This is a genomic window from Butyricimonas sp. Marseille-P3923 (assembly GCF_900184685.1).
Lineage (GTDB): Bacteria > Bacteroidota > Bacteroidia > Bacteroidales > Marinifilaceae > Butyricimonas > Butyricimonas muris.
Genome location: NZ_FXXL01000006.1, coordinates 230,686 through 288,356 on the forward strand (window position 1 = coordinate 230,686; position 57,671 = coordinate 288,356).

At 42.3% G+C, this 57,671-nt stretch carries 43 protein-coding genes and 1 pseudogene (2 of these 44 only partly in view); 11 read left to right on the top strand and 33 right to left on the bottom strand.

Going from position 1 to position 57,671, the window contains the following annotated elements; genetic code table 11:
• The 4 genes from CS948_RS06920 to CS948_RS06935 all read left to right on the top strand — a co-directional run.
• Positions 1-157, top strand: the end of a protein-coding gene (locus tag CS948_RS06920) for a hypothetical protein (protein ID WP_099290990.1). 257 nt of this gene lie to the left of the window's left edge; 157 of the gene's 414 nt are visible here — the last part of the coding sequence; the start codon falls outside the window, past its left edge; the stop codon is at positions 155-157.
• Positions 158-301: 144 nt separating this feature from the next.
• Positions 302-637 (top strand): hypothetical protein, encoded by a 336-nt coding sequence (locus CS948_RS06925; RefSeq protein WP_099290991.1) that lies wholly within the window; start codon positions 302-304, stop codon positions 635-637.
• Between the two features lie 295 nt (positions 638-932).
• Positions 933-1,832 (top strand): hypothetical protein, encoded by a 900-nt coding sequence (locus tag CS948_RS06930; protein ID WP_099290992.1) that lies wholly within the window; start codon positions 933-935, stop codon positions 1,830-1,832.
• A 72-nt stretch (positions 1,833-1,904) separates the two neighbouring features.
• Positions 1,905-2,630, top strand: a complete 726-nt coding sequence (locus CS948_RS06935) for a DUF5131 family protein (protein WP_099290993.1) — start codon at positions 1,905-1,907, stop codon at positions 2,628-2,630.
• A 100-nt stretch (positions 2,631-2,730) separates the two neighbouring features.
• Here the strand turns inward: CS948_RS06935 and CS948_RS06940 are convergent, their stop codons facing one another.
• The gene (locus CS948_RS06940) at positions 2,731-3,099 is read right to left on the bottom strand and encodes a DMT family protein (protein WP_099290994.1); all 369 of its coding nucleotides are present in this window, start codon (positions 3,097-3,099) and stop codon (positions 2,731-2,733) included.
• Positions 3,100-3,181: 82 nt separating this feature from the next.
• Positions 3,182-3,340, bottom strand: a pseudogene (locus CS948_RS21445) (DMT family protein); the annotation flags it as partial.
• Positions 3,341-3,449: 109 nt separating this feature from the next.
• Here CS948_RS21445 and CS948_RS06950 point away from each other — a divergent pair.
• Both CS948_RS06950 and CS948_RS06955 read left to right on the top strand, forming a co-directional pair.
• Complete coding sequence (locus CS948_RS06950; RefSeq protein WP_099290996.1) at positions 3,450-4,286, top strand: AAA family ATPase; 837 nt, start codon at positions 3,450-3,452, stop codon at positions 4,284-4,286.
• Between the two features lie 96 nt (positions 4,287-4,382).
• On the top strand, positions 4,383-5,333 hold the full coding sequence (locus CS948_RS06955; RefSeq protein WP_176554959.1) for a DUF4435 domain-containing protein: 951 nt from the start codon (positions 4,383-4,385) through the stop codon (positions 5,331-5,333).
• A 9-nt stretch (positions 5,334-5,342) separates the two neighbouring features.
• Here the strand turns inward: CS948_RS06955 and CS948_RS06960 are convergent, their stop codons facing one another.
• Both CS948_RS06960 and CS948_RS06965 read right to left on the bottom strand, forming a co-directional pair.
• A complete protein-coding gene (locus tag CS948_RS06960) occupies positions 5,343-6,479 on the bottom strand; it encodes a carboxypeptidase-like regulatory domain-containing protein (protein WP_099290998.1) in 1,137 nt (378 codons plus the stop codon).
• Entirely contained in the window at positions 6,466-7,044 is a 579-nt protein-coding gene (locus CS948_RS06965) for an RNA polymerase sigma factor (protein WP_255301972.1), read from the bottom strand. The genes CS948_RS06960 and CS948_RS06965 overlap by 14 nt, the downstream gene beginning before the upstream one ends.
• Positions 7,045-7,159: 115 nt before the next feature.
• On the opposite strand from CS948_RS06965, the gene CS948_RS06970 reads away from it, so the two are divergent.
• A complete protein-coding gene (locus CS948_RS06970) occupies positions 7,160-9,007 on the top strand; it encodes a VWA domain-containing protein (protein ID WP_099290999.1) in 1,848 nt (615 codons plus the stop codon).
• Positions 9,008-9,140: 133 nt separating this feature from the next.
• Here CS948_RS06970 and CS948_RS06975 read toward each other — a convergent pair whose 3' ends face one another.
• From CS948_RS06975 to CS948_RS07015, 9 genes are all read right to left on the bottom strand, one after another.
• The gene (locus CS948_RS06975) at positions 9,141-9,830 is read right to left on the bottom strand and encodes a DUF4163 domain-containing protein (RefSeq protein WP_099291000.1); all 690 of its coding nucleotides are present in this window, start codon (positions 9,828-9,830) and stop codon (positions 9,141-9,143) included.
• Between the two features lie 69 nt (positions 9,831-9,899).
• Complete coding sequence (locus CS948_RS06980; protein ID WP_099291001.1) at positions 9,900-11,189, bottom strand: thioredoxin family protein; 1,290 nt, start codon at positions 11,187-11,189, stop codon at positions 9,900-9,902.
• 61 nt (positions 11,190-11,250) lie between these two features.
• Positions 11,251-11,673, bottom strand: a complete 423-nt coding sequence (locus CS948_RS06985; protein WP_255301895.1) for a hypothetical protein — start codon at positions 11,671-11,673, stop codon at positions 11,251-11,253.
• 12 nt (positions 11,674-11,685) lie between these two features.
• The gene (locus CS948_RS06990; RefSeq protein ID WP_176554960.1) at positions 11,686-12,303 is read right to left on the bottom strand and encodes a fasciclin domain-containing protein; all 618 of its coding nucleotides are present in this window, start codon (positions 12,301-12,303) and stop codon (positions 11,686-11,688) included.
• Positions 12,304-12,315: 12 nt separating this feature from the next.
• On the bottom strand, positions 12,316-13,857 hold the full coding sequence (locus tag CS948_RS06995; protein ID WP_099291003.1) for a RagB/SusD family nutrient uptake outer membrane protein: 1,542 nt from the start codon (positions 13,855-13,857) through the stop codon (positions 12,316-12,318).
• A gap of 2 nt (positions 13,858-13,859) precedes the next feature.
• Positions 13,860-17,393: a TonB-dependent receptor gene (locus CS948_RS07000; RefSeq protein WP_099291004.1), complete on the bottom strand. Its 3,534-nt coding sequence runs from the start codon at positions 17,391-17,393 to the stop codon at positions 13,860-13,862.
• 103 nt (positions 17,394-17,496) lie between these two features.
• The gene (locus tag CS948_RS07005) at positions 17,497-18,660 is read right to left on the bottom strand and encodes a FecR family protein (RefSeq protein ID WP_099291005.1); all 1,164 of its coding nucleotides are present in this window, start codon (positions 18,658-18,660) and stop codon (positions 17,497-17,499) included.
• Between the two features lie 94 nt (positions 18,661-18,754).
• The gene (locus CS948_RS07010) at positions 18,755-19,318 is read right to left on the bottom strand and encodes an RNA polymerase sigma factor (RefSeq protein ID WP_176554961.1); all 564 of its coding nucleotides are present in this window, start codon (positions 19,316-19,318) and stop codon (positions 18,755-18,757) included.
• 82 nt (positions 19,319-19,400) lie between these two features.
• Positions 19,401-20,081 (bottom strand): PdaC/SigV domain-containing protein, encoded by a 681-nt coding sequence (locus CS948_RS07015; protein WP_141560900.1) that lies wholly within the window; start codon positions 20,079-20,081, stop codon positions 19,401-19,403.
• A 218-nt stretch (positions 20,082-20,299) separates the two neighbouring features.
• Here CS948_RS07015 and CS948_RS07020 point away from each other — a divergent pair, with 218 nt between their 5' ends.
• Positions 20,300-21,328: a YhcG family protein gene (locus CS948_RS07020; RefSeq protein ID WP_099291008.1), complete on the top strand. Its 1,029-nt coding sequence runs from the start codon at positions 20,300-20,302 to the stop codon at positions 21,326-21,328.
• 100 nt (positions 21,329-21,428) lie between these two features.
• On the opposite strand, the gene CS948_RS07025 is transcribed toward CS948_RS07020, so the two are convergent.
• The 11 genes from CS948_RS07025 to aroB form a co-directional block, all read right to left on the bottom strand.
• On the bottom strand, positions 21,429-24,233 hold the full coding sequence (locus CS948_RS07025) for a pitrilysin family protein (RefSeq protein WP_099291009.1): 2,805 nt from the start codon (positions 24,231-24,233) through the stop codon (positions 21,429-21,431).
• Positions 24,234-24,242: 9 nt separating this feature from the next.
• Positions 24,243-25,544, bottom strand: coding sequence for a thioredoxin family protein (locus tag CS948_RS07030; RefSeq protein WP_099291010.1), 1,302 nt, complete (start codon positions 25,542-25,544; stop codon positions 24,243-24,245).
• A gap of 57 nt (positions 25,545-25,601) precedes the next feature.
• On the bottom strand, positions 25,602-26,051 hold the full coding sequence (locus CS948_RS07035; protein ID WP_141560901.1) for a hypothetical protein: 450 nt from the start codon (positions 26,049-26,051) through the stop codon (positions 25,602-25,604).
• A 27-nt stretch (positions 26,052-26,078) separates the two neighbouring features.
• Complete coding sequence (locus CS948_RS07040; protein ID WP_099291012.1) at positions 26,079-26,738, bottom strand: fasciclin domain-containing protein; 660 nt, start codon at positions 26,736-26,738, stop codon at positions 26,079-26,081.
• Positions 26,739-26,757: 19 nt separating this feature from the next.
• Positions 26,758-28,344 (bottom strand): RagB/SusD family nutrient uptake outer membrane protein, encoded by a 1,587-nt coding sequence (locus CS948_RS07045; RefSeq protein ID WP_099291013.1) that lies wholly within the window; start codon positions 28,342-28,344, stop codon positions 26,758-26,760.
• A gap of 2 nt (positions 28,345-28,346) precedes the next feature.
• The gene (locus tag CS948_RS07050) at positions 28,347-31,886 is read right to left on the bottom strand and encodes a SusC/RagA family TonB-linked outer membrane protein (protein ID WP_176554962.1); all 3,540 of its coding nucleotides are present in this window, start codon (positions 31,884-31,886) and stop codon (positions 28,347-28,349) included.
• Positions 31,887-31,987: 101 nt separating this feature from the next.
• On the bottom strand, positions 31,988-33,145 hold the full coding sequence (locus tag CS948_RS07055) for a FecR family protein (RefSeq protein WP_141560902.1): 1,158 nt from the start codon (positions 33,143-33,145) through the stop codon (positions 31,988-31,990).
• Positions 33,146-33,593: 448 nt separating this feature from the next.
• On the bottom strand, positions 33,594-34,745 hold the full coding sequence (locus CS948_RS07060) for a YhcG family protein (protein ID WP_099291016.1): 1,152 nt from the start codon (positions 34,743-34,745) through the stop codon (positions 33,594-33,596).
• A 455-nt stretch (positions 34,746-35,200) separates the two neighbouring features.
• Positions 35,201-35,782: an RNA polymerase sigma factor gene (locus CS948_RS07065; protein ID WP_176554963.1), complete on the bottom strand. Its 582-nt coding sequence runs from the start codon at positions 35,780-35,782 to the stop codon at positions 35,201-35,203.
• 147 nt (positions 35,783-35,929) lie between these two features.
• Positions 35,930-37,135 (bottom strand): 3-phosphoshikimate 1-carboxyvinyltransferase, encoded by a 1,206-nt coding sequence (locus CS948_RS07070; RefSeq protein WP_099291018.1) that lies wholly within the window; start codon positions 37,133-37,135, stop codon positions 35,930-35,932.
• A 2-nt stretch (positions 37,136-37,137) separates the two neighbouring features.
• Complete coding sequence (gene aroB, locus CS948_RS07075) at positions 37,138-38,169, bottom strand: 3-dehydroquinate synthase (protein ID WP_099291822.1); 1,032 nt, start codon at positions 38,167-38,169, stop codon at positions 37,138-37,140.
• Between the two features lie 125 nt (positions 38,170-38,294).
• Here aroB and dprA point away from each other — a divergent pair, with 125 nt between their 5' ends.
• The 3 genes from dprA to CS948_RS07090 all read left to right on the top strand — a co-directional run bounded on the left by dprA (position 38,295) and on the right by CS948_RS07090 (position 42,455).
• On the top strand, positions 38,295-39,407 hold the full coding sequence (gene dprA, locus CS948_RS07080; RefSeq protein WP_099291019.1) for a DNA-processing protein DprA: 1,113 nt from the start codon (positions 38,295-38,297) through the stop codon (positions 39,405-39,407).
• Positions 39,408-39,597: 190 nt separating this feature from the next.
• Complete coding sequence (gene gdhA / locus CS948_RS07085) at positions 39,598-40,932, top strand: NADP-specific glutamate dehydrogenase (protein ID WP_099291020.1); 1,335 nt, start codon at positions 39,598-39,600, stop codon at positions 40,930-40,932.
• 125 nt (positions 40,933-41,057) lie between these two features.
• The gene (locus CS948_RS07090; RefSeq protein WP_099291021.1) at positions 41,058-42,455 is read left to right on the top strand and encodes an MATE family efflux transporter; all 1,398 of its coding nucleotides are present in this window, start codon (positions 41,058-41,060) and stop codon (positions 42,453-42,455) included.
• 75 nt (positions 42,456-42,530) lie between these two features.
• Here CS948_RS07090 and CS948_RS07095 read toward each other — a convergent pair whose 3' ends face one another.
• The 9 genes from CS948_RS07095 to CS948_RS07135 all read right to left on the bottom strand — a co-directional run.
• Positions 42,531-44,852 carry a Gldg family protein gene (locus CS948_RS07095; RefSeq protein WP_099291823.1) on the bottom strand — a complete coding sequence of 774 codons (2,322 nt, stop codon included), beginning with the start codon at positions 44,850-44,852 and terminating at the stop codon, positions 42,531-42,533.
• A gap of 10 nt (positions 44,853-44,862) precedes the next feature.
• A complete protein-coding gene (locus CS948_RS07100) occupies positions 44,863-45,789 on the bottom strand; it encodes an ABC transporter ATP-binding protein (RefSeq protein ID WP_099291022.1) in 927 nt (308 codons plus the stop codon).
• A 50-nt stretch (positions 45,790-45,839) separates the two neighbouring features.
• A complete protein-coding gene (locus CS948_RS07105; protein WP_099291023.1) occupies positions 45,840-47,483 on the bottom strand; it encodes a PKD-like family lipoprotein in 1,644 nt (547 codons plus the stop codon).
• A gap of 16 nt (positions 47,484-47,499) precedes the next feature.
• Positions 47,500-48,204, bottom strand: a complete 705-nt coding sequence (locus tag CS948_RS07110) for a DUF4843 domain-containing protein (RefSeq protein ID WP_099291024.1) — start codon at positions 48,202-48,204, stop codon at positions 47,500-47,502.
• 15 nt (positions 48,205-48,219) lie between these two features.
• The gene (locus CS948_RS07115; protein WP_099291025.1) at positions 48,220-49,746 is read right to left on the bottom strand and encodes a RagB/SusD family nutrient uptake outer membrane protein; all 1,527 of its coding nucleotides are present in this window, start codon (positions 49,744-49,746) and stop codon (positions 48,220-48,222) included.
• A 17-nt stretch (positions 49,747-49,763) separates the two neighbouring features.
• A complete protein-coding gene (locus tag CS948_RS07120) occupies positions 49,764-53,225 on the bottom strand; it encodes a SusC/RagA family TonB-linked outer membrane protein (RefSeq protein WP_255301896.1) in 3,462 nt (1,153 codons plus the stop codon).
• A gap of 96 nt (positions 53,226-53,321) precedes the next feature.
• The gene (locus CS948_RS07125; protein WP_099291026.1) at positions 53,322-54,494 is read right to left on the bottom strand and encodes a FecR family protein; all 1,173 of its coding nucleotides are present in this window, start codon (positions 54,492-54,494) and stop codon (positions 53,322-53,324) included.
• Positions 54,495-54,572: 78 nt separating this feature from the next.
• Positions 54,573-55,133, bottom strand: coding sequence for an RNA polymerase sigma-70 factor (locus CS948_RS07130; RefSeq protein ID WP_099291027.1), 561 nt, complete (start codon positions 55,131-55,133; stop codon positions 54,573-54,575).
• Positions 55,134-55,226: 93 nt separating this feature from the next.
• Positions 55,227-57,671, bottom strand: partial view of a hypothetical protein gene (locus CS948_RS07135; RefSeq protein ID WP_099291028.1) — the 3' portion only. The gene runs 897 nt beyond the window's last position; the window shows 2,445 of its 3,342 coding nt (coding positions 898-3,342); the start codon falls outside the window, past its right edge; it ends in the stop codon at positions 55,227-55,229.

Here is a 57,671-nt window from a genome sequence, read left to right on the forward strand (position 1 = left end):
GTTGTTATGCACTTTTCCTGATATCGAGTTTAAAGATGTACAAATCTTGATTGTTTCACGAGAAAATATAGATAGCGACGAGGAGGAGCAGGACGGTATGTTCTATGATGTAAATCTAGTGATAACAATATCACGTGAAATAATACAAGAGGAATAATCTACTGGAAAGATCATCCCGAATTCAATTATCAGGGTTTGGGATGGTCTACATTCAACTGAATGCGGGAAATACTAGAAATAAACTTTGGTTAGAATGAAATAGAGAGCTGTTTTATCTACCATTAATTCAATTATTATTTTTATGACAAAAAAAAAGAAACAATTTGAAATTGAACCAGAGGGGTCTGTTAACAAGATCGTGAAATGTCTTGATTCGTTACCTCCAGAAAAATTATTGGCTGTTTTATTCCAAGCATGTTTTCATATGCAGGAAAAAATAGATGATATTCATGACGAGTGTGTTCATGTCGTGAAAACGGCAGGAGAAGAGGAGGTGTGGGACGAGCAAGAATATCGTTCAAAAATTGACAACCTCCACGCCAAGGCTAAGAGTGTATGGCTTAACGCCTTTGACGGGGGAGGAAGTCCAAAACATCTCGGGAATAACCTGTTTGAAGAATTAAACCTTCAAGTATGATAGAATGAAGTTCTTGGTTTGGTTATGAGCCAAGAACTTCTAAAACCCGTGTTATCAATTTTCCAAATAAACCTGTTGCAAGAATTTTTTAGTGAAAACTATTGAAGCCCATGATTCATTTTTTTGACTTTCCCAAAATTGGATATTTCAATTTTAATATTTATTGGCTTTCTGTCTTTGAATTTGTAAGTTGCATTTTTGCATTGTCAATCAAGAACAACGGTGATCACTTCTTTAGATTGAGAACAAACTCCAACCCAGTTGGAAGTGAAATATTAATTTTAAAATAGATTTTATGAAAGAGTGTGTTTTAACTAAAAAGGGTATTATTACCCTAGCAGCCTTAAAGGCTACAGGTAAAAAGATTGCTTTTATTAAAGGTAATCGTCAGGTACAAGAGAAGAACGTAAACGCTAAACGGGCTTCTTTAAAAGAGAACGGTCAAATTATCCCTGCCGTTATTGTAGACGGTGAAGAGGTACAATCCGTAGATTTGGAAATCGTGGATGCAGAAACGGGGACACCTGTTGCACTAGAAGATCACGAGAAATATGTAGTCATACTGGATGGGCAGCACAGGTACACTGCCTACATCCAGAACGGTGACAAGAACAAGGGAGAGTTCTATTTCATGTACCCGTTAAACGAGGGGATAACCCTCCAAAAAATCTTGTCAGAGGCGAATATCGCTACCAAAATGTGGGACGGCAAGGACTTTGCCAGTGGTGCTTTAATGATGAACCCAGATAAAAAGTTGCCCCTTCTGAAGGCAATAGTTGAATTGCTTAATCAAGGTTTCCCGTTAGCCACTGTACAAAAATGGCTATGCTTTAAAAACGCAGGTATTAACAAAGAGGTTCTGGCAAAAGCCATGAACGGTAAGATTGACGAAAAACTCCTGAAAACTCCTTACTTGGAGAAAGGGAAACGACTTTTGGAAGCAGCCCAGAAATCATTTAACAATGACTTTTTAGGGAAACGGTATCTGGTTGACTTCTTAATTGAGAAGTATGAAGATGCAGACGACGAGAACAAAGCTGAAACGATGCAACAGCTAGTAGAGTTCCTCGTGGGAATTGACAGGAGTAAGGTAGACGAGATAGAGAAAGCCAAAGGTCAAAAAGGTGTAATAGCCAAGGAGCAGGTAATTTTAAACAAACTGAATGAGTTGTATAACTCCAAATTCGGTGCTTAGGAATTGAAATGTAAATACCGGAGGAAGCCTTTGGCTTCCTCCGAAAACACTTCCTTCAAAAATAAATAAGATATGCAAAAGACGAGTATTAGTTGGACTGAAAAGACTTGGAACCCAGTAACGGGATGCACTCCAGTATCAAGGGGATGTATGAATTGTTATGCCGCAGCAATGGCAAACCGTTTTCGTGGCAGACAGGGAAAATATAAAAACGGTTTCAAGGTTACTTTACATGAAGATTCCTTGGATGAACCTTTACATGAATTGAAATCATGCAGGATATTCGTGTGTTCAATGGGTGATTCATTTCATGAAGACGTATCTTTTGAATTTGTGGATAAGATAATGGAAACAATTAATAGAACACCTTGGCACAAATACCTAATGTTAACCAAAAGACCAGAAAGAATGGCAGAGTATTTTCAAACTCGTGAAGTTCCCCAGAATGCATGGTTAGGAACAACGGTAGAGGCGGCAGAGTATAAATACCGTGTTGATATATTGAGGTCAATAAAGGGTTCTTTTAAATTCCTGTCCTGTGAACCTCTTGTAGAGAATCTGGGAGAACTGGATTTGACAGGTATTGATTGGGTAATAGTAGGTGGTGAGAGTGGTAGTAGGGCAAGACCCATGAAAGAGGAATGGGTAATGAACATCAAGGCTCAGGCAGAAGTACAAGGTGTGGCTTTCTTTTTCAAGCAATGGGGAACATGGGGTAGTGACGGGGTGAAGCGAAGCAAAGAAGCAAACGGACATCTTTTAAATGGTAAGGTATACCAAAAGATACCTGATAAATAAGAATATAATACATTTACATGGATAAACCAGTTACTCGTTACGGGTAGCTGGTTTATTATTTTGACTATTCACAAAATATATGTGTATATATAACAATTCATTATTTCAGAAATACAAAATACACAGCTAATACCAAACATACTGCTGCCGCTAAATGATTCCACTTCAATGTTTCCCCTTGAAAAAAGACCATTGTAAAAATAGCAAAAATAATAAGGGTTATCACCTCTTGAATAACTTTAAGCTGCAAAAGCGTAAATGGTCCTCCATTTCCCTGAAAACCAATGCGATTAGCTGGAATTTGACATGAATACTCAAAAAATGCCGTCATCCACGATATTAAAATTACTCCAATTAATGGCCAATTATTAATAATCTTCATTTCCTGCAATTTCAAATGACCGTACCAAGCAAAAGTCATGAAAACATTGGAAACTATAAGTAATAATATCGTATATAATCCTTTCATATATTATTCATTATAAGAAATTTAACATTAAATATTTTTTTAAATTTTCCGCCCAATTTGTCAGGGGTTATTACGAATTTTTATACTCGAAAAGAGCGATACACCATGAAAAGAGGATAACACCGAAAAGCGGCCAGTTATCTATCCACTTCATTTCCTGTAGCTTCAAGTGTCCATACCAAGCAAATGTCATAAAAATATTCGAGACAATCAATAATAATATCGCATAAAGTCCTTGCATAGTATCAAATATTAATCCATGAAATGATCTCTTAAATCGACGCGAAAGTATAAAATTTATTATCTTTGTTGATAACGATTGGGACAAACTTTTATCAAGTACCAGAATCATGAAAGCAAATAAAATTCAAAAAATAGAGATCCGCAATATATGGGGAAAATATAATTTCCGGTGGGAAAACTTGAATCCGGACGTGAATATACTCACGGGTATCAACGGTAGCGGTAAGACCACGTTTTTTAATATTATCGATGCCTTGTTATCTGCCGATGTCAAACGGTTGAAATTATACAATATCGAGGCGGAAATCATGATCGACGGTAACGAGATCAATTTCCGAAAAGATAGTTCCGTGTCTTCCATAAGACAAAAACTAGCCGGGGTAAATTATCTGAAAATAAGTACATTCGATGTGCCTATCCGCGATAGACGAAAAATGGGCAAGGAAGACAGTCCCCTGTTGAGCGAGTTAAAAGAGATCGTGTACAGCGTGGGAGAGAACAACAACTCTTTTTCCGATTATCGTCTTCGTGCCACGAACTTTCCCGAGCAGGCAGAGAAAATCAACCGCCGGATTCGCGATTTCTATGACACGGTGAATCATCTGTTTGCCGGTACCGGAAAAACGATAGAAATTGACCCGATGACTAACCAGCTTGTTTTCCGTGACGGCAACGAGCTTATTCACCTGTACAAACTCTCCTCGGGAGAGAAGCAATTGTTAATCATCCTGCTCCGGGTTTTTCTCATGGACGGACAACCTTATATCCTTTTGATGGACGAGCCGGAAATTTCATTGCACATCGAGTGGCAATACCGTCTTTTTGAAGAGATTCAAAAACTAAACCCGCATTGCCAGATCATCACGTCCACGCACTCCCCGAGTCTTTTCGGCGACGGTTGGGGTGACAAACTCGTGTTTATCGAAGACTTATTAATTCAGTGACTATGACTAATTTTAGATTTATGATTTCAGATTTTAGATTGAACCTGCCTATCAATCGTAATTCATAAATCGTAAATTAATTAATTTTCAATTGTTATGTTTCGCCCTCCTATATCAAAAGAAAAATATTACTACCACGCTGCCAAACGCTTTATGATGGACGCACAGTTGTTACGGTGTCGTGCCGCCATACACGTGGAAGACAAGGATGATATTGTATTCTGGAGTACCATTTTCAAACATTTTCGTCCTAATGACCGGTTTCACTTTATCGCCGGCTCCCGGAACGAGAAAGGACACGAAACCAAAGGCGTGACACAATGTTTGAAATACATCAAATACTTGAATCCTAAATTCTTTATCTGCATTGACAGTGACTATCGTTATTTATTGCAGGAACGGAATATAGATATCAACCATTACATTTTTCAAACCTACACTTATTCTTTCGAGAATCATCACTGTTACGAAGAGGGACTAAATGACTTATGCCGCCGGATTACCACGTTGCCCAATCATCTTTTTGATTTCAGGCAATTCTTGAAACAATACTCGAATATCGTGTACAAACTATTCCTTTGGCATCTTTATTTCCTTGTTGCCGATCCTAAACGCTTCTCGATAGCGGAATTCAACGAACTGGCATCATTCGAGTGGCAACGCCGCCCCGACATCCGACAGAACGGACGCAAAGAGTTGAATATCCTAAAAAACAAGGTCGATCGCAAACTGGCACAATTACGTAGAGCCTATCCTAAAGCAGACCTTTCTATCCTGGAAGATAAATATAAAGAAATAGGATTGACGCCCGACACGACCTATCTTTTTATCCGGGGGCATAACGTGTACGATATGGTCTATATGCTCAACCGGGAAGTGTGCAAAAAAGTTTTACGACAAGCGAAAGACGCCTCCGCGGGAACACATCCGCGAGTTAATTTATTCGGTTACCGGAATAGTATTGACGACCAACTGAAGAAAAATATCCAGTTCGGGGCTTATCCCGCTATCTTGAAAATAGAGGAAGATATTCACACGCTGTTCTGACATCGGATTTCATTTCCAAGGTTTTTCTGTTGCAAGGATAGCCGTATGCTTCGCTCCGTCTTTCCCAATCGTGAAACGAACCGAAACATATATTCTCTTACCGGAAAGCGAGGATTCCCATTTCGGACTTTCCGCCAACAAGCGAATCAATTCTTTATTACTTTCTTTGGAGAAACCGTCTTTAATACGGATACGGCTAGGTACTTTCTTTTTATTCAGTTCAAAAGAAACCAGAACAATACCTTCATTTCCATTTTTCACGTCTTTTTCCGGGTATTTCAGAGCATCCGCCATGTAACGATTAAAACGTACAATATCATCCGCGGAAACTATCGTATCCTTTTTTAATTCATTCCCACCGACAGTCGCGACAGATCCCACCATACTTGTTTTCTTTACTGTATTATAACCTGTAACGACGACCTCATCCAATTTCTGCTGGTCTACTTCCATCTTCACTTGTATCTGTGTCCCGGCTTTTACAACAACGCCTTGCATTTTCATCCCGATAAAATTAAAGGTCAAATGCGTTTTCCCCTCCGGAAGTTCCAACCGGAAAGTTCCTTGTTCATCAGTCACGGTCCCGACACTTGTTCCGGAAACAAGAATCGTTACACCCGGTAACACCTCTCCTTTTTCATCGGTCACGATACCCTCCACCGTATTCATCGATACCCCACGTTCTTTTTTCATCACCTCCATCGCAACCTCCGCTTGTTCCGGTTGTACCTTCCGCAACATGCTCACGTGAGCCGAATCCTCTACACCATGACTACTATCCGCGGAAAAAACCTCAATAGCCTCACGCCTCATTTCTCGCGGGGCAACCATAGCCATTTCCTTTTCCAGAACTTTCGATGTATCTTCCCTTTCGACAAGCCACAAAGTACCACACATCGCCAAAACCAAAAACGAGGCAGCAATATACAACCAGCTCCGGCTTTTCTTCTTGCTCCCCTGGACACGCTCCTCCAAATGACGCTCCAAACGAATCAGACCATCAATCGGGTCCCCCGGAGTCGAGGTCAGTCCTTCCAATGCCTCGTACAAAAACGGGTCAGACAAAGCTTCCCGCTCCAGCCTATTGGCGGACTCCCCTTTCCGGTTGCCCCGCAGGTAATCTTTTATGTCATCATTCCGTTTCATACGATGTTATTCCTTTATGTTCCAAACACAATTTCAAATTTCGTTTCCCGTTCTGGATAAAACTTTTTACATTTTTCAAGGAAAACCCTGTTCGCTCTTCCACTTCCTTGTAAGAAAGTTCCTGCAGGAAGAAATAATTCACGCTGATACGCTGCTTCTCGGGGAGAGCCTCGATACAATCCTGCAATGCTTTTTCCCGTTCTTCATTCTCTCCTGTTATTGTAAGATGAAAATCATCGCAAAATTCCATAAAAGAATCGTCTAAAGAAACCGATAAATTTCTTGTCCGCTTCCGAAGTTCCATCAGACAATAGTTTCGTACGCAGGTATAAAGCCATGGCTTGAATGTTTTGATATCGCTCCCTTTTACTTTCACTATCAATTCCTCAAACAACTGCATAACGGCATCCTGTGCATCTTCCGGTCGTTTTAAATATTTCAATGCCACACCATACACAAGCGACATATATCTTCTGTAGACCTCTACCAGATACACCAACTCTCCTTTTGCACAATACTTCCGCAAAAGTTCCTCATCCGTTCTATGTTCCTGAACCTGATTCACATCCAAGTATTGATTTTTACAAATATACGAATTTATAAAATTTCTTTCTCAAATTTATGGAATTTCTTCAGCCAAATCATCTTCTTGAAAAAATAACTCTAATATTATATCGCTTATGAGAACTTACCATTTATTCCAAAAGATCACATTTATAGTGAGTTTGCTAGTTAGCTTGAGCCTATTGACTTCTGCCCAAAAATCTTTGGTCACGGGAAAAGTAATTACAGCCAAAGATGGTCAACCGCTTCCCGGTGTCACCGTCATTATTAAAAACACTTCTATCGGGACGGTATCTAATGTATCCGGAGAATTTTCTATTCAAGCGCAAATTGGGGATACTCTTGTTTTCTCGTTTATCGGACTTCAAACCCGCCTAGTAAAAGTGGAAAAGACAAAATTACTCGTGAAATTACATGGAGATCAAAATCAACTGGAAGAAGTTGTCGTGAGCGGGTATCACACGGTCAAGAAAGAGGCCTTTGTCGGGAGTTGCGTTACAGTCAAGGGTAACAGCTTACAACGACGAGCAGATTATTACTCTAACACGGAAGAATACAATAGTTTTTCACAAAATCAATTCCGTAAAGCACTAGATGCCCCGCTTTCCACGTTCTCCATTGACGTGGATGTGGCTTCCTACTCGAACATGCGGCGTTTTATCAACAACGGGCAAATACCTCCCGCTGATGCCATTCGCACGGAAGAATTGCTGAATTACTTCACGTATGATTATCCCGCTCCCCGGGGTAATGATCCGGTGAGCATCACGACTGAAGTATCCGCAGCCCCGTGGAATCCGCAACATCGCTTGGTACACATCGGAATCAAGGCAAAAGAAATTGCCATGGAAAATCTACCCGCCTCCAACCTCGTGTTCCTGATTGATGTTTCCGGTTCCATGAGCGACCAGAATAAATTACCTTTGTTGAAGTCGTCGTTAAAAATGCTCGTGCAAAAACTTCGCCCGCAAGATCGGGTAGCCATCGTAACCTATGCAAACCACACGAAAGAGTTGCTGCCTTCCACGTCCTGTGAAGATAAACAAAAGATCATATCCGTTATCGAAAGTCTGTATGCCAGCGGCGGAACTGCCGGAGGCGACGGGATACAAAGAGCTTACCGGGTTGCCGAAGCCAGCTTTATCAAGAACGGGAACAATCGGATTATTCTTGCCACGGACGGCGATTTCAACATCGGATTATCCTCTCCCCAAGAACTGGAGAAACTGATCGAAACCAAACGTTCTTCGGGTATCTACCTTACCGTATTAGGATTCGGTATGGGTAATTACAAGGACAACCGGGTACAAACGCTAGCTGAAAAAGGAAACGGCAATCACGCGTACATAGACAACCTGACTGAAGCAAAAAAAGTTCTGGTGAGTGAGTTCGGGGGAACATTATTCACCGTTGCCAAAGACGTGAAAATCCAAGTCGAATTCAATCCCGCGAAAGTACAGGCATACCGTTTAATCGGGTACGAAAGTCGTTTATTGGAAGACAAGGACTTTAACGACGACACGAAGGATGCCGGAGAAATGGGAGCCGGGCATAGCGTGACCGCCTTGTATGAAGTTATCCCGGTCGGAGTCAAGAGTAATTTGTTGGGAGATATCGATCCGTTGAAATACCAGAAAACCGAAAAGAAAGAGAAAAAATCACTGACGGATAGCCCGGAGTTACTGACACTGAAACTCCGGTACAAACAACCGGATTCAGACAAAAGTTCCAAAATGGAAGTTGCCGTCATTGATAAAAATACTTCATTGAATAACGTTTCCGAGAACTTCCGATTCTCGGCAGCCGTGGCAGGCTTCGGAATGCTGTTGCAAGACTCCAAGTATAAAAATGATTTGACTTACGATGACGTCATCCATCTTGCCCGTGAAGCCACCCAATACGACCCGGAAGGCTACCGGAAAGAGTTTATCCGTCTGGTCGAAAGTGCCGCCTTACTGAAGTAGTAAGGCGCACATCTATTTCATAAACTCGTACGCGGGAAGCATAACAATCTTACAGCCATCCTGCTCAAAATTAAAAAAGGTCTACAAAATCCGAACGGATTTTGTAGACCTTCCAAGTACTAAAAACGAGTGATTATTTTATCAAAATATCCCCTTTCAAAGCTGCCCGCGGAACAACAACTTCAGCAGAACCACAAGCATAAGCCCCGAGTACGTATTGTCCGTACAAAAAATAAACTGACGTTGCATTAAAATTGATTGCCCCCGCCAAATCTAATGTAGGTTCCATCGTAAAACAACCGTCCGGATTCTTAAAATTAGCCTTTAACAGCGTGTTTATCTGTGCGGCATTGGCATAATTCAAGATTTCCTTGTTCGTTAGGAACTTTTGATTTTTCACGTCATAATTGAATGAATGATAAGTCGTCATTCCATGCGCTCCTCCCGTGAAGGTATAAACTCTTAAACGTACGCTGACAAATTGGTCGGTAGCCATAAACACGCTATCGTCAACCATCAACTCATACTTCCAGTCCGGACGTTCATCCGGTTTGTCCGCGAATGTTTGAAATAATTCCGTGGCATCCGCCCGCAAGCTATCTTTCAAGTCATTTACTAACTTTTCGATCTTGCCGTTCAATACCATGCAACTCTTGTTGATTGTCTCGTCCGCAGCAGAGAAGACCGAACGGTCGATCTGAATGTCACAATCTTCCGAACTTACTTCCGAGTGCTCCTGTTTCACGTTCAGATTCTGAACTTTAGGCTGGCATCCCACGAACACGAGAGCCAATCCAATTGCCATAATTAGTGTACTTTTCATAGTGCATTTTGTTTTTTGTGTGTATCACAAAAGTATGAATTTAAACGTGTGGTTATTCACACCTCACAATTATTTTTTTAACAAATCCAGCTCCGCAAGTTTCTGTTTAATTTTCATCTGTACCATTGCTTTTGTCATCTCTTGGGTAATCTGCATTGATTCCATAAAAGCCTGATTATAACACTTTTTCGATTCCCCATATTCCTTCAGCACTTTATTCGTATCTCCTAACATCGCCAAGAAATTAATCTTATCCAATAACGACACGTCCGTGTATTGCAACGCCTTGATCGTCCATTCTTTGGTTTTCAAAATAACATCTTCAGGCACTTTTCCTCCCGTGGCAATATATACTTTTTGTGCTGCCATACCATAATCCGTCGCCCGAGCCTCATCTCCCAATTCTTTTAAGTAAGCATCCATCGATTTCATGTACGCTTCGCCGTCTTTTTTATAAAATATCTGGTACTCGGCATCATACAGATAAGTAAACCGTTGGCGGGCAGACATTGTTTTTTGAGGCACCACGCTATAAGTCAATTTCATATCCCCGTCAATACGTTCCAGATATTTTTTATACTCTTCTTTCCCGGCACGTGCCAGATTCTCTATCATTTTATTATTATACTCCATCACGTAATAAGCGGGTCCTTCACCCAACACCAGATACGCTTCCATATTTTTATTCATAAACTCCATCAGTTTATCCCCCGGCTTATCCGCTTGGTGAAAAGTATTAATAATCCGATAATCCTCCGCATTGATTAGTTCCGGTCCCATCTTCAAATCGATATACTCTTTGAAGAGTTTCTCGATTCGGGCGATCCATTTGGCACGCTCCATATCTTCCAACGTACCCACGTAAGCCGGAGCTCCCGCCAACACCTGCTGCATCAACTGCAAATCATTTTTTGAAGATTTAAGTTTCGCATAAGTCTCCTCGAAACTCATTTCGTCCCCTGTGGCAACCTTTGCCAATTTCAGAAAAGCATCCCCTGCCAATGCCCCCACGGACTGAGATAAAAGTTTTCCTTCAGCGCTAAAAAAAGCCAATGTCGGCAAAGACTTTACCTTATATTGTTTGACAACAGGTCTGTTTGCTGGCTCCTCAGTATCTATCTGAACAGAAATAAATCGCTCATTAAAATACTCCCCCACGGCGGGCAAAGTAAACACATCTTTGACCATGCGTTTACAAGGTCCGCACCAGTCCGCGTAGAAATCCACAAAAAGCATTTTTCCCTCTTGTTTCGCTTTTTCCAAGGCAGCATTAAAATCCCCCTCGAAAAAAACAATGCCTTGTCCGAAAGCCCGGACTCCCCCGAGCAATACCAATAATATAACTAAAATCGTTTTCATTTCTTTTCTGTTTAGAAGTAAACCCGGCAAGGATGTGCCGGGTTTTACCCGAATAAATAATCTATTTTACAATAAACGTATATACATCCGGCAATGCAGATGAATAACCGTCATTCGAAACCCTCAACGTAACCACATAGCGTCCCGCGGGGAGTTTCGTGTACAAGGGTAATTCCATCACACCCCCTCCGCGAACAATGATTTCCTGTTTAAATAATTCAGCATTCCCCCCGTCCGAAGCCTTCACGCTCACGAACTCATACTGCAAAGGAGCCGTTCCCAGCACTCCTTGAATTTTCGGCGTCACCCAAGGAGCCTCGTTAGCAATTCTAACTGCATCTTCTACCGGATCTAACGTTTTTTTCACTTCCAATTCATTCGGCAAATAACCGGCATTATCCGCCTTCAAATACCCGATTTTCATATCCTGGCATCCCCAACAGGTCATGACCAGTACAAGAAATAAATATACTTGTTTCATCATCATATTCTGTTTTTATAATTGTCCCAAGGTGTAAGAGTAATCCAAAGAATGAACGAACCCGTTATCCGTTTCGATATCGGTTGAAGCCACATCAATCATAGCCCTCGAATCGAAAGAAATTATTTTCAGGTAAACGGGTCCCACGTCCGGGATATCATGATAAGTATCCCGAAACGAATATATCCAGAACTTCGTTCCAAAAGCATTCGTGAACACTTCGCCACCCTCGCCTTGTGTCTGCCCGAGAATCTGTTCTCCCCGGGGAATATCATCCCGCTTGTGAACACCCGCAACCACGTGTTTCAACAGTATATCCCGACATACTTCTACCGGAATATCTTGAATGGCGTCATATCCCTGTTCTATCATCCAACGAAGGATAGATAAATTCGTCGGTCCGAAAAAAGTCATTTTCTCGTATCCCGCCTGTTTCCCCTGAAACAAATCCCGCAACCCGGCACGTTCCACTAAAAGCAGAGTACTATCCCAATCGTAAGAACTGGAATGTAAATAATCGTACATCGTCCCGTCAAAACGACCGTTTGCCAATCCCGTGTCAATGTAATTGTATTTTGTTTCACAAGAAAAAAGCGAAAACAAAAGCAAAAGCAATCCTATATTTTTCATCATCTTCATTTTTATTTACTCGAATTTTGACCAATAAATATTCTGGCGTATCAAATCATTATAGGTAAACGCATCACCGCCTATCGGCAGGAACAAAGCCCCATCCTTCACATCTTGCTGGGTCAACGTCTTGTAATTGCCTTCCATACACGCGTGAACGTACTCCAAACCATTCCGCATAATATCGAAATAACGGTGTCCCTCGAGCAACAATTCCCGCTCCCGCTCCTTGAAGATAGCCAGCCGGATATCATTCTCTCCCGGGCGGGGATAAAGTGTCGCATGAGCTCGCCCGCGAATAGCATTCAAATCATCTATAGCCAGATCATCATCCAGCTTCGCGTAACATTCGGCTCTCAACAAATAAATATCCGCCAGACGCCAGTAGCAATAATTCGCGTCAATATATGCCAATTGAGGAGTCGGACTCCACGACACATCTTGATAAACGGCATCCCTCCATTTGTAGATGTAAGCGAATCCTTGGTTTACCTTATACATCGTGTCATGTGACATAGAATCCAATTTATAAAAATACTCATCCCGGCGGTCATCCGTCTCTTCATAAAGATTTTTCACGGTTTCAGCTTTAATCGCAAAAGTCTTCGTCACCACGGAAGCTGGAGTTTCCGTTCCCTTCACCGGCCAAGTAATATATTGGCGTCCGGGGAAATAAGCCATCGGATAATCCTGAAAACGATCCAACTCGAACTCCAGAATATTTTCTTGGCTGGCTCCCATCCCTTTCATCGCTTTCGTGCATACCTCACCAACCGTACGCTCCAACTCGTAGTAACCCGCTTTCTTATCTATCAAAAGCGAACACCATTCAATAGCCTTTCCGTAACAATCTTTCGCATCTCCGTCCAACCCGTGCATCTCAATCATACTTCCTTTCCACGCGTACAAATGCGCCAACAACGCCGCACAACTTCCTTTGCACCCGTATTGTTTCGACACCCACGTGTTTACACCCAAAAGAGGCATTTCCTCGTATTTGGGCAATAGTTTGTATCCTTCCGAAGCATTCTTTATCGCCTCATCCAACACGTCCGACATCGAACTCTTGTTATACACTTCCATACTCGTGCTATTCTTCGTGATTACAGCCTCTCCCCACTTTCTGGCAAGATCGAAATAAACAAAACCTTTCACGAAATATGCTTGTCCGGCATAAAAGTCCAGTTTATCTTTTGAAACCCCTTCAGCCCGATGCAAATTATCCAATATCACGTTCGCCACGTAAATTAAATCATAATGATTTGTCCAATTGTTATAACTGGAATAAGGACTTACTAATGATGTCTGATTCAACATCCGATGATCTTGATAAGTTGAATTACCTACCAGATCAGCTATAAATCCGCGAAGAGGCATTATTTCATTCTCGAATGCTTTGTAACGGGAAAAGGCTTGTAGTTGAAACACTATCGCGTTAAAATCTTCCTCTGTCTTAAAGAAGTTCGTGAACGTGATGGCATTCTCCGGCTCCACGTCCAGCACGTTATCACACCCCCACAACAAGGGGAAAAGCAGTATATATATAATTTTCCTCATGGCTAAAATTTTACAGTTAATCCTAATGTCAATTTCCGGGCTAACGGGTAATACATGAAGTTATCGTACCCGGTATAGGGGTCTACGACTTCCGGGTCCACGCCGGAATAATTTGTCAACAGGAATAAATTCTCTGCCGTGAAAAACAAACGGCAACCGTCAATATTAATTTTCCGCATCCACTCTTTCGGGAAATTATACCCCAACGTCAATTGTTTCAACCGCAAATAATTCACCCGTTCTATGTTGGAAGAAACGGCTCCGTCAAATTGTCCCGTGTAACTCCGGCTACTAGAAGTTATGATCGGATAATCAGCCTTATCTCCCGGTTTCTCCCAAAATGTCGTATTTGCATAATCCACAAAAACCGTACTCGGTCTAAAATCGTACTGCAAAGAAGTAATTTTGTACAAATTAATAATCTTTCTACCTAACGTGTACGTGAACAAAACATTCAAATCAAAACCTTTCCACATAATCTCGTTAGCCCATCCTCCGTAAGCCTGCGGTAGAGTAGATCCAGCATAATACCTATCGTCGCCATTGATGACTCCATCTTGATTCATATCTTGTATCATTCTGGTTCCTGCGGCATACGGGTAACTTTTGATCATCGAATACAACAGATTTTTGTTCCCTTGTTGGTCATAATAAGCCGGAATATCTTTTTCTGACTCAATCATTCCTAAATCTTTATAAAGATAAAGCCCGTAAATAGGTCGCCCGAGCACCAACTGTCCGGTTCCGTTCACCATATCCATATCCGTGTACGACTTTTCGAAACGATTCCAGTTTCTTGAAATATTAAACTTTCCACGCCATTTAACCTCCGTGTCACGCAGAATATCATAGTTCAACTCCATCTCAATTCCCTCGTTAGAAATCTCCATCGCATTCTGCCATGCCGTTTTATGAAAATAATAATTCCCCGGCAAAGAAACGTTGAACAACAATGATTTGGAATACTTGTAATAATAATCCAATTTGAATTTCAAACGATAATCAAAAAGATCTATATCCAAACCTATATCGTATTGATCCGATTCCTCCCAAGTCAGATTAGTATTAATAATTTGAGAGGGCAATACCCCGGAATTTCCCAAGAAGTGATTCGCCAACTCAAGCGTCCCATGTGCCAAATAAGCATCACTGAACTGTTGTCCCGAAGTACCCCAAGATGCGCGAATCTTCGCGTAACTCAACCACCATTTTTTGAAAAACGGTTCTTCCGAAAATGCCCAACCAACGGCAACCGACGGGAAAGTAGCCCAACGCACGTTTTCGCCGAACACGGACGAACCGTCCCTCCTTAGCGTGTACTCGAACAGATATTTCTTTTTATAATTATAAGCCAAACGCCCGAAATAACTCAGCATGATTTTTTCTTCAAAATTAGACCGGTATGCCTGCAAGGCTTGGATACTTCCATATTTTTCGTAAGTCGTCGGGAATCCGTCTAAAACATAGTGAATCTTATCACTCGGGGAACCTTTACCCGAAGCACTAAACTGGTCTTTTGCCTCTCTCGAATAAGACAATCCCAAAAGGATCTCCATATTATGATTATTCCGAATCGTCTTATTATAAACAAGCAAATTCTCGTTAGAAAACATCGTTCCGCTACTGATACTTCCCGTTGACACACTTAATTTATCTGTCGGATCCAAATAACTGGGGGTAAAAGAATTTCGTTTCCCTTCAGAGAAATCCATCGACAAACTGGAAGACAATTTCAGCCCTTTAATAAACTCATACGCTACAGCCAGACTGGCCCGAATCCGGTAAGTGATGTTTTTCTCGGACGACTCGTTTATCTGTTTCAACGTTTCCTTTTCAATATCCCCGGAACCCGGCAAAATAGAAAGATTCAATTTCGGGTCAACAGTCAACCGTTCGTACTTACTCGCGCTCGAGAAAGAAGTATTCGCCGCCCCCCGGCTCCGATCCGTATAAGCAAGATACAAACGTGCATCCACGTTCAAGTTTGTACGAGGAACGACATTAATATTCGTCAAAATATTAGCCCTTTTAAACTCGCTCCCCAGCATAATCCCTCTCTCGTTATACCAGCCTGCCCCGATCATGTATTTTATCGTTTCCGTCCCACCGGAAGCCTGAAGATTCGCATTCAAAATCTTCCCCGCATCGAAACAATATTTCCACCAATTCGTCGAATTATTATAAAAAGGATTCAGACTATCCTGCAAAGGTCTTACCATATCCTTCTGCGCATCATTTAAAACATATCCGTTATTCCAAAAGAAATCATACGCGCCATTCTGGTGATATGCCTCCCGGTAAGATTCCGGCATTTTATAAATACCTGTCTGCCAACTCCCGTAAGCCGCACGTACACTTCTAAACTTATAGATATTAGCCATACGTTCCAAGTGTCCGCCCGTCTGCACCGGGGTTTCGGGCAAAATGGAATAGGAGTATGACACGTTAGCCGAAAATTTTCCTCGTCCCGTTTTCCCCTGCTTCGTGGTGATTAAGATTACGCCGTTACTCGCCCTTGAGCCGTACAATGCGGCAGAAGCGGCATCTTTCAAGACTTCAACGGACTCGATTGTCGAAGGATCTATCTCCGCCAAGGTGTTCGTCCCCGTCACGGGAGAAGTAAAAGAATGCACGGGTACACCGTCAATGACATACAAAGGAGTCCCGTCCGTCTGGGATTCTGATAACAACGAATTATAGCCCCGGATATTGATACGGGTACCGCCACCACCGGGAGAACCGGAAATACTAGTCACCTCGACTCCTGCCATATGTCCCTGCAACAAATTTTCCAGACTCGCGGAAGGCACCTCTTCCAAATCTTTCGCTTTCACGGAAGACACCGCACCGATCAACTCTCTCTTTTTCCGCTCTCCATAAGCCACCACGGTTACCTCGTCCAAACCGGAAACTTCGTCCTCCAACACCACGTTCACGGTCGTTTGCCCCTTCAACTCCACCTCTTTCGTCTTCATACCCACGAACGAGAACAATAATCTATCCACCGAACCGGGAACTTCAAATTTATAAGTTCCATTTACATCGGTCACCACCCCAATCGTCGTTCCCTTCACGTAAACAGAAACCCCGGGCAGCACCTCATTCCTCTTGTCTTTCACGACTCCGGTAATCACTTTTTTCTTCTCGTTCAAGGCAGCTTTCTTCTCTGCTTCCGCCTTTTTCTTGATCACGACCACGTTCTTCTCCAATGAATAAGTGTAATCGGTTCTCCTTAAACAGACATTCATCACGCTATCAATCAACACGTCTTTGACGTCAATCGTGATTTTCCCGATTTTATTCACCGCATCCATGCTGTACACGAACGTCATCTTGCTCTGTTTCTCCACAGCAAAAATGATGTCCAACATCGAAGCATTCTCCCTTTTCAAGGTCAATCTCTCCGTCTGGGCAAAGGCGTTACCAAGCATCCCGCCGCCAAAAACAAACGCCAAACAGAGGCAGACTTTCATACAAATTGTATTTATTCTCCTTTTTTTATCGTGCAGGAGCCACGTCCAAAGATTTTTTTTCATAACTTTGAAGAATTAAATTGATTTTGAATTTAACCAAATGGGTGGCAGGAAATAATCACCACAAAATTTCCGCTACCCGTTTTTATTTATATTCAGCTTAACATTAAGTTCCACTCATCACGGTCAACGTCTTTCCCTTCATCGTGAATCTCACTTCCCCGGTCAATTCCAATATATCCAAGAGTGTATCCACATGCTCGTATTTTTCCAATTTAAAACCGAACCGTTTATCTGCCATCTCCGGGTTCTGGTAAAAAATCTCGAAATCATACCAGCGTGCCATCTCCTGCAAGATATCATCCAACCGCTCCTCGTCAAACACGAACACCCGTTCTTTACGCAAACGATAACTCTCCCCGTTTATTTTCCGGTAAGAAAAATCTCCCGTGTTCTTGTGGAAGACAGCTTGCATATTCGGACGCAACACGTTATCCTTCACGCTTACCACCCCCTCAACCAACGAGGTTTCCACAACATCCATATTATTATAGGCTTTCACGTTAAAACTTGTTCCCAGTACCTTCACGTCGAGCGACTTCGTTTTCACGTAGAAAGGATGAACGGGATCATGATGTACCTCGAAATAAGCCTCTCCCGACAAATACACTTCCCGTTTATTTCCTTCAAAACGGGTCGGGAAACGAATTTCCGATTCGGCAAACATCCAGACATTTGTGCCATCGGCAAGCTTCAGATTATATTCTCCTCCCCGGGGTACCACGACCTTGTGATATTCCACCTTCGCATCCATAACGGAATCCAGACCGGAATAATCCAATCCCTGCCCTTCAGCCAGCGTGACACCAAAATCATTCAATTCTTTCGTCACGTTTTTTACTGTATCCAAAGCTATACATTTTCCCCCGGGTAGTTCCAACATCGTTTTGTTGGATTCAAAATAAGCATCCACGATATATTGAGGACGATCCTCCTGTTTACTTTTATTCACCAGAAAAATCGAGGCGGCTACAGCAAGAGGCAAGGCAAAAACAGCCGCCCACCAGAACATCCGGTACATCATCCCCGAAGACTTCTTGCCTGTAACTTTCCGAATCCTTTCCCAACTCTTATCCGCGCTAAACGATGCGTACATCTCTTTTTTGGCGGCAATAGATCGTTCGTCCTGAACCCGAGCCAGAAGTTGCTCTCCCTCCGGATGAGCATGTAGTCGTTTTTTCAACTCGACCTCCTCCTCCGGTGAAAGTTTTCCCTTCAGGTATTTCGTGATTTGTTCTGCTAATTCTATCGATTCCCTATATTTTTCCATAAATGTTTTCCTGACTATTCATATATAATATGCAGAAACACGATTTAGGGGTGAGCGGGAATGCGTTTTTTTTGAATTTATTTCAAAAATCTCTCTACAAGTTCATAAGAATAAGAAAAAACACGAACAAATTCTTCAACTCCTCCCGCAAAAAAGCATAGGCTTTTCTTTTCTGGGTCTTGATCGTGTTCACAGATATATGCATCTTCTCGGCGATCTCCTCCTGCGAACAACCATTCATACTCATTACCACGATTCGTCGTCTTTCTGGAGGTAATTTATCAATCGCACGAATAATTTCCCGGTGTACTTCTTCCTCGATAATAGCATTTAATACACTATCCGAATCGTCTTCTATAGCCGGATTTACATCTTCACATTCCCGGTGTTGCCGCAAATAATACAAGGCATTGTTACGAAGTGCCTTGAATAAATAAGCCTTAAAATAAACCATATCCGTGTAGATACCGCGCTTTTCCCAAATATGAATAAAAGTATCCTGCACCACATCTTCCACCGCTTCATGCTCTTGAATATACCGTTTCACGAAAGCACACGACGGATTAAAAAAGTTGTCAAACAACTTTTTAAAAGCTCTCTCGTCACCGTGGTTAAACTGATACAATAACATCTGGCACACCGTATAATTCGGGTGCAAGTTATGACTTTTTTTCAAAAATATCAACACAAAAAAGGCGACCCTTTCGGATCGCCCTTATCTTCCCTACAAATCTCCACTACTATTTTAACAATAAATCACCCTTCAAAATCATGCGGGGAACGGATACCTGAGCCGCTCCACAATAATGAGCACCTAATACCAAAGGCTCATAGGTAAAACAAATATCATTCGTTGAAAAATTTACGGTCGTCACGTTTGACAATGTCGGTACATCCGTGAAACAATTGTCCGGATTCTTGAAATTCGTCTTGATCTGTTTGTCAATCTCGGCACTCTTATTGTAATTCAATATATCTTCCAGTTCAAGGAATTTCCCTTGTTTCATACTGTAATTAAAAGCATAATACTCCGTCAACCCGTTCGCACCTCCCGTCAACGTGTACACTACCAGACGCAAGCTGATATAACGGTCGTCTGCCATAAAAACGCTATCCTGAATATCCAGCATAAACGGTATCATGGGATTGATCTTCATCTCCTGTGCTTCTTGCAGGTATTCTTTCAATTGTTCTTTCAAATCATTTTGCAGACTGTCAATCAATTTTGTCACCCGCTCATTCACCTCCTTGCATCCTTTCTCCAAAGCCGCATTCTGAGCCGAAAATACCGGACGATTCACGGATACATCCCATTCATTGTTCGTGTAAGACAACATATTCTCCTCTATATTAATCGTCGGTTTCTGACACCCGACAAAAAACAAAGCCAACAATGCTGCAATAAAAGTATAACTCCTCATAATATCTTCCTTTAATAACAATTTCCGTTGTATACGGAATGACTTAAACAAAAGTTTAGCTTCTTCTTAAAATAGCTATCTACATTTTTAATAATCAACTTTTTACTCCAGCAAAAAACTCTATCAATATCCACTTTTGTAACAATATCGAATATATTCCTTTGTATTATCCAAATATTCTTTTTAATTTTGATAACAAGAACAGATACTGATTCAAAATGAACAAGATATCAAATATAAATAATCAAAAGACAATTGAATCATCATACAACTCAATTCGTAAAAGTATTGTAATAGCTTACAATAAAGTTTATACTGCAGTTAATATCGCTATGGTCGGGGCATATTGGGAAATTGGGGAACAAATATACAAAGCGTGTGGAAATAACGATCGGGCCGAGTATGGTGCAAAATTTCTTGATTTTGTTTCTAAACATTTGACAGATGAATTTGGGAAAGGATTTACTGTTCGCAACCTACGCAATATGCGACAATTTTATCTGACATTTCCAATTCGGCAGACACTGTCTTCCGAATTGAGTTGGTCGCATTATTGTCTGTTGATGAATGTCGAAAACGAATCCGCACGTAACTATTATGCAAAAGAATGTGCAAAAGCACATTGGAGCGTGCGTCAATTAAAGCGACAGATAACAACTTTCTATTATGAACGAATATTAGCAAGTCAAAATAAACAAATAGTTTCAGCAGAAATTGAAAAATCAGAACCCAAAACCGAGTATCCAACAATTATTAAAGATCCATACGTCCTAGAATTTCTCAATCTCGAGGCAAATCCACATTTCTATGAAAAAGACCTAGAACAAGCTATTATCAATCATCTTCAGAAATTTTTGTTAGAAATGGGACGAGGGTTTTCTTTCGTTTCTCGACAACAGAAAATCACCTTTGATGGACGTCACTTTTTTATTGACCTTGTTTTTTATAATTATATTCTCAAATGCTTTGTACTTATAGACTTAAAACTAGGAGATCTCACACATCAAGACTTAGGGCAAATGCAAATGTATGTCAATTATTACACCCGTGAACTAATGAACGAAGGAGATAATCCGCCTATCGGCATAGTTTTATGTGCAGATAAAAGCGAATCTATTGTACATTATACTCTACCGGAAGACAATATGCAAATCTTTGCATCAAAATACAAATTATACTTACCAACTGAAGAAGAACTTAAACGGGAAATCAACCTGGAAGGCTTTGAGAAACAAGACAAAGTCTAAAATTGATTTGAAAATCACAAAATCCAGAAATCGCTAAATCAAAAATTAAAGGGCTGCCCATACAGACAGCCCCTTCCACACACACTTGTTCTGATCCTCACTATTCCCAATCCGACAACGGATTCTCTTTCTCCGATTTTATTACCCAGTCCCGCAATTTCACGTGTTTCAAGAACTTCTGAGCCACACGTTGAATATCTTTCACGGTAATACTATCCAAGGCTTTGTCAAAAGCACTGTGATCCGTGATATCTTTTCCATATTCCGCATAACTATTTAACACATTCATCCAGAAATCGATACCGAGATTCTCGTTTGCCTGCTCGTTACTTCGTTTTATTACCGTAACGACGGGAGCCAATTCACTCTCCTTGAAAAGTTCTTTGGTACTCTTCTCCAATTCCCGGTAGATAATCTCTTTCATCCTTTCCACCTTATCGCTCTCCGTCTCGAAACCGATCATCAGGGTTGCTTTCCTATCCGGAAAGTCCCGGTAGCCGGCATCCGCATTCACACCATAACTCGCGCTCTCCTGCTCCCGCACGATAGAGAAGTAACGAGCCCGCAACATCTGTCCCCAGATATTAAAAGCTATCTGCTCTTTCAGCGAGAACTTGCCATCATTCTCCAGCACGATATTCACCATCCCCTTGTCCCCCGGCATCACCACTTTAAATTCACGTGCAATAGTATCGGTATCCACGCTATAATCACGGATAATATACTCCTCTTTCTTTCCCCCGCGAGAAGGCAAAGCACCGATATATTCACACGCCAAGCGTGCAGCCTCGTCCCGATCGATATCCCCCACGATACAGAAATTAAACTCCCCGGCATTCGAAAAACGTTCACGATACAAGGATTCCAACCGTTCGAAATTCATCATATCGAAATACGCCACGCCATAATCCTTATTCCGTTCGTCTTCTCTCACGGTCAACATCCGGATAGTGTCCTGCACGAGATTCTGCGGTGTCTTCCGTTGGTTCTCGTACGCGTAGCGGGAACGCTCGACATATTTGTCAAATCGCGTCCTATCGAAACGGGGTTGCTGGAACAACAAGTAATACAACTGGAACAAAAGTTCGGCATTCTCCGCTTTCGTGCTTCCCCCGAAGCCTTCCGTGTAATCACTGATCATCATATTCAAACGGATCTGCTTGCCTTGTACCAATTCTTTCAACGTGCTCAAGTCATACTTGTACAATCCCGACTTCAAAGTCAATGCTTGCATAGCCGTTAATGTCGGTAAATCCTCCGTGGCGACAACCGAACGACCGCCATGACTGCTACATGCCAGCGAAAAGAACCCATGTCCCTCCTCCACGTGCTTGTAATACACCTTGGCGCCATTAGACAATGTCCACTCTTCCGCCTTGAAACGATCCAACTTTTTCACTTTCCTAATCGTTCCGGCTTGAAGTTGCAGGTCAAACGGTTCCGGCGTCTTGTGTTCTTCGACCTCCGGCTCTATATCTTTTTCCGCCACCTTAGCCATGATATTCAGAATATCATCTTTAGTCAAGTATTTATAATCCTTGTCATTCCCGGACACCACGATAATCTGATTGCTATCGTTCGCCCACGAATGAATCCAGTCACTCATATCCTCCGCGGTGATTTCCAGCAAAGCCTCTTTCAACAAACCCAACTCTACCGGTTGCTCGTGAAAAGGCATTCCCGCCAAAAAATGATTCTGGAACACGGATACATAATACGGGTTACTCTCCTTCTCTACCTCACTTTCCATTTTCATCAACTCTTGGAAAAGAGCCTCCTGCACTCTCTCGACCTCTTTGTCGGTAAAACCGTAACGACGAATCTCTTCCCACGCCGTCCACACCTGCTCGAAAGCCTCCGCATCCTGATTTTTATACGGAATCACGTCTAAAGAGAACCCGTTATAATTACGCACGAAACTATCGAATGTACCGGAAGCGCTCAAAAACTTCTCCTTGTTCGCGTTCACGATACGGGACAGACGTTGTCCCATCAATGCGTTAAAAATCCGTGCCTTAAAAGAATACGCCTTGCGTCCGACCTCATCCAATCCCTCCTGCCGGTGTGCCCGTTGGTGGAAAGAAATCATCTTCGACGGGTTCTCCGCATCAAGAATCAACATGTAATCCATATCCGCCCGGTCAGGAATCTCCACCTCGTACCGTTCCAACGGATTCTCCCTCGCGGGAATCTGCCCGAACAGCTCCTTTACCCGCTCCTCGAACTCCTCCTCGTCAATATCCCCGACCACGATCACGCACTGCAAATCCGGTCTGTACCATTTGCGGTAAAACTCCCGTAATACATCCGAGGGAAACGATTGTAACAAATCGACCGTCCCGATCACGTTCCGTTTCGCGTATTTCGTGTGATTGTACACCACCGGAGCCGCTCCTTCCTGCAAGCGACGCCCCACGTTATAATGACTCCGCCATTCCTCGATAATCACGCCCCGCTCCTCGTCAATATCTTTATCTTTCAACAATATCTCGCTACACCAGTCTTTCACGATAAACATACACGTGTCCACCAATCCGCCTTCTGCCACGGGTACATCCTCGATATTATACACCGTCTGGTTTATCCCCGTCTTCGCATTGAACGTGAAGATACCTCTTCCCCTCAAATAAGGCATCACCCCTCCCGGGAAATGGGTAGTACCGTTAAACGCCATATGCTCCAAGAAATGCGCCAACCCGTTCTCGTGATCCTCTTCCAGTATCGCCCCCACGTTTTGCAACAGGTAAAAGCTCACCCTTCCCGGCTCCGCCTTCGAATGCTTCACGTAATACGTCAGACCGTTATCCAATTTCCCGTGACGCAATCCTTCCATGTCTTCCTGCGCGGACAAAGGAGTCCCAACCGTGAAAAGAAACACGGCAATCGTTACTAATAATCCCCTCATACTTTAATATTATTTCGCTAATTCCAGTGCTTCCAGTTTACGCTTCATAATCATTTGCACTTGAACAGATTGCATTTTATTCTCGATCTGTAAAGCCTCCATGTACCCTTGGTTATAAGCTTCTTTTGCTTTATCAAAATCTTTCAATGCCTTATACGTATCCCCCAACATCGTCACAAAATTAATCCTATCGATCAATCCGGTTCCCTCGTATTGCATGGCTTTCACCAACCAATCCTTCACTTGTCCTAATTGTTCGTTGTTCAATTTTCCCTTACTCATGACATACATATTTTGAGCAATCTCACCATAATCATTCGCTCCCACCTGATCACCCAAAGCCGCCAAATACTTATTCATTAATTGAACATAAGACTCCGCATCTTTCTTGTAAGACAATAAATACATTCCATCATAATAATATTTGAATTTCTCATAAGGAGTCAACGTTCCCGTCGGCATAATAACGTAAGCCGCTTCCAGATCACCATTGATTCTCTCCAAATATTTCTTGTATTCATTCTTACCCGCTTTTGCCAATTGCTCGATAACAGCATTATTATACTCGACCATCAAGATACCCGGAGCTTCTCCCAATTTACTCATGTACGTTTCCAGATTTTTGGCAATAAACTCCATCACCGCATCATCTTTCACGTTCTTTTTATTAAACTTATTCGCAATTTGGAAATCCTCTTTATTAATAAAATCCGGTCCCATCTTAGCCTTCACATACTCAGCATATAATTTATCAATACGCACAATCCATTTTTGTGCTTCCATTCCCTGCAAACCACCCACGTAATCCGGAGCCTGTTTCAATACCAACTGCATATCAGTCAAATCTTTTTTCGATTTAGCACGGTCATACAATTTCTCGAAACTTAATTGTTCCCCGCTAGCCACTTTGGCTGCATTCAAAAAATCATCCTTTTCCCGAGCTCCTGCCAAACGGGATGCCACGTTTCCATCCGCTTTAAAGAAAATCAATGTCGGCAATACCGTTACATTAAATTTCTCGGCAGTTTCTTTCTGCCATCCGGTTGCCTCAACATTGATTTGCATACACACGAACTTCTCATTCATGTATTTTCCCACCTCCTCATTCGTGAATACTTTTTCTGCCATTTGCTTACATGGTCCGCACCAATTAGCAAAAAAATCCACGAATACCAATTTCTTTTCTTGTTTTGCCTTTGTCAACGCTTCTTCAAAAGTTCCATCAAAGAATTTAATCCCTTGAGCAAATCCTCCCACAGATGTACCTAATACTAGGATACACGCTATGAACCACATTACTTTATTCCTCATAATCTATTTATATTTTTCGGATTCCGAGGCTTGGAGTCTTCCAAGCCTCGGAACATTTTATTTTTGTCTTATAACGAACGTAAATGCGTTCTCAATAATAGCACTATATTCCTCCGCATCAACTCTCAAAGATACCGTATATCGCCCATTAGGAGATTCCGGGACAAATGGTACTTCCATAATACCCCCGCCTCGGACTTTCAATTCCTTTTTAAACACTTCAGCGTCACCTCCATCAAAAGCCGTCACCTCATACAACGAATATTGGATAGGTGCCGTGCCTACAACACCTTGAATCTGGTTCGTTACCCAAGGAGCTTGTGCTTTTTTTCTTTTATTGTCTTCCCGAATAATATTCCAATCATCCGTAATAAAACCGAGCTCTTTTCGTACCAACATGGTATCCGGCATATATTCCGCATTACTCACATCCAAACAACCGATCTTCACATCTTGGCAACCACCAATCACCAGCATGAAAAGAAATAGTGTATATATATATTTCATACTTCTTGTTATTTTACCGTTTATAAATTATAACGTTCCAAAGGGATAGTCATAGTGTAAAGAATGTACTATTCCGTTATCCGACTCCAAATTAGAAGATGCAACTTTAATCTCCTGCCCTTTTTCAGAAATCAATTTCAAAGAAACAGCTCCTTGACCATCAATTCCTTGATATGTTCCTCGGTATGAAAAAATCCAAAATGAATTTCCTTCCACTCCGGTTAATGTCGTACCTCCTTCTCTTGCTCCTGATTCAGAAAGCGTTCCTGCCGGGATATCATCACGCATATAAATTCCTTTTACCACATGTTCCATAACTAACCGGCGACAATCCTCTACCGGAATTTCATCTACCCGGTAATAGGCTTTTTTTACGACAACCATTTCCATCAAATCAGGATCCCAATATTGCTCACTTTTATACATCCACAAACGAATCGTGTGATTTGTCGGTCCAAAAAAAGTTATTTTCTCGTACCCGTCACGTTTACCCATAAATACATCTTTTAATCCGGCACGATCTATCATTAAAACCAAACTATCCCAATCGTAATGATTCGCTTGAAAATACTCGTACATACTTCCGTCAAACCTCCCGTTTGCCAAACCGGTATTAATCGTTCCATAATTTGTTTCACAACTACCGAGTGTAAACAAAACCATAACAATTACAATGTACCTTATCATGATATTCTCTCTTTATCTGTTAATATTTCACGTATTTCAACCAATAGGCCGTCTGACGCATCAAACCATTCATCAAAAATGCAGATTTCGGAATCGGTTGAAAAAGAATCCCATCTTTCAAATCTTGATCTGTCGCATATTTCAAAGGATTTTCCTCCAATCCCGCATCAGTTTGTAAAGAATAAGCAAAATATTTTTGAATATACTCCTTGCCATTCCGCACCACATCTGCAAAACGATGATTCTCGTAAAGTAACTCTCTTTCTCGCTCTTTAAATATAGCCAACTTCAAATCACTCTCGCCATTTGCAGGATAAAGAGTCGCGTTAGCTCTCTGACGCACCTTGTTCAAATCATCCTTTGCCTCATCTATCCCGAGTTTTGCCCGACATTCTGCACGTAATAAATAAATATCCGCCACACGCCACTGCACCTGATTTGCTCTTAAACCGGTCATCGTTGTCGTGGTAGAACCTGAACTACTCATAAAATAAATTCCTTCCCTCCACTTCCTCAAAAATACATAAGGATAAGTCTGAAGATCATTCAGAATTTCATCATCCGTGTAAAAGTAAGCATCCATGCGCTTATCCTTCATCTCGTACATCTGTTGAGCGGTAGTCCACTTCAACCGGAACGATTTTGTTTTCTGGCTAGCTAAAGTTGCATTTACATCCACGGGATATCCTGTAAGAAAAGCTCCCAAAACTCGTACTGCCTGTGCGTAAGTTTCCTTCGGGTTTAACTCCAACTCGAATATACTCTCTTTATTGTATTCACCCATTTTCGACATCACCTGACACAACGTTTCCGGATCAGGTTGCATTTCATAGAAACCAACCTTTTTATCAATAATTAATGTACTATAATCTATTGATTTCTGATAATCGGTTGGCGCATTTCCTTCCAACCCGTACAATTCGATTATACTCCCCCGCCAAGCGTAAAGATGGGCCAACAACGCGGCGGCAGCTCCTTGGGATGCATATTGTTTACTCGTTATTGCCGCCCCTGAAAGATCTTTCAATTCTTCAAAAACAGGTAATAAATTATACGCTCTTACAGCATTCACGATTGCCGTATCTATCACTTCCAACATGGGCTTTCTCCCGTACTTTTCCAAACTAGTACTATTTCTCGTTATTACAGCATCACCGAAAAGACGGACTATATTAAAATAAGCAAGACTTTTAGTAAAGGCAGCTTGACCAAGCCAAAAATTCAACCGATCATTCGACATATTTGCCCGGTGAGCGTTTTCCAGTATTGTATTTGCTAAAAATACAATATCATATGAATTTTTCCATGCTTGATCTCCCCAGCCTCCACCTAATCCTCCTGCTAAATCCGAAGCTCGTCCTAACCTAGGTGCGTTATAAGTATCACTCCATTCATCCGCCAAAACACCTAACCATTTTAAATAATCACCCTCTCCCCCGATATAAGCACATTCTGTCGCAAACATCTCGAAAGCAGCCCCTTCAACATCTTTCTCATCCTCGAAATAGTTTGTATAAGTTACTTGATTCTCGGGTTTCACATCAATCCAACTATCGCATGAAACTCCCAAAAACAAGACTGATAATATAATTAATAATCGATTCATACTTAAAATTTTAATGTTAAACCTAACGTTAACTTCCGGGCAAGCGGGTAATTATCAAAATTATCAAATCCACTTACCGGATCAACAGATTCCGGGTCTACTCCCGAATAATTCGTGAGCAAGAACAGATTCTCCCCCGTGAAAAAAATACGTCCGGACTCCAAACCTATCTTTTTCATGATATCCTTGGGAACATTATACCCTAATGTCAATTGCTTCAACCGTACAAAACCAACCGTTTCAATATCTTTATCTGTAAAGGCATCAAATTGTCCCGTATATCCGGCATTCGCAGCCTCAACTCTCGGATAGTCTGTTTTATCTCCCGGTTGCTGCCAAAAAGTTAAATCACGATAATCATTAAAAATCGGTTTAAAATTATGGTCAAGCACCAGAGATGCTTTTTTCATGCGATTAATCATCTTACGACCGAAGCTAAATGTAAACAACACGTTTAAATCAAACCCCTTCCACATAATCTCGTTTGCGAAACCACCACTTGCTAAAGGAAGAGTGCTTGCAGCATAATATCTATCATTCTCCGAATCGATACGCCCGTCCCCATTCAAATCTGCCAACTGATACATTCCTTCCCGGTAAGGATTATTATAATAACCGGCATATAAACTATTTTCATACATATTTTGATCAAAATAAGAAGGGACATCTTCTGCATTCTGAATCATTCCCAAGTTCTTATACACGTAAAAACCGAACAATGACCGACCGATCACGTAAGGATTCGCGTTCCCCGGCACATCCAAACCCGAATAAGATTTCTCGAAACGATTCCAGTTGCGACTAATATTGAAACGAGCTCGCCAACTCACAGCCGTCTCGCGGAAAATATCCGCAACCAACTCTAATTCCAATCCTTCATTGGACACTTCCAACGCATTCTGCCATGCTGACTTAAAATAATACACAGTTCCCGGTAACGGTGCATTCCACAATACAGATTTTGAATATTTATAATAATAGTCCAACTTAAATTTCAGACGATAATCAAATAAATCCACATCTAACCCCAGATCATATTGATCTGATTCTTCCCATGTCAACGACTTGTTAAAGATCGTCGCCGGATCCATTCCAACGCCACCCAAAAACTTATCTCCGATCACGTAAGTTCCGTGTGCCAGATAAGGCTGAGCAAATTCCTGACCGGAAGTTCCCCAAGAAGCACGAATCTTACCATAACTCAACCACCAGAAACGATCCATAAAATTCTCTTCAGAGAACGCCCATCCCACGGCAACGGAAGGGAAGGTAGCCCAACGTACATCCTCTCCAAATACAGAAGAACCGTCCCGACGTAAAGTAACCTCCGTCAAATATTTCTGTTTAAAGTTATAAGCCAATCGCCCGAATCCGCTGACTTGAATCTTTTCTTCAAAATCCGAGTTATATTTTTGCAGAGAAACAATCTCCCCGGCTTTCGTATACGTTGTGTTAAAACCAGATAATACGTAGTGTATCTTATCACTTGGAGAGCCCTCGCCGGAACCGAACATAGAATTCTTACTTGTACGAATATAAGAGAACCCAAACAAAAAATCGAAATTATGTTGTTCCTTAATATTAAATCTATAACTCAACAATTCCTCGTTTTGAAGAATCATGTTACCCTCCATTTGTCCGATGGATTTACTCAAATTATTCTGCTGATCCAAATAACTCGGACTAAACGTATTCGAACGAGCCTCCGTGTAATTTGCAGATATACTTGCCGTAAGTTTCAATCCACGAATAAACTCGTACCCCAAATTCAAACTACTCCGGATATTATAAGAATAAGCTTTATCCACTTTGGCATTCAACAACTGTAATAATCGGTCTTTCACATCCCCCTCTGCCGGTAAAAGAGAAGACGTTTGCTTGGGATCTGCTGTCAAACGTTCTATAGCTGTTCCATCTCCAAATCCGGAACTCCCGCTTCCCCGACTACGATCAGAATATGACAAATACAAACGGGCATCCAAACTTAAATTCTTTCTCGGCTTCATATTTATATTCGTGATTATATTTGCCCGCTTAAATTCACTCCCGTACATAATTCCCTCTTCCTGATACCAACCTCCACCAACTAAATAAGTAACTCTCTCGTTTCCCCCGGAAGATTGCAGATTAGCATTAATAATTTTCCCATGGCGGAAAACCTGCTTCCACCAATTCGTGGCATTATTATAAAACGGATTCAAACTATCCTGCAATTGAGGTGTATAACCGTATCCCGCGTTATTCAAATTATATCCGTTCCCCCAAAAATAATCATATGTTCCGGCAGCATGAGAATAAGCATCATAATAAGAAGTAGGTAACTGCCAATTATCTCCTGTCATCGGATTTCCATAATTACCGGCTAATCTCTCGTTCCTCGCCATACTAATCCACCATCTACGTTCCGCGTTACCTATAAGCTGTTCCGGAGTTTTAGGTAAAACAGAATAAGAATATGACACGTTCGCTTGGAAATCTCCTCGCCCGATTTTACCCTTTTTCGTCGTAATCAAAATCACACCATTCGCGGCCCGAGAACCATAAATCGCAGCAGAAGCGGCATCCTTCAATACCTCAACAGACTCGATTGTAGTTGGATCAATCTCAGCCAATGTATTCGTTCCCGTCACAGGAGAAGTAAAAGAGTGAATTGGTACACCATCAACAACATACAACGGCTCCCCACTTGTTGTCCCATTCATCAATGAGTTGTAACCGCGAATAACAACGCGAGTACCTCCTCCCCCGGGAGCTCCTGAAATATTATTCACCTCAACACCTGCCATGTGACCTTGCAGTAGATTCGCCAAACTAGCCGAAGGAACTTCCTCCAAATCTTTCGCCTTCACAGAAGACACCGAACCGATTAACTCTCTTTTGTTCCGTTCCCCGTAAGCGATCACCGTCACCTCGTCCAAATCCGAGGCTTCTTCTTTCATCGTGACTATCAACTCATCCCCAGCCTTAAACTTTTTCTTTTCTTGCTTGAAACCAACAAAAGTAAAAATCAACTGCCCTGTTTCCACCGGCAAAGACAACATAAACTGCCCCATTGCATCCGTGGCACATCCCACGGTAGTGCTATCCAAACGTATAGTAACTCCCGGTAACGGCTGTTTCTTCTCGTCCAACACTTTTCCTTTCACGATGAATTTCTTCACGTCTTTCTTTTCATCATCCTTAGCAACAGCCGGCTTCACGATGATAACGTTCCCCTCGTACAAGAAGTTCAACCCAGCAAATACCCGTTTCAATAAAACATCCAACTCCTCGTCTTTTGCCGAAACGGTAATGTTACTAAAAGAAACCAGATCAGCATCATTATACACGAAATACAAATTCGTTTTCTTCTGAATCTCTTTAAAGAGTTCCATCGCACCGACATTCTTCATTTCCAGCGTCACCCTCTGTTGTTGCGAGAACGTGTTAGCGGAAATCGTCATGCAGGTCATTGTCAATAAAATAACTAATAATTTCATGATTCGTAATAGACCATTTTTCTTTTTACCATAGAAATAGTAAAAACTTTGTTTTTTTTTCATACATTTGATTTTGAAATTAAAAACTACTTGGGCAACCATTGTCGCATTTGCTTGCCCACATTTATTTCACTCCGGATAAGTGGCGCTTGTCCGGATTTTTCTTATTTACGCACTATTATCACTTTGCCTTTAATTTCGAAATGAACATGAGAGGTTTTCTCGATTAACCCCAACAACTTCTCGATCTCCCCGTAGCGGGGCAAATAACCGCTAAACCGCTCGTTGCGCACTTCGTCATTCATAAAAAATACATTTATATCATACCACAAGGCAAGCTCATCCAAGATTTCGCTTATACTCTTGTTTTCGAAAAAATAGTTCCCAAGATGCCACGCCACGTAAGGCATAACATCCACCTCCTGAACGGCAACCCGCCCGGACAGCTTGTTAAACACCGCCTGCTGGTTCGGATCAAGCATCACCTCCGGCTTTCCTTTCGGTTTCACGGACACGGAACCCTCGACCAATGTCGTCTGCATCCTATCCATCCTTCGGGTATTGATATTAAACTTCGTGCCGTACACTTTCACCTCCATACCATCAATCTCCACGATAAAAGGTTTTGCCACATCCTTTGCCACCTCAAAATAAGCCTCACCCTCCAAACGTACCCGACGCTCCCCCTTGATAAATTTCACGGGATAGCGAATCTCGGTGGCTGCATTCACCCACACTTTTGTTCCGTCCGACAACATCAAAGTGTACTCGCCCCCCTTCGGTGTAATCAACCGATTCTGAACTTCCACTTCCCGGTCTTTTTGCAAGGAATCCACGTACACCAAAGCCAGATCGCTCGTACGTATACTCATTCCGTCCTCTTGTCCCAACAACACACGAGAAGTATCCAGCGCCACAACCTTCCCGTCATTCAACACCAACGTCGCCTTTCTCGTCCCATGCACGATCTGTCCAATCCCGTAATCCTCCGCATCAACAGCGGGCTTTTGCTCCAAAAAGAAGAACAAAACTATCGTCAAAGGTAACACCAACATTGCCGCGTATCCCGCAACCTTTATCCACATCCGGCGCACTCGTTTACGATAAGCAGTATTCAGTCTGGCTTTAAAATCCTTTTTAAAATCCTCCCTCGTATCTTTTTCCAAACGGTATCCCTCGCGAATGGCAACGAAACGCTTCATATCCTCGTACACGGCACAATGCTTTTCTGACTTGTCCAACCACACCCGCAAAGCCTTCTCCTCCTCTTCATTCAATGAAGAAGTCAAACTCCGCTTTATCAATAACCAATCTATTTTCATCTTAATCTCACTCAAATTCACACCTAAAACACGGAACACCCGAAAATGTTTACACGAAAAATGATTTTTTTTTACTCCTTAGGCAAAAAAAATAACACATCAGAATAATAAGCTAAAAATCAATTTACCACAAATGCCAACATCATCATAAACCATTTCACACCGATTATCTGGCGCAAAGGTACCTGTAGATTCAATCGACAAAACCCTCGACAGTATTAAATAAGATACTTTTCTGTTAAAACGTGGGCGAACTGTGGGCGAACATCAGGCGATGAGTAGGCGAACCCGCCCAAAAGTCACTCAAAAGGCTATCTACCGCCACTCAATGGTAGAAAAGTTGCCTAGTAAGCAATCCTTACCCGAGAGTTTCCCGGGGCAAATTATGAACCGGATACCTTTAATTCTATTTTTCCCCTTCCTTGTCCTATCTTTATTCTTATTATGCTTACAACAACTTCTTCAATTCATCCATATCCGGCAAAGCTTTTCTTAATTCATCCGGCATATCATTAGCAGTCTTGTAGGTTGCAACTCCCAATGGTTTGTTAAAATCACGAACAGCATACTCGACAAAATTACGATCAACACCCTTACAAAGAATTATGCCAATAGACGGATTCTCATGAGGTTTTCGCACATAGTCATCTAAAGCCTGCAAATATAAATGCAATTGTCCTAAATGTATGGGCCGAAATTCCGAGTACTTTAACTCCACCGCAACAAGTGAATTGAGCTCTCTATTAAAAAATAACAAATCAATAAATACATCATGACCACAAACTTCTATGTGATATTGATTTCCAATAAAACTAAAGTCTTGTCCAAAGGTCATTATAAATTTTTTTATATTCTGCACGATAGCATTTTCAACTATTCTTTCATCAATATCTTCTTTATCCCTTTCATCCAAATTTTCCACGTTGATAAAGTCGAGTAAATATTCATCTTTAAACATACTGATCGCTTTCACAGATTGTTGAACATCGGGTATCGTGTTTACAAAATTGTTTGGCATCGCCCCTTGATGCCGATAATCATTCGCTTCGAGATGAACACGTAATGTATATTTATTCCAACAGTTAACCACTGTTTGATGAATATAAAAAGCACGTTCCTCTATAGTACTCGTTTTATGAATAATCTCCATGTGGTGCGTGAAACTGATACTAAAGAATTCCTCCATGTTTAGATTGCTCGCCAGTGGCGAGCAATCTATCATCAGTAGAGTATTACTATCTATTTCAATGGGATTTAATATTTTATCTTCAAGATTTGCAAATTTACTCGCCAGTGGCGAGCATTTTAAGACAGAACTCCATTCCTCATAAAATTGCCTCATTTTCCGTATATGTTGGGCAGAAAATCCACGCAACCCCGGTAATTCCTTTTGCAATCGTTGGCTAATAGCTTCAATAGCTCCTGTTCCCCAAAATTTATCACGAGAATTAAGTGATACATATTTCCCGATCCCCCAATAAAGTCCCAACTGTTCTTTGTTTACCAACTTAGCGGCCTGATATTGACTACGAAGTATAGCTGTCTTTATAATTTGTACTGCCGCATTATAAACTGTTTCTAATTTATGATTTTCTTCCATATCCTCATGGATTAATTTTTACCGATCACATCCGAAACATCTCTTTGCTATCTAAAATAGACGTTACACAATTCAATATTACAGGAGGCTTTTCAATTACCGCATAAATATAGTAAATCATATTCTGGATTTGGGATATTTTATACATTAAAATTTTTAAGAAAATTCCTAAATACAGACTCGCATGTAAATTTCCATACCTCTTTTAATTACGTTTCAAAAGTAAAACAATCGAAACATTTTGTATGTTAGTCAATTACTCCCATCCACTTTGAATTAGAACAATATTATTCTATATACAAAACAAAAATGACTATTTTTTATTTTGCATATAGAATAAAAATATACTGAAAACAGTTATAGCCGAAAAACTATTGATTATCACGCGGGATACAGAACAAGTGTTGGAAATGAACGGTAAAACAATCGAGGTCATTCCCGCGTGAAAATGGCTGTTAAGCCTGTAAAAGCAAACACGATTGACTCATCACGAAAAGGAGCAGGATGAAATCGTAATTCGAGAAACTTTCTTTAATTTTCTCCATTCCCCGGTGCAATTGCACCTTCACCGTGTTTTCGTTCATGGACAATTGCTCCGCGATATCACTGTATTTATAGCCATGCACAAACCGCAAAAGACACACTTCCCGACACCTGTCCGGCAATTCATCCATTACTTGCCGGATCTTTTCCAGCACTTCTTCCTCGTCGATCGTGTCAACATTATCGGAATACACTGCCGCCTCCGCGTACAATGCCATATTCCGGTCTTCGACCTTGGCATCCCGCAGGTAATTGTAGCATCGGTTCCGCACGCTCGTGTAGAGATACGCTTTCAACGATCCCCTGTAATTGGAAAAAACCGATTTCTCGTAAATCGTGATAAACACTTCCTGCACGATATCATTAGCCACATCTTCCCGGAAAACCATATTCAAAGCGAACGTAAACAACTTATCGAAATACCCATCAAACAATTCAGAATAGGCACTCCGGTCATTTCGTCTTAATCGCTCTATCAATATCTGTTCATCCAAAATATTACGTTTTTCTTGTATCCACGGTCAACAAAAATATTCCTATTTTCGATTCAATAAAAATATTTCCCGCAATTTATTATCAAATTAACATTGCTAGCACGAGTACACCGCACACAAGCCTCGTGCCGCATAAACCGGAAATCTCTAAATCATTAAATTATTAAACTGTTCCCAGAAACCGGGGAATGATTTAGTTACCACCCCGGCATCCCGAATGGTTAACCCGGGAAACTTCAACCCGGCAGGAGCAAATGCCATTGCCATACGGTGGTCTTGATACGTGTCTATATCTAATGAAGTCAACGTATTACGCACCTTATCCCAGCACAATTCCCCGTGTATCGGCACCTGCAATTTATATCCCAATTTACTTAACTCCCGCGTAACGGCATCCACCCGGTCACACTCCTTTATATATAAGGTTTCGACACCCCGCAAATGGAACGGGATACCCGATAAACAACAAGCTACAATCAGAGGAAGAGCCGTATCGGGCATTCCCGACAAATCCGCCTCGAAACGGGGCACTCGCGCATCATGGGTAGATAAACGAATCCCCCCGGTTACCCTTTCCGTGTGTACCCCTAACTGTTGCCATAACTCGACTTGACGCGCATCACCTTGCAAGTTATCGTACTCCAACCCCGGAAGAAAGAGTTTCCCCTCTCCCGCGACAACCAACAACTCGTAAAAAAAAGACGCCGCACTCCAATCGGCACTAACCCGGAAAGCAGCAGGCATATATTTCCCCCCGGGAATGACTACCCGATTCCCCGCAACACATACCTCTGCCCCGAAGCGACGCATCATTTCCGCCGTCATGTGAATATAATCCGCGGAAACGACTTTCCCTTTCAAATCAATCACGAGTCCCCCTTCCACCAAAGGAGCAATCATCATCAACGCCGAAATATACTGGCTACTGACCGAGGCATCCAAGCAAATCTCTTTCCCCTTCAACACGGCATTCCCAATCCATAAAGGCGGAAAACCCTCTCTCCCCAAATATTCAATATTTGCCCCCAGTTCCCGCAAAGCCTCCACCAGCACTTTTATCGGTCGCTGCTTCATTCGCCCCGAACCGGTCAATTCCCATACCCCGTCACACAAGGCGAAATAAGCTGCCAAAAAGCGCATGGCAGTTCCCGCGTGACCGACATCCACGAGTCCGCCCGTTCGGGACAACGCTTCCATCAACACAAGGGTATCATCGCTATCGGACAGATTTTCAGGCAACACCCCGTCCGCCAACGCACTCAACACGAGAGCCCGGTTGGACACACTCTTGGATGCCGGTAAAATTACCGTGCCTTTTATTTCTTTCCCTTCCCAAGCGATAACGTTATCCATGCTTATATCTGGTTTAATGCTTCCGTAATCTGTTCTTTCGTGCAGTAATTATTGATAGAAAACTGCCCGACATCTTCCAGAAGTGTAAAATTCACACCTTTACAATCGTTTTTCTTGTCATGCAACATCAATTCATACAATGTATCCACGTGCTCCATAACCGGGTAGGTTGGATAATATCTCTTGATAAATTCCCTCACCCGGCGATACACTTCGCCCGGGAAACCTTTCTCGCGCACGGAAAGATACAATTCGGCTATTATTCCCAACGCGATAGCTTCCCCGTGTAACATATTTTCCCGCCGCATCATGGAACAACTCTCGATGGCATGCCCAATCGTGTGTCCGAAATTCAAGGCTTTACGGATCCCTTTCTCATTCGGATCCTGAGTCACGATATCATTCTTCACGGACACGGATTTTTTAATTAACTCAAGGAATTCTTCACGCTCGGGCACGTTCGTGTCACAAGCCAATAACCGCTCCAGATACTCCATGTCAGACAATAGCCCGTGTTTCAGCATCTCGGCATAACCGGATACCCGTTCCCGAACGGGTAACGTCTGTAATAACGAAACATCAATAACCACTCGTTCCGGCTCGCTGAAAGTACCGATCTCGTTTTTCAACCCGTCAAGATTAAACCCCGTTTTCCCGCCTAACGAAGCATCCACTTGTGCCAGCAAAGTCGTGGGTACATAGATACAACGCATTCCCCGCTTAAACGTCGAAGCGGCGAAACCACCCATATCCGTCACCATACCCCCGCCCACGCATAATAATATAGAAGAACGACGAGCTCCCCGCTTACTCAACATAGACCAGACACGGGCAACACTCACCAGTGACTTGTTTTCTTCACCGCAATCGACTACCGCCACGTTCAACGGCATCCAATTCACTTTCTCCAGTAACTTATCACAAAAACCGACCGTGTGCTTATCCGCCACGATAAATAATTGCTCATGCCTGACACCTTGTAACAACTCGGCGAGGACAAGACTCGAATCCGTTGTAAATATAATACGCTCCATTTGTCCCATATTTCTGCACAAAATTACACTATTTCAACCGATACGGGGAATTAAAATTTAAAATTAATTGTTTTTCTCGCCATAAAAAAATAACTTTGGTCAAATTCATTAAAACTGATCGGCGCATGAACAATGACAATTCTACCTTGAACCGGGTGGCAATCACAATTGCTCCCAGATTAAACAATGCTTTATATTCTCCCCTATTCCAACAATGTGGCGGCATTACCGGTTTCTTTCAAGAGAGTGACAAAAATATAGAGTTGCTTTTCAAAGAAAACAACCTGACAAACATTCAACCGGAGCGTTCCCTGTGGCTGCAACTGGCTGAAGAGGAACTAAAGAACATGGAAAAACACCGTATTCAAGTCTGCGGAATAGAAGACACGAATTACCCCCGCCTGCTGAAACATTGTGCCGATGCCCCGCTGGTACTTTTCTATAAAGGTACGCTGGAACCCGACGAAGCCAAGAATATCGCTATCGTGGGTACTCGCAAAGCCACCGATTTAGGCAAAGCCCGCGTGGAAAATATCCTCCAGCAATTGGCTGACATGGGATTCCGTCCCAATGTCATCAGCGGGCTGGCTTACGGTATTGACATTGCCGCGCATTCTGCCTGCCTCAGGCACGGGCTTCGGGCACAAGCCGTGCTCGGTCACGGGTTGCACATGATCTACCCGGCACCCCACAAAAATATAGCGGACAAAATTCTGGAACAAGGTGGAACACTACTTTCCGAATTTCCAACTTGTGCACCGATACACCCCACGAATTTTCTCCAACGGAACCGCATCGTGGCAGGTATGAGCGAAGCGATACTCGTGGCTGAATCTCCCGTGAAAGGGGGAGCCATGTCCACCGCACGACAGGCATTATCCTACAGCCGGGATGTCCTCGCCTTCCCCGGTCGCCCAGAAGACACGAACTACACGGGATGCAATATGCTCATCAAACAAAATATTGCCGCCCTCGTGGAAAACGTCTCCGACATATTGAAAGCGTTGAATTGGGAACCGCTCCCGACAGCACCTTATCAAACATCACTCGATTTGTTCCCCGAATCAAGCGACGAAGACCTTATCAGACAAACTTTGACCGAAGCGGGAGAACAAAACATCGACCAACTCCATCAACTCACCCGGATACCCGTCCACGATCTGGCCGTCTTGCTCTTGAAACTGGAACTAGAGGGTATAGTCACCCGGCTTCCCGGTAAATGTTATTCACTTATTTAACCCGTTTTGTTACAGTTTTATAGCACGGGACGATAAATGATTTTAATTTTAAACTATTATAACGTTTGCGTGTATCAAAAAATAGTGCGAAAAATTTTTGGAATCATAAACAAAAGCATACCTTTGAACCGAATTTCACAATTCAAATTAAAAGATGTTTTTTTAAAGTTTTTACTTAAACAATATTCAAATGAAAGCAGAGATTAAAGAATTCATGGATGCCTTAAAGGCTAGAACCGTAGGTGAATCAGAATTCCACCAGGCTGTTCAAGAAGTGATCGAAACTGTATGGGATACCTATCAGTCAAACCCGAAATACAAGGCTAACAAGATCCTTGAAAAAATGGTAGAACCTGAAAGAGTGATCATGTTCAGAGTACCCTGGATTGATGATAAAGGTGAAGTACAAATCAACCGTGGTTATAGAGTACAATTCAACAGTGCTATTGGACCCTACAAAGGAGGTTTGCGTTTCCACCCGTCAGTAACCCTTGGTGGATTGAAATTCTTGGGCTTCGAGCAAACTTTCAAAAACTCTTTGACTACACTCCCGATGGGTGGTGGTAAAGGAGGTTCTGACTTCAACCCGAAAGGAAAATCTGATAACGAAGTTATGCGTTTCTGCCAAAGCTTCATGACTGAACTTTGCAAACACATCGGTCCTGACACTGACGTACCTGCTGGTGATATCGGTGTTGGTGCTCGTGAAATCGGTTTCTTGTTCGGACAATACAAGAGAATTCGCAACGAATTCGTTGGTGTATTAACCGGAAAGAACCGCGAATTCGGTGGTTCAAGAGTACGTCCGGAAGCTACTGGTTACGGTACCGTTTATTTCGCACAACATATGTTGGCTGAAAAAGGTGAGAAGATCGCCGGCAAGACTGTAGCTATCTCTGGTTTCGGTAACGTTGCTTGGGGTGCCGCTCAAAAATTAGTTCAATTAGGAGCTAAATTAGTTACTATCTCTGGTCCTGACGGATACATCTATGACGAGAAAGGTTTAACTCAAGAAGGTGTAGACTACATGTTGGAATTGCGCGCTAGCAACAACGACGTTGTAGCTCCTTACGCTGAGAAATTCGGTGCTAAATTCTTCCCGAAAGCAAAACCGTGGGAAGTTAAATGCGACATCGCATTCCCTTGCGCTATCCAAAACGAGTTGAACGAAGAAGATGCCAAGAAATTGGTTGCTAACGGTTGCCAAATGGTAGTTGAAACCTCTAACATGGGTTGTACCGCAGAAGCTGTTAACTACTTGAACGAGCACATTACTTTCGCTCCGGGTAAAGCAGCTAACGCCGGTGGTGTTGCCGTTTCTGGTCTTGAAATGAGCCAAAACTCAATGAGATATAGCTGGACTGCTGAAGAAGTAGACGCTAAATTGTCTCAAATCATGAAAGACATCCACGATACTTGCGTTAAATTCGGTAAAGAAGGTAACAAGATCAACTATGTTAAGGGTGCTAACATCGGTGGCTTCATCAAAGTTGCCGAGGCTATGTGCGCTCAAGGACACTGCTAATAATACAGTAAGTCTATATAAAAAATCCGCTCCAAATTCGGAGCGGATTTTTTATTACCCGGAATCAACGATATGAATAGTTTCCTGTACCTTTGTGCCGTAAAAAATTTAGGAAGATTTTCATCATGCGCTCTCAAGATAAATCACCACAAGGAACTGTTCGTATGGATATGTTGCACGGCAGCTTGCTGAACAAAATTCTATTGTTTGCACTGCCATTGGCAGCAAGTAGTATCCTGCAACAATTGTTCAACTCGGTGGATGTAGCTGTTGTCGGGAAGTTTGCCAGCAGTCAGGCTCTTGCAGCAGTAGGAAGCAACGCCTCGGTTATCAGCCTGATGATAAACCTGTTTGTTGGGATATCCGTTGGGGCAAGTGTCGTTATCGCGAACTATATCGGACAAAAGAATCAACGCGGTATCAAAAATGCCATACATACCGTTTCCGTGGTCACGCTAGCAAGTGGCGTACTATTACTCGCGGTCGGATTGCTCATCGCCCGACCTATCCTGGAAATGATGGACACTCCCGATGATGTTATTGACCTAGCCGTCCTATATCTCCGTATCTACTTTCTAGGGATGCCCTTCTTCATGATCTACAACTTCGGCGCTGCCATTCTTCGCAGTATGGGCGACACGAAACGCCCTCTCTATTGTCTTATCATTGCCGGACTCATCAACACGGCATTAAATTTATTATTAGTCATCGTCTTCAAAATGAGTGTCGCAGGGGTTGCCATAGGCACAGTCGTATCCAATATGTTTTGCGCCGGCATGATCATCTACATCCTTTTACACGAGAAAGAGCCTTTCCGTCTGGAAGGCAAACACATCAAAATATCCCGTCCCGAATTACGAAAAATGCTCCGGATTGGCGTCCCCGCGGGGGTACAGGGTATGGTATTCTCCATTGCCAATATCTTCATTCAAGCCGCCATCAACCGCTTCGGTTCAAATGCCATCGCCGGCTCTGCCGCAGCCCTTACCTATGAATATTACTGCTACTTCGTGGTCAGTGCGTTCAGCCAAGCTACCGTCACCTTCATCAGTCAAAACTACGGGGCCGGACAAATCGAACGCTGCAAGAAAGTATTCCGCCAGACCATGTTACTAAGCGTTGCTTCCTGCGCCATCCTGAACGGATTCTTTGTCTGGCAAAAAGAACTCGCTATCGGAATCTTCACCTCCAGTCCCGAAGTATTCCGATTTGCCACCCTTCGCATGGAAATCGTATTGCTAACACAAAGCCTCGCCTGTTCCTACGAGATAGCAGGTGCGGCCCTCCGGGGACTGGGGTATTCCATGCTACCCGCCATACTCACGGTATTCGGCACCTGCGTGTTGCGTTTATTCTGGGTGTACGTCATCTGTCCTCTGTTTCCCACCTTCGAAACCCTAATGATCATCTATCCCATCTCGTGGATTGTCACGGGGGCTGCCGTATGTATCGCTTATCATATCATTCAAAAGAAGTTGTTCATTCCCGAAAAAGCATACAATTTGCTAAATGGCAATAATTGAGTATCAGAGATACAAAGGCTACCTTTATTCCCATTCTCCAGAGAATAAGGTAGCCTTTTTATCACTTTTCAAACATTAACGTCCTCTTCTTCTAATCCATATCAAGATCGCAAATAAGATCAATACCAATGGAATTACTCCCATAAACAAAATCTTTGTTACAGTCATTCCTCCTTTGGTAACATAGACTTTATTATCCGGGAGTTTCGGACGACGAATATCAATAGGCACTTCTCCATCTGACATCCAAAAGAATGAGGAAGTAATTAAAGAATAATTGGATGCTTCTACCCCATTACGAGAAATACTGATCTCTCCGTTACTCAAGCAATCCGCATCTCCCAAGATAATAATTTTCTGTTCCCTGTTCCCCACGGCGCGAGAAAGAGCAACCATAGTTGGAACCTGATTCAATTCGACCTCCCCCTTATCCGGATTCATCACAGGTATTTCATCTACAAAGTCCGTACTTTCAACCTCATTCCAAACGGTTTTCAGTGAATCAGTAACTAACAATACTGTTACCTTGAAACCGCTATTCGGTATTCCGGATAAATCCAAGCCCACGGTAGAAGGCATCGTTGCCACGTATCCATATCTATACATGTCTTTTAGTTGGTAAGAAAACTCGGCTGCCTCTTTTGTTACCTTGGACATGATAAAATCCGACTGAAAATTCTCACTTGGACTCACCAAACGTCCCGACATAAAACGAACCCCGAATTGCTCCACAAGAGGATTCATGTACTTCTGACGCTTAGGTTCTCCCGCTATCAAAAGATTCCCTCCCCGGGCAATATAAGCATCCAAATTCTTCCGATGTGCTTCCGGCAAAACCTCCCTCACATCCGCGATAACCAAAATATTGATATCTTCAGGAATTTCTTCGTCTAAAGTAACTTGTCTGAAATCAAAACCTTGATTAATCAAAGAATAGCGGAAAGGCTTATCTTGTGCAAAACGATTATAATCTCTATCGCCTTGTTTGATACAATCACGTTCTCCGTGTCCTTCCACGAATCCCACTTGCGGCAAATCCATCACCAATCGTTTAAAAGCCGCGGTGATTTCCGTCTCGAACGGGAACACATACATATCATCATAAATACGCAAAAATGCCTTCTGCCCATTCTCTCTTTCCAATACCCGCACGAAACGATAATTTTCACCCGACAAATCTTCCAATTTGCTCACTTCATTCACATCAAGATAAATAGAAGAGTCTACACCATAATTCTGGGTAATTTTCACCATCCTCTCCCGATCATTCAAAGTAGGATAACGCTTATTCAACTCCTTCTCGTTATTTCCTTTGGCATAATAACGGACATATCTCATCTTGATATCCGGCTTAAAACGAGTATATTGCTTGAAACGTTTGATATCGCTCAACTCACTTTTCGGGAAGCCATACCACAAAAATCGATCTTCATCCAACACGTTGGCATAGGTGGTAATTGTCAAATTCCCTTTCATCTTGGACACGATTTCCTGACTATTCGGAGTCAAGGTATTTACTTTAGTCCGCGTAGCATCATAATAACACATGAATGTAGGTCGAGAACTCAAATACCCAATCGACACAGCAATCAATATCGCCAAGCAATACCAAGAAGTACTAACGAACCAACTTTTTTTCTTACGTATCACGGTCAACCTGATTACAGTAAAAGTCAGAAACAAAACGACAACAACCAAAAAGTAAATTACATCTTCGCTACAAAGCAAACCGTTGATAAATTCACCTGAACGCCCTCGAATTGATAACCAATACGTGATATCCCGCACAAAAGCGATATCCTGCCACATACCGCCCACGTAATTCAACACGGCAAATACCGCAAAGGTACCCATCGCTGCAACCACCTGATAAGAGGTCAAGGATGACATGAAAAGCCCGATAGCTCCATACGCGCAAATCAACAGGTAAAGCCCTAGCAACCCTGCCAATACCGGAGGTAAATCAAATTCATGCACGAAACATACACCATAAATCACGAACAGGCCAAGTACCGCAATCATCACAAGCGCATAAATCATTATTGAAATAAATTTCCCGATAACAATCTGAAAATTCGTCACTGGTGACGAATAAAGCAACTTGATTGATCCACTACTCAACTCCCGACTCATGATACCCATGGTCAATAAAGGTATATACAAGTATAAATACCCTTGAATTTCGGGAAACAATCCCCCACGCCAAGGACTGGTAAAAGTCCCCATGGTCACATTATAAACGTAACGTCCCAATTCTTGAGAAACGACATACCCCTCAAACGCATTCACAAACGTCATGCTGGCCTGAAACGTGAAAATAATCAAGATGAACCATGCTATAGGTGAATAAAACATAGTCTGCAATTCCGTCAGGGCAATTCTTTTTATAGCTTTCATATTTCTTCCTTTACTTTGATTTTTTAGACAATTCTGCAAAAATGGCATTAAGCGAACTTTTCTCTACGCGTATCTCGTTCAAACGCCAAGCATTTTTATAACTATATTCCACCATTTGTTCGATAACATCATTCACGTCCGAGGCTATCAACCGGAACTTCGTTCCCCCCAACTCTTCCACTCTTGTTACCCCGGGAACTTCAATCAACACTTCCGGGGCCGGAGCATCAAGTAAAGATACGAATACGGTGTTCGGGGTAATGTAATTGTCAAACTCATCCACACTACCCGAGAACACCATATGACCTTCTTCCACCATAAGAATATGATTACATATCGCTTGCACTTCGGTAAGCATATGGGTTGAAAGAATTACAGTTCTGTTCTCCGCAATCTTTTTTATCAGATTGCGGATTTCAAGAATTTGATTCGGATCCAAACCATTTGTAGGTTCATCAAATACAACCAACTCGGGACTATGAATAATTGCTTGAGCGATACCCACCCGTTGTTGGTAACCACCCGAAAGATTACGAATCAAGCGATTCCGGAAATGCAATATCCCACACTCAGTTAAAGCATTTTCCACCGCTCCCGGAATCTCGCTATCAGGCATAAGTCGAATTCCCGCGCAATGATAAAGGAACTCCTCTATCGTCAAGTCCATATGCAAAGGAGGTTTCTGGGGTAAAAAACCCATCAAACGCTTCGCCGCAACGGAATTTTCTTTTGTATTTATTCCCTTTATAAAAATATCTCCTTCAGTTTGTCTCAACACGCCACAAAGAATATTCATCAATGTTGACTTCCCCGCACCGTTTGAACCCAGCAATCCATAAATTCCCCGGGTAGGTATTTCAAAATTAATATCCCGTATTGCCCATTGTACACTATACCGATGAGAAACATTTTCAATTTTTACAATTGGTTTTTCCATAAATCTTAATTCACATATTTAAATTTCACACACAATACATTTTCCAAATACTAGTAATTGTAACCGAAAGCCCAACCGGTATAACTACTAGGTTTCCAAACGACATCCGTAATTTTACCCAAACCTTTTGTCACGTGATAAGTCGCTTGCTCTCCCAAACCTTCTCCTGTAAAGAAACGATCGTACGTACCCAACAAGTGGAACTCTCCATTTTCCAACGCCACACCTATCATCCAACTCGCCGGATTTTCAGTAACACTTGTAATCCTAGAACCAAAATCCTTGAACAATCTCAAACCTCGTTCCGGAATACTCATTTCATAGAAATACAACCTGCTACCTTCTGCCACAAACATATAATCACTATCGTATTTACATTTCATGTAAATTGAATTTTCATTCACTTTACCATCAGCTGGGAATTCTACGGGTGCCTGCATTTTAGAAATCTTAAAAACACCGGAATAATAATCCACGTAAGCATAGCACTGTTGTGAATAAAGTTTATCTCCCTTTTTCAACAGCATAAATAGTGTCGATGAATTGTAATCACTGGATGATCCTATACTAGCCACATAAACCGGAGTATACTCGCCGGTATTCCCCAGTAGTACAAAGCCATCCGGTATCGTTTCTCCATAAGTTATATCCAAAAGACGAGCCGCTGCAGATTCACTAGTTTGTGCAACCGTAGTAACCGGTATAATAGCTTTATTTGTTTCATCATATACCAGCATCGCTCCCAATTTATAGATCCATGTATCAAATATTTTCGTGATTTTCCCATTATTACCGAAATAAAGCAGATTCTCCCAACGGCATTGTCTTGAATCCATTGTTGATGCATTGATTTTTCTCCAATAAATAGATCCGTCTTTCCCGACCATATAGTGAGAAGTCAGCGCATCGATAAACTGAACCGGTTCAAAAGCTCTGGCAACCCCGGAACCGAAATCTTCATTAAAAGCATAATATTTAGAAAAATCATTTGCATTCAACACCCAATTATCACCATTCTCTTGGATTACCACGATCTCAGCGTAATTATTACTGTAACCGACCCAACCCATATCCACGGAAACCGGTTTACTACCCAACGGACTATCCGGGTGCAATTCTTGATAAAGATCAATACCATCTTCCCAAGAACACAAATACCCTCCGCCATACACCTCTCCACTTTCCGTGATATCACCATCCTCGTAATCCACGTACCCCTCATCTCCTTCATCCAGATTATAATAATTCCGGGTTTGAATAAGCATTGACAAAGCCGTCCTTCCCTCCTTTTCAGACAAGATCAACCAACCGGTCTTGAAACGTGAATTCACGGTATAACTCACGCTCACCATTGTCATCAGTTTCGTGGCACGTTCTTGCGCTATCAAGTAACCGGTGAAAGAACCAACTTCATCGGGAACAATTATCAGATTCCGTTCTCTACAAATTGTATCTCCACTAAATACATAAAAATAATCATAAGCTAATGTATCAACTTCCGGATTCACCCATGTAATCGTGGGGAAAATTTTTACCGTATCTCCCAACGTCACCGTAGACACATTCTGTTTCGAATAATAATTAAGTTTTTCAATGTTCGAATAAATATGATCATAATGACCCTTATCTTCATAACATGCCCCGAACGCGAAGACGATCAGACATAATAGCATATACTTCGTTATCTTTTTCATATCTTCCTATTTAAAATTAACCTCCGATATAAGCGACCTTCATCTCGGTACCATCCTTCTCGTACACGGTCTGATCATTCTCCGCCATCTGCTTCAAGTAGTTTTTCAGTTTCAGTGTACAGGTTCGAATCTCGTTGGCATCATTAACATTCACGTTTACTTTTCCGTCATTTATCTTGATAAATAACTCGTACTTCATATCAGAATACTCACCCAACCAAGTTTTTACCACGGTAGAGTTCCACCAATCCGGTTTAAATATAATATTCGACACGTTGATAATTGCCACTAAACGATCTGCTTGCCCTAAAGCAAAATCTTCAGTTTCTTCCAGACACAACGTCAAACGACGGGCTACGCTAGAGAGTTCCGGTGTCTTTTTAAAAACAATCACACAAGTATCCACCACTTGACCGGCTTCCATCACAAACTTTTCCGGTAATATATAAGTACCATCCGGAGTATCAGTATAATCCTTCATCACGGAAATCTTGTATTCCCGATCCTTGTCTGAGGGAAGTCCTATCAACTTCACTTCCAACTTATACTCTGCTTGTTCCACGTTAGGATAAGCAAGAAAAGAGAAACTGGTGGAATCTTGAATATATTTCGTGAACAGGATATAATCCTTGTCGCTATATAACTTAATATCATCTTCGGAACACCCGCTCACGCTCCACGAAAACGATAAAAATAAAATATAAATCAAATACTTTCTCATAACACTTTTATTTTATTATAAATATGAAGTTTCGCCATCAGGAAGCGGTGCATACCAATTTTCAGGTTTCATCTCTATATTAGTAGCTCCGTTATAAATATCCCGATTCAATCGTTTGAACATAAAAAAGGTTTGCCCTTCTGTCAAGGTTTCTCGAATAATATCGTTATACAAGATTTCAAGCAATACCTCTTTTGTCGTCTCTTGTTCAATATTCAACTTACACCCTCGCTTTGCACGCATGGTATTCAGCAATTCAATGGCTTCACGTCGTTCATTACGGTGCAGCAACATACATTCCAATTGAATGTGATACAATTCAGAAAAACGCAATAACGGCAATAGCGGACCTTGATCACTCACAGAGGCAGACACCGAAGATGAAGTGGATTGCGGACGTTCCCATACCAACCAACGCTTATTATTGTTGTACCGACCGGTCACACCGTTTGTTCCATACATACCGCGCAAACGATAATCATCCTCATCTCCCTTAAACAGAGATGCCAAGTAATTAGCATTCATCACAAAACAGTTGGCATAAGAACCCGTCGTATAAGCTTCCCAGTTATCATAGCTATTGTTATTGGAAAAACAAAGTAATAACTCGTCAAAACGTTTAGGATATTGGCTGGCTGCATTAGATGAATATTGATAGCTACTGCTTGTCCAACGATACCACCCGGCATTAACAAATTCCAATGCTTCCAGCGCACGTTCATAAGCCTTGTCATAATCCCCTTTATAAAGATACATACGTGCCAACAATCCCGTAGCCGCCATATAATTCATCCGCATTCCCCGATAACTTACAAAATCATTAGGCGGAGCGGATGAATACGTGCTCGACTGGTAGATCCGTCCGGAAGTACTTTGGTTCCAACTCAAACAAAAAATAGTATCCACCGGGGCCAAAATCCCTTTTGCTTTCTCCATATCGGCAATAATACTTGCAAGCACATCATTCACACTCTTGTGTTCAGGCTGATGATCCGGATAAGTGGTCACGTAAGGCATTGCTAACCCTGTCGGGTTCGTCACCGGAGCAGGAGCAAACAAACGTAACAAATCAAAATGCATCATGGCACGAATGCCATACATCTCACCTAAAATCATATTCTTCTCCATACTTCCAAATTCGAAAAAGGAAGTGTCTTTCTTGGAAATCTCTTGAATAATATTGTTACAATTAGCAATCACATTGTATCCTTTAGCCCAAATATTAGTCATAATTGTTTGTACCCCCGAATACTCCCACGTGTATTTAGAAACATTATAATAGTTCGTACCCAAATTACTTGAAGAGGTAGAATTGTAATTATTTCCCAACACACTCGCTACCCCCCATGTTAATTCCCGTCCATATAATGAAGTTTCAGACAACAAACGATAAACCCCGTTCACGTACATATGAACACCATTTTGCGATTCAAAAGTTTCATCTTGCAGCATCTCCTGCTTGGAAGATACATCCAGGAACTCATCACACGAATTGAAGAAACCTAGAGGCAATAATAATAACAGATATATTAACTTTTTCATTTCTCTCTTTGTTTTAGTTAGAAACTAGCATTCAACGTAAATGTAAACGTCCGGGCAAACGGATAAGACAACCCCATCTCTTGCTTGATGGTCGACCACGTGTCGATATCCTTCATGTTAAATTGCAATTTCAATGTACTCAGTCCCACACGACGGATTAACTCGCGATTAAAGTCATAACTCAAAGACAAGGAATTGAAGTTCACGAAATTATTTTTCTGCACGAAACGAGATGTCGGACGAGTCACATTATACCGATCCTTCAACGCCTTTAACGGACTCACATCTCCCGGCTCCTGCCATCTATCCAACACCACCCGGTAATCAGCATTATAAGCGTTCAAATCCACATTCTCCACGTTACTGATCAAAGTACTATTATAAGCATCTCCACCCCATTCATACAGGAACGTCGTGTACATAGTGAAATTTCGCCAACGCAAATTAACACCGAAAGCACCTTGCGCCCAAGGCTCCGAATCCCCCACTTTCTGCTGTTCGGCAGAAGACCAATCATAAGTCAAAGTTCCATCACGTTTCACGTAGATTTCCTGTCCGTCCGCCGGGTTTATACCGATAGATTTCATTCCATAGATTGCCGTCAGCGAATTTCCCTCCTCATACTTCATATAAGGCTTCATATACGGTTCGTTTTTCTTTATGGTACTCATGATCGTTTGCATTTTCGAACCTTCCGCGATCTCTTTGTACCCGGCATAAAATTCATCAATCCGCTCATTATATCGTTTCAATGTTTCGGAAATAGATTTCAATCTATTCTTGTTATGCGCCAAGTTTCCGAAAAGAGAAACATCCCAATCCTTCGTAGAATACACGCGCCAATTCACATCTACCTCGAATCCCTTGTTCTCGACTTCCCCAATGTTATCCGTGTAGACCGAGAACCCGGAAGAAAGCGGCAAAGAAACTTCTGTCACCAAATCTTTCGTATTCTTGATATAATAATCAAACTTTATCATCACCCGATTGAACAACCCGATATCCGCACGGAAATTCCACGTCAACAATTTTTCCCACGTCAGGTTTTCATTTCCCATCGCCACCAAAGAAGCTCCGATTCCGGTTGGATACCAGTCATCCAACATCGCGTTCAACGTATTACGAGCTACATAAGGCTGGAAATTTGATTTACCGGTTTCTCCTACGCTGGCAGAAACTTTCAGATTATTCAACCAGCCGTACTTTTGCATATACTGATAATTGTGAATGTTCAATCCCGCTCCCAACGACCAGAAAGGAGCATATTTACGATCTGTACCGAACTCGGAAGAACCGTCAAAACGATAAGAAGCATCAAACAAATAGATATCATTCAAACTATAGTTCAAAATCGCAAATCCTCCTAACAAACGCGTTTCATTATCCGACATCGTGGGCTTCTTCACGATCTCGTAAGCGTATGCCTCGGAATGATGGTCCGCATCCGGAAAACCACGATAATGAGAATAAATATACTTCGTACTCGTTGATTTAATATTTGTACCGGCAGAGAAGTTTATATTATGTATTCCTATCGAACGATTGTAAGAAAGAAATGCATTCCCGTCCCAACTATTAGTTTTCGTTTCGGTTTTTATCAATTCACCCTTACTGAATAACTGCCCCCGTTCAGTATAAGTACCCGAAGTTGGAGATGTAAAATTTTCCGTCCAAGCGTCATTTAAAGTAACCGCCACTTGGGCTTTAACCATCCAATGATCATTAAAGAACCAATTGACAGACAAATTATTCGTCCACTCCTTATATCCGTTCTTGCTGAAATTTCCCTGCTTGGCTTCATATAACGGATTCTTAACAGAAGTTGCCCCGTTAGAAATCAATTCCACCCATGAACCATCGTCATTCAACCAATAAGCATAAGGTTGTTTACGGGAATAATCGGAAAAAGAACCATAAGGAGAATTCTCGTTCTTCATCACGTTGTAATTCACTTGATTTTTCACTTGCAAACCCTTCCAACGATAATCCAATGTCAATCCGGCACCAATACGATCGCGATAAGATTCCTTCATAACACCGTTTTGATTATCGTAACGCAACTCCACTCCAAAACGAATATTCTCAGCCCCTCCCTCCACGTACACACTGTGTTTATGATTAAACTGCGTCTGCAATGGTTGTGACAACCAATAGGTATCCTTTCCTTGTAACACGTAATTCAACTTTTTGATATAAGCACTGTAAGCACTTCTCCACCAACTATCCCAGCTACTTTCATAAGAAATTGCATTTTCCGGTTCAAATAAACCGGCAGCAACTTCTGCCGCTAATTTATCTTTAGCATTCATCAAGTTATAACTGCTCAAATCAGGAGCCGTAATCTCTAAATTACCATTGTAATTCACTGTCAATTCGCCCGGTTTTGGAGCCACCGTTTCGATCACAATCACTCCGTTAGAAGCGCGGGAACCGTACATAGCCGTGGCAGCAGCATCTTTTAGAATTGTGATATCCTTAATACGGTTAAGATCCATGTCATAAATCTTCTGCACGGAAACCTCGAAACCATCCAATATAAAAATCGGTGTATTCGGATTATTGGTTAAAGCATACTTTGACACATCTTCCGCTTCCAACGCATCCAACTCTCTTACATTAGAAATTCCTGAACGACCTCGTACATAAAATTCCGGCAACGTATTGGGGTCCGACCCCATATCGTTATTCCTCATCACACGCAAAGAAGGATCGAACACCTGCAAAATATCAATCACGTTTGAAGCCCCCACTTTCATGATATCCTCTTTTTTCACGTGAGTAGCGCTCCCCGTGAAACTGGACTTCTTGATATTCATGTATCCGGTAACCACCACCTCATCGATCTTCTGCTCATCATCCTTCATCACGATATTCAAATCTTTGCGCTCTTCGCCGGCTTTCAGCTTCACACTTTGGGTTTTCATTCCCACGAAAGTAAAAACGAGGGTTACAGTATCTTGAGGCAATGCTATTTTAAATGCCCCCTTGACATCAGTAACAACACCTAGCGAGGTTCCTTTAATCATCACCGTTACTCCCGGCAAAGGAATCCCTTTCGTATCCTTCACTATTCCCTGAGCTACAATTGTTTTCTCTTTCTTCTCGTCATCTTTTTCCCCCTTCCTCGTGATTATTATAAGCTCATCACGAAACTTGAAAGTTAAATCCGTATCTTTCAAAACACGTCTTAAAACTTCCTCTACCGTTTCATTCTTTACTTGTAACGATAATTTCCCCAATTGATCCGTCTGTAGCGGATTAAAGATAAAACACAGTTTGGTTTGTCTCTGAATTTCATCCAGCAATACTTTTACCGTAACATTCTTCAGATTTAACGTTACTCTTTCCTGTTGTGCCAAGGAATTAGCGGAAAGAGAAAAGGTAAAACCGCAAATTAACAAGAAACACAATCTCATAATCATCCATTTTTTTTTCACATGCTCTCGACTCAATCGATAGCATAATCGATTTTTTTTCATACATTTGTAAATTAAACAGTTCAACATTCCCAAAGCCCAACTCCAACAAGGGCCTATGGGGTAGAATCAACGGGAGGCCTTCAACACCTTCCGTTTTTATTTCGATACAACAATCGTTCGGTCATTTATAGAAAATTGCACTCCCACGACATCCGTGATTGCTCTCAAAATCTCGTCTATCTCGCTATATCGTTTCATATAGCCGGTAAAAATCATTTTTTTTACAGATTCGGCTTGGAAAAAAACATCCACGTTATACCATAAAGACAGCGTACTCATAATTTGCTCCAATGTTTCGTTCTCGAAAGCAAAATACCCGTCTTTCCAAGCCACATATTGACGTACATCAACTTTCCTCAATGTAATCTCCCCGTCCTTTCTGTTTCCGCAAGCCAACTCTCCCGGTTTCATGATTATTTCATCTCCATGCCGTTTATCGCGGATTCCCACCTTTCCGCTCAACAACACAGCTTGTACTCCCCGTTCCAAATGCGTATTCACGTTAAACTCTGTCCCGTACACCCGAATCACCACGTCATCCGCCACGACATAAAAAGGTCTACTCTCGTCCTTGCTTACTTCAAAATAAGCCTCTCCTGAAAGATAAACTTTTCGTTCTTTTTGATCGAACACCATCGGATACCTCAAATCGGTCGCGGAATTCAAGTACACTCTTGTCCCGTCAGAAAGAGTAATTTTAAATTCTCCTCCCCGGGGAATTTTTAACGTGTTTATCATTGTCCTCTCTTCCACTATCATCGTTGAATCATAAATCAAATTCCCTTCTTCACGTTTCACGACAAGCCCGTTTCCCATTTTTATCTCTTCCTGATGCACCTCCTTTCTCAACTCGTACACCTCTCCATTAGCCGCGACCAAAGTTGCCTTGGAAACACCCGGCTGAATCACGCTCTCCATGCCAGAAGCCGCTTCTCTCTCTTCGTGAAAATTTACATCCCAAAACCATAAAACGCCCAAAGTCAAAGGCATTATTACGGCAGCATACCACAACATCCGCCTTATTATCCGTAGCTTACTCTTACGTTTTCTCAATTCTTTGAACTGTAACCATGCTTCTTCGTCATTCAACTTATTAAACACAGCCACTTCCGCTCCTAAACTCAATTCCTTCTTGATTTTCTCAAAAAGTAGCTGATTTTCCCGCTCCTCCTCCAACCATACATCCAACTTATGTCGGTCTTCCGAAGAAAGCACACCCAATAAACAATTCCGAATTAATTGAATAATATTTCCTTCACTCGTGTACATGACGTCTATTAATTTACCTCATATACAACAAGAGGTATAAAAAGTAGCAAAAGAAATTCAAAAATTTTTAGGAATAAATCAAATCTCTCGCATAAACATATACAAAAGGAATAAATTCCCCATGTACTCTTTCAAGCAACGAAGGGCATTTTGTTTATGGGACTTGACTGTTAGAACAGATATACCCAAGATTTCGGCAATCTCCTCGTTCTTTTTCCCTTCCAGATGTAACTCAAAAACCGCACGACACTTCTCGGGTAACGCACGAATGGCAATGTACAATTCACGATACACTTCCTCTTGAAGCAAATTATAACTCTCTTCTGCCTCTTCCCCTACCTGTTTAGCGTAAGACAAGTATCTATCCTCCACCTGCTTGTGTTTCAAATAATTGAAACATCTGTTTTGCACCAGATCATAAAGATAAGCCTTGAAACCATGATAAGAATTATACGTTTTCTTACCCTCCCACACCGAAATAAAAACTTCCTGCACAATATCCTCTGCCACCTCCTGCTGTCCCACCCGACGCATGGCAAACATGACAAGATAAGACCGGAATTTCATGAACATCTCATGAAACGCCCGTTCCTCCTTTTCGTTAATCCGACGAACAAAATCATATTCTACACCATTCATTTCCACACCAGCAGAATTTTCAACAAAGATATGACTACCGGAGAAAAAATAAAAATTTATTTCGGATAAACGGATTAAAAAAATCGAAAATACCTACTCCAACTTCACCCATTTCACCGCATCCGCCACGATAGCGACTTCAGTTCGTCCATACACCTCTTTATCCGATAGCGTCACACTGGCCTCACCCGCCGGGAAATCGAATTCCCCGAGTTCTATCCAACCACGCCCCCCCCACTTGCGAGGAAAATACAGGTCAAGGGGCACTTCCACCTCCTTTTCCCAGTCACCACCACGCACCGTGTAGTAGTAAATGATTCCCTGGGGACACTCGAATGCACTGTAACTAGACTTTTCTGTAAAAGCAGTCACCCGGTAACGCCCCGCTTCCATTAAATTCACGTGCCATGTCGCTGTCGATTTACCACGCCCCGCCCCAATCTCGTGGTGCCCGCGTATCGAGTCTCCTTGAGCAAATCGGTCAAAACGAAACATCCAACGTTCAACTCTTACCTGGACATCATCTAATGAAGCAGGCTTTTTCAACCAACGACGCTGCAGCCATGTCAAATTTCCGTCAACAAACTCAAAACCGGATTCTGAATCATCCACGATAACCTCATTTTTAGGCTCTAGTGCACGAAACTCTTCTGGATTGACATCTTTCCACGTACACCCCGAGTCCCCGACAAGATAGCTCAAGTCTCGTTCTTCGACAACATGAAAACCCACTTCTCGTGGGCGATTTGCCGAAACTCCAAGGTAAAGCGGGAAAATATGTTTTTCAAAATAATATCGCATCTCACCGTTCACTTGAAATCCATCGTCCTGATTCACCACTCGAAATCTCTTCACCTCTCCGGGAGCCAAGTAACAGTTAAAAAACTCCGTTTTTTCCTGGTGTCCTGTCTTTCCAACCACGACGGTCACCAAACCACCACACTTCCCGGCATTCAAGACCATCCCCTCCGCCAACTGGATTCCCGTATTCCCGTCATAATAACTCACCATTTCCCGTGTCCGGTAAAATTGCTCGTGGGTTGCATTCTCCCACTCCCGAACAATTCCCGCGAAATCAACTCCCCAGCGCTCGCTCCACTTGCGTTCTATCGAGTCATACGAAATTTCTCCCTCCCGCAAGGACAAACTATCCAAGACAGAAGTTAGCTCTCTTACCGGGATATAATATTCCAAGCGAAGCCAGAAATCCTGCATCTTCATATCGAATATCATGTCCTTTTTCTCACTACCGAGCTTCTGGTCATCGAGCACCTCCTTTACATTTCGTCCCAGCAAGTGGTCACTCAGCTCGTGCAAAAAAGCAAAACTACTACCACGATAACCAAGACCCATCGGTAATTGTTTATCTTTGTCCTGCAAGTACTCGAACATCTTCCCCATCAGCGGGTCATCGACAGAATACACCCGATTTCGGGATTCCCGCAAAACGGTACGTCCCCCAACCCAGTATAAACGATCATGCCGTTTCCCCAGCCCTAAAGGATGACTAATTGATATACTCCGTCCTCCATCCCACAACGACGCATACAACTCCACACAAGCATCCATCAATTCTCCCGTATTTTTTATTCTCGGCCTTTTAGCTGTTTCCACCAGGTTCATATCAAAACCTCGCTCGTGAAAAAACACCACACCCAGCTCCACCATGCCCTCCTCCCGCTTTCCCGAGTGACTCGACAGGTAGAAAGAAACAGGGGTTTCCAACAAGTACAAGTTCGGCTCCCCGGGAGCGTACCACGCCTGTCCCGAGATCGATTCCAAGTTTTCCCAGTAAAAAAACTCCACGCTATTCAAAAACGCAACCACCCTCTCTCGGTTCAATCGAGTAAAGCGGCGGGCAAACTTACCGCCCCACGCCGTCAAACCGAACTGCAAGTTGTACGAATCACCCGCCCCGAACGTGAAACGCTTCAAGTCTCCACCCAAAAGAGAGATTCCACTAAGTGGTTTCAAACAAGAGAACGACACCCCGTCCTTGCTCTCCTGACGCTCCCCCTGGGAAAACAAATCTCCGCGACACGACCGGTCCACGTGAAGGTGAAAAAGCGTGAAATCCCGCGCCGTCGCCAGCGGCAAAAACGGGTTCACAGGCGGGAATGCCACCGGGTACCATAGGCTCGCCGGGGTCAACAACAGGAAATCATCACCCGTGAAAGCACCTCGACGTCCCGTCGGGAAGAACAAGTCACCGTGAAACACGTCTTCAAATTCATCGTCCGGCAGGTGCAGATCACAACAAGCGTCATCCACCTCTCCTGTGTATTCCACTCGGAGGGAAAGCGTATCGCCGGGTTCTAGTGCCCGTTCCACTAGTAACACATGACCGTCACGCCGGAAGAGTAATTCCTCCCCCTCGCCGCTCACCCCCGTCACCCGCAGACCCGGGTTAAGAAAGAGCACCAGACGCTCCAACCGCTCCCCGTTCGGGTTATGCACCCGCATATCGCTACGAGAACGCAACTCCCCACCACGCTGCTCTAGTCGAATATCGTGACTACCCACCCGGCAAGTCAAGGG

What these genes read in the sequence shown, in the direction of transcription:
- dprA (WP_099291019.1), top strand. Translation starts at nt 38,295, where the DNA reads ATGAACAATGACAATTCTACCTTGAACCGGGTGGCAATCACAATTGCT.
- CS948_RS07000 (WP_099291004.1), bottom strand. Translation starts at nt 17,393, where the DNA reads ATGAAAAAAAATCTTTGGACGTGGCTCCTGCACGATAAAAAAAGGAGA.
- CS948_RS07105 (WP_099291023.1), bottom strand. Translation starts at nt 47,483, where the DNA reads ATGAAAAAGATAACGAAGTATATGCTATTATGTCTGATCGTCTTCGCG.
- CS948_RS07095 (WP_099291823.1), bottom strand. Translation starts at nt 44,852, where the DNA reads ATGAAAGCTATAAAAAGAATTGCCCTGACGGAATTGCAGACTATGTTT.
- CS948_RS07070 (WP_099291018.1), bottom strand. Translation starts at nt 37,135, where the DNA reads ATGGATAACGTTATCGCTTGGGAAGGGAAAGAAATAAAAGGCACGGTA.
- CS948_RS07115 (WP_099291025.1), bottom strand. Translation starts at nt 49,746, where the DNA reads ATGAAAAAGTTAATATATCTGTTATTATTATTGCCTCTAGGTTTCTTC.
- CS948_RS07005 (WP_099291005.1), bottom strand. Translation starts at nt 18,660, where the DNA reads ATGGAAAAATATAGGGAATCGATAGAATTAGCAGAACAAATCACGAAA.
- CS948_RS06950 (WP_099290996.1), top strand. Translation starts at nt 3,450, where the DNA reads ATGAAAGCAAATAAAATTCAAAAAATAGAGATCCGCAATATATGGGGA.
- gdhA (WP_099291020.1), top strand. Translation starts at nt 39,598, where the DNA reads ATGAAAGCAGAGATTAAAGAATTCATGGATGCCTTAAAGGCTAGAACC.
- CS948_RS07040 (WP_099291012.1), bottom strand. Translation starts at nt 26,738, where the DNA reads ATGATAAGGTACATTGTAATTGTTATGGTTTTGTTTACACTCGGTAGT.
- CS948_RS07025 (WP_099291009.1), bottom strand. Translation starts at nt 24,233, where the DNA reads ATGAGGGGATTATTAGTAACGATTGCCGTGTTTCTTTTCACGGTTGGG.
- CS948_RS06980 (WP_099291001.1), bottom strand. Translation starts at nt 11,189, where the DNA reads ATGAAAACGATTTTAGTTATATTATTGGTATTGCTCGGGGGAGTCCGG.
- CS948_RS07035 (WP_141560901.1), bottom strand. Translation starts at nt 26,051, where the DNA reads ATGAAATATATATATACACTATTTCTTTTCATGCTGGTGATTGGTGGT.
- CS948_RS06970 (WP_099290999.1), top strand. Translation starts at nt 7,160, where the DNA reads ATGAGAACTTACCATTTATTCCAAAAGATCACATTTATAGTGAGTTTG.
- CS948_RS07060 (WP_099291016.1), bottom strand. Translation starts at nt 34,745, where the DNA reads ATGGAAGAAAATCATAAATTAGAAACAGTTTATAATGCGGCAGTACAA.
- CS948_RS07030 (WP_099291010.1), bottom strand. Translation starts at nt 25,544, where the DNA reads ATGAGGAATAAAGTAATGTGGTTCATAGCGTGTATCCTAGTATTAGGT.
- CS948_RS06975 (WP_099291000.1), bottom strand. Translation starts at nt 9,830, where the DNA reads ATGAAAAGTACACTAATTATGGCAATTGGATTGGCTCTCGTGTTCGTG.
- CS948_RS06935 (WP_099290993.1), top strand. Translation starts at nt 1,905, where the DNA reads ATGCAAAAGACGAGTATTAGTTGGACTGAAAAGACTTGGAACCCAGTA.
- CS948_RS07120 (WP_255301896.1), bottom strand. Translation starts at nt 53,225, where the DNA reads ATGAAAAAAAATCGATTATGCTATCGATTGAGTCGAGAGCATGTGAAA.
- CS948_RS07090 (WP_099291021.1), top strand. Translation starts at nt 41,058, where the DNA reads ATGCGCTCTCAAGATAAATCACCACAAGGAACTGTTCGTATGGATATG.
- CS948_RS06985 (WP_255301895.1), bottom strand. Translation starts at nt 11,673, where the DNA reads ATGATGAAACAAGTATATTTATTTCTTGTACTGGTCATGACCTGTTGG.
- CS948_RS07050 (WP_176554962.1), bottom strand. Translation starts at nt 31,886, where the DNA reads ATGAAAAAAAAACAAAGTTTTTACTATTTCTATGGTAAAAAGAAAAAT.
- CS948_RS06995 (WP_099291003.1), bottom strand. Translation starts at nt 13,857, where the DNA reads ATGAGGAAAATTATATATATACTGCTTTTCCCCTTGTTGTGGGGGTGT.
- CS948_RS06925 (WP_099290991.1), top strand. Translation starts at nt 302, where the DNA reads ATGACAAAAAAAAAGAAACAATTTGAAATTGAACCAGAGGGGTCTGTT.
- CS948_RS07100 (WP_099291022.1), bottom strand. Translation starts at nt 45,789, where the DNA reads ATGGAAAAACCAATTGTAAAAATTGAAAATGTTTCTCATCGGTATAGT.
- CS948_RS07125 (WP_099291026.1), bottom strand. Translation starts at nt 54,494, where the DNA reads ATGTACACGAGTGAAGGAAATATTATTCAATTAATTCGGAATTGTTTA.
- CS948_RS06960 (WP_099290998.1), bottom strand. Translation starts at nt 6,479, where the DNA reads ATGAAACGGAATGATGACATAAAAGATTACCTGCGGGGCAACCGGAAA.
- CS948_RS06955 (WP_176554959.1), top strand. Translation starts at nt 4,383, where the DNA reads ATGTTTCGCCCTCCTATATCAAAAGAAAAATATTACTACCACGCTGCC.
- CS948_RS07110 (WP_099291024.1), bottom strand. Translation starts at nt 48,204, where the DNA reads ATGAGAAAGTATTTGATTTATATTTTATTTTTATCGTTTTCGTGGAGC.
- CS948_RS07130 (WP_099291027.1), bottom strand. Translation starts at nt 55,133, where the DNA reads ATGAATGGTGTAGAATATGATTTTGTTCGTCGGATTAACGAAAAGGAG.
- CS948_RS06930 (WP_099290992.1), top strand. Translation starts at nt 933, where the DNA reads ATGAAAGAGTGTGTTTTAACTAAAAAGGGTATTATTACCCTAGCAGCC.
- CS948_RS06940 (WP_099290994.1), bottom strand. Translation starts at nt 3,099, where the DNA reads ATGAAAGGATTATATACGATATTATTACTTATAGTTTCCAATGTTTTC.
- CS948_RS07020 (WP_099291008.1), top strand. Translation starts at nt 20,300, where the DNA reads ATGAACAAGATATCAAATATAAATAATCAAAAGACAATTGAATCATCA.
- CS948_RS07055 (WP_141560902.1), bottom strand. Translation starts at nt 33,145, where the DNA reads ATGAAAATAGATTGGTTATTGATAAAGCGGAGTTTGACTTCTTCATTG.
- CS948_RS07015 (WP_141560900.1), bottom strand. Translation starts at nt 20,081, where the DNA reads ATGAGGAGTTATACTTTTATTGCAGCATTGTTGGCTTTGTTTTTTGTC.
- CS948_RS07045 (WP_099291013.1), bottom strand. Translation starts at nt 28,344, where the DNA reads ATGAATCGATTATTAATTATATTATCAGTCTTGTTTTTGGGAGTTTCA.
- CS948_RS06990 (WP_176554960.1), bottom strand. Translation starts at nt 12,303, where the DNA reads ATGATGAAAAATATAGGATTGCTTTTGCTTTTGTTTTCGCTTTTTTCT.
- aroB (WP_099291822.1), bottom strand. Translation starts at nt 38,169, where the DNA reads ATGGAGCGTATTATATTTACAACGGATTCGAGTCTTGTCCTCGCCGAG.